The 55849-nt window shown below is 70.6% G+C and carries 55 protein-coding genes and 2 pseudogenes (1 of these 57 running past the window's edge); 25 read left to right on the forward strand and 32 right to left on the reverse strand.

The annotated features are described in order from the left end of the window. From ACZ6S4_RS23550 to ACZ6S4_RS23560, 3 genes and pseudogenes are all read left to right on the forward strand, one after another. Positions 1-1547 (forward strand): lysozyme family protein (locus ACZ6S4_RS23550; protein ID WP_465476977.1); only part of this gene is annotated, 1547 nt, incomplete at its 5' end. Positions 1548-1607: 60 nt separating this feature from the next. Continuing rightward, positions 1608-2651, forward strand: a complete 1044-nt coding sequence (locus tag ACZ6S4_RS23555) for a GNAT family N-acetyltransferase (RefSeq protein ID WP_465476978.1) — start codon at positions 1608-1610, stop codon at positions 2649-2651. A gap of 89 nt (positions 2652-2740) precedes the next feature. Further along, positions 2741-5083 (forward strand): annotated as a pseudogene (locus ACZ6S4_RS23560) (lamin tail domain-containing protein); the annotation flags it as partial. Positions 5084-5136: 53 nt separating this feature from the next. Here the strand turns inward: ACZ6S4_RS23560 and hemB are convergent. The 8 genes from hemB to ACZ6S4_RS23600 form a co-directional block, all read right to left on the reverse strand. Beyond that, positions 5137-6126 carry a porphobilinogen synthase gene (hemB, locus tag ACZ6S4_RS23565; RefSeq protein WP_465476979.1) on the reverse strand — a complete coding sequence of 330 codons (990 nt, stop codon included), beginning with the start codon at positions 6124-6126 and terminating at the stop codon, positions 5137-5139. A gap of 224 nt (positions 6127-6350) precedes the next feature. Beyond that, entirely contained in the window at positions 6351-7937 is a 1587-nt protein-coding gene (locus tag ACZ6S4_RS23570; protein ID WP_212986481.1) for a bifunctional uroporphyrinogen-III C-methyltransferase/uroporphyrinogen-III synthase, read from the reverse strand. After that, a complete protein-coding gene (gene hemC / locus ACZ6S4_RS23575; RefSeq protein WP_465476980.1) occupies positions 7934-8863 on the reverse strand; it encodes a hydroxymethylbilane synthase in 930 nt (309 codons plus the stop codon). The genes ACZ6S4_RS23570 and hemC overlap by 4 nt, the downstream gene beginning before the upstream one ends. Continuing rightward, complete coding sequence (locus ACZ6S4_RS23580; protein ID WP_465476981.1) at positions 8860-10155, reverse strand: glutamyl-tRNA reductase; 1296 nt, start codon at positions 10153-10155, stop codon at positions 8860-8862. The genes hemC and ACZ6S4_RS23580 overlap by 4 nt, the downstream gene beginning before the upstream one ends. Then, complete coding sequence (locus ACZ6S4_RS23585) at positions 10152-10892, reverse strand: redox-sensing transcriptional repressor Rex (RefSeq protein ID WP_212986484.1); 741 nt, start codon at positions 10890-10892, stop codon at positions 10152-10154. The genes ACZ6S4_RS23580 and ACZ6S4_RS23585 overlap by 4 nt, the downstream gene beginning before the upstream one ends. Before the next feature lie 257 nt (positions 10893-11149). Next, positions 11150-11791: an HAD family hydrolase gene (locus ACZ6S4_RS23590; protein ID WP_465476982.1), complete on the reverse strand. Its 642-nt coding sequence runs from the start codon at positions 11789-11791 to the stop codon at positions 11150-11152. A gap of 9 nt (positions 11792-11800) precedes the next feature. Further along, complete coding sequence (locus ACZ6S4_RS23595; protein WP_465476983.1) at positions 11801-12049, reverse strand: glutaredoxin family protein; 249 nt, start codon at positions 12047-12049, stop codon at positions 11801-11803. Then, positions 12046-13557 (reverse strand): AMP-binding protein, encoded by a 1512-nt coding sequence (locus ACZ6S4_RS23600; protein WP_465476984.1) that lies wholly within the window; start codon positions 13555-13557, stop codon positions 12046-12048. The genes ACZ6S4_RS23595 and ACZ6S4_RS23600 overlap by 4 nt, the downstream gene beginning before the upstream one ends. A gap of 309 nt (positions 13558-13866) precedes the next feature. Between ACZ6S4_RS23600 and ACZ6S4_RS23605 the strand changes: the two genes are divergently transcribed. Both ACZ6S4_RS23605 and ACZ6S4_RS23610 read left to right on the forward strand, forming a co-directional pair. After that, positions 13867-14814 (forward strand): ECF subfamily RNA polymerase sigma factor, BldN family, encoded by a 948-nt coding sequence (locus ACZ6S4_RS23605; RefSeq protein WP_212986488.1) that lies wholly within the window; start codon positions 13867-13869, stop codon positions 14812-14814. Between the two features lie 181 nt (positions 14815-14995). Continuing rightward, positions 14996-16150: a DUF5667 domain-containing protein gene (locus ACZ6S4_RS23610; RefSeq protein ID WP_465476985.1), complete on the forward strand. Its 1155-nt coding sequence runs from the start codon at positions 14996-14998 to the stop codon at positions 16148-16150. A gap of 81 nt (positions 16151-16231) precedes the next feature. On the opposite strand, the gene ACZ6S4_RS23615 is transcribed toward ACZ6S4_RS23610, so the two are convergent. The 5 genes from ACZ6S4_RS23615 to ACZ6S4_RS23635 all read right to left on the reverse strand — a co-directional run bounded on the left by ACZ6S4_RS23615 (position 16232) and on the right by ACZ6S4_RS23635 (position 20020). Further along, a complete protein-coding gene (locus tag ACZ6S4_RS23615; protein ID WP_465476986.1) occupies positions 16232-17266 on the reverse strand; it encodes a lysophospholipid acyltransferase family protein in 1035 nt (344 codons plus the stop codon). After that, on the reverse strand, positions 17263-18351 hold the full coding sequence (locus tag ACZ6S4_RS23620; RefSeq protein WP_465476987.1) for an NAD-dependent epimerase/dehydratase family protein: 1089 nt from the start codon (positions 18349-18351) through the stop codon (positions 17263-17265). The genes ACZ6S4_RS23615 and ACZ6S4_RS23620 overlap by 4 nt, the downstream gene beginning before the upstream one ends. A 69-nt stretch (positions 18352-18420) precedes the next feature. Continuing rightward, positions 18421-18522 carry a 30S ribosomal protein bS22 gene (locus tag ACZ6S4_RS23625; protein WP_007465623.1) on the reverse strand — a complete coding sequence of 34 codons (102 nt, stop codon included), beginning with the start codon at positions 18520-18522 and terminating at the stop codon, positions 18421-18423. Positions 18523-18699: 177 nt separating this feature from the next. After that, positions 18700-18912 carry a helix-turn-helix domain-containing protein gene (locus ACZ6S4_RS23630; RefSeq protein ID WP_125803603.1) on the reverse strand — a complete coding sequence of 71 codons (213 nt, stop codon included), beginning with the start codon at positions 18910-18912 and terminating at the stop codon, positions 18700-18702. A gap of 187 nt (positions 18913-19099) precedes the next feature. Continuing rightward, positions 19100-20020: a proline dehydrogenase family protein gene (locus ACZ6S4_RS23635; protein WP_465476988.1), complete on the reverse strand. Its 921-nt coding sequence runs from the start codon at positions 20018-20020 to the stop codon at positions 19100-19102. 79 nt (positions 20021-20099) lie between these two features. Between ACZ6S4_RS23635 and ACZ6S4_RS23640 the strand changes: the two genes are divergently transcribed. After that, complete coding sequence (locus ACZ6S4_RS23640) at positions 20100-20636, forward strand: CGNR zinc finger domain-containing protein (RefSeq protein WP_465476989.1); 537 nt, start codon at positions 20100-20102, stop codon at positions 20634-20636. Here the strand turns inward: ACZ6S4_RS23640 and ACZ6S4_RS23645 are convergent. Beyond that, positions 20623-21444 carry a sugar phosphate isomerase/epimerase family protein gene (locus ACZ6S4_RS23645; RefSeq protein WP_465476990.1) on the reverse strand — a complete coding sequence of 274 codons (822 nt, stop codon included), beginning with the start codon at positions 21442-21444 and terminating at the stop codon, positions 20623-20625. The two genes, ACZ6S4_RS23640 and ACZ6S4_RS23645, sit on opposite strands and share 14 nt — an antisense overlap. Before the next feature lie 140 nt (positions 21445-21584). Here ACZ6S4_RS23645 and ACZ6S4_RS23650 point away from each other — a divergent pair, with 140 nt between their 5' ends. The 3 genes and pseudogenes from ACZ6S4_RS23650 to ACZ6S4_RS23660 all read left to right on the forward strand — a co-directional run bounded on the left by ACZ6S4_RS23650 (position 21585) and on the right by ACZ6S4_RS23660 (position 23128). Further along, a complete protein-coding gene (locus ACZ6S4_RS23650) occupies positions 21585-22430 on the forward strand; it encodes a DUF3109 family protein (protein WP_465477178.1) in 846 nt (281 codons plus the stop codon). Between the two features lie 37 nt (positions 22431-22467). Next, a pseudogene (locus ACZ6S4_RS23655) lies at positions 22468-22596 on the forward strand (hypothetical protein); the annotation flags it as partial. Between the two features lie 283 nt (positions 22597-22879). After that, a complete protein-coding gene (locus ACZ6S4_RS23660) occupies positions 22880-23128 on the forward strand; it encodes a hypothetical protein (RefSeq protein ID WP_465477190.1) in 249 nt (82 codons plus the stop codon). 40 nt (positions 23129-23168) lie between these two features. Here ACZ6S4_RS23660 and ACZ6S4_RS23665 read toward each other — a convergent pair whose 3' ends face one another. The 3 genes from ACZ6S4_RS23665 to ACZ6S4_RS23675 form a co-directional block, all read right to left on the reverse strand. Further along, positions 23169-23576, reverse strand: coding sequence for a MerR family transcriptional regulator (locus ACZ6S4_RS23665; RefSeq protein ID WP_465476991.1), 408 nt, complete (start codon positions 23574-23576; stop codon positions 23169-23171). Positions 23577-23679: 103 nt separating this feature from the next. Further along, positions 23680-24363, reverse strand: a complete 684-nt coding sequence (locus ACZ6S4_RS23670; RefSeq protein ID WP_212986497.1) for a response regulator transcription factor — start codon at positions 24361-24363, stop codon at positions 23680-23682. Positions 24364-24393: 30 nt separating this feature from the next. Further along, on the reverse strand, positions 24394-25695 hold the full coding sequence (locus ACZ6S4_RS23675) for a sensor histidine kinase (protein WP_465477179.1): 1302 nt from the start codon (positions 25693-25695) through the stop codon (positions 24394-24396). A 217-nt stretch (positions 25696-25912) separates the two neighbouring features. On the opposite strand from ACZ6S4_RS23675, the gene phoU reads away from it, so the two are divergent. Continuing rightward, the gene (gene phoU / locus ACZ6S4_RS23680; RefSeq protein WP_465476992.1) at positions 25913-26560 is read left to right on the forward strand and encodes a phosphate signaling complex protein PhoU; all 648 of its coding nucleotides are present in this window, start codon (positions 25913-25915) and stop codon (positions 26558-26560) included. A gap of 70 nt (positions 26561-26630) precedes the next feature. Here the strand turns inward: phoU and ACZ6S4_RS23685 are convergent, their stop codons facing one another. Next, positions 26631-27389: a phosphoglyceromutase gene (locus tag ACZ6S4_RS23685; protein ID WP_465476993.1), complete on the reverse strand. Its 759-nt coding sequence runs from the start codon at positions 27387-27389 to the stop codon at positions 26631-26633. A gap of 133 nt (positions 27390-27522) precedes the next feature. On the opposite strand from ACZ6S4_RS23685, the gene ACZ6S4_RS23690 reads away from it, so the two are divergent. Both ACZ6S4_RS23690 and ACZ6S4_RS23695 read left to right on the forward strand, forming a co-directional pair. Continuing rightward, complete coding sequence (locus ACZ6S4_RS23690) at positions 27523-28935, forward strand: MDR family MFS transporter (protein WP_465476994.1); 1413 nt, start codon at positions 27523-27525, stop codon at positions 28933-28935. 523 nt (positions 28936-29458) lie between these two features. Beyond that, positions 29459-30178 (forward strand): SAP domain-containing protein, encoded by a 720-nt coding sequence (locus tag ACZ6S4_RS23695; protein WP_465476995.1) that lies wholly within the window; start codon positions 29459-29461, stop codon positions 30176-30178. A gap of 280 nt (positions 30179-30458) precedes the next feature. Here ACZ6S4_RS23695 and ACZ6S4_RS23700 read toward each other — a convergent pair whose 3' ends face one another. From ACZ6S4_RS23700 to mshA, 3 genes are read right to left on the reverse strand one after another with little or no spacing between them, the layout of a single operon-like run. Continuing rightward, positions 30459-31709, reverse strand: coding sequence for an MFS transporter (locus ACZ6S4_RS23700; RefSeq protein ID WP_465476996.1), 1251 nt, complete (start codon positions 31707-31709; stop codon positions 30459-30461). After that, entirely contained in the window at positions 31710-32207 is a 498-nt protein-coding gene (locus tag ACZ6S4_RS23705) for a type III secretion system chaperone family protein (RefSeq protein ID WP_465476997.1), read from the reverse strand. After that, positions 32201-33505, reverse strand: a complete 1305-nt coding sequence (mshA, locus tag ACZ6S4_RS23710; protein WP_465476998.1) for a D-inositol-3-phosphate glycosyltransferase — start codon at positions 33503-33505, stop codon at positions 32201-32203. Before mshA ends, ACZ6S4_RS23705 begins: the two co-directional genes overlap by 7 nt. Before the next feature lie 143 nt (positions 33506-33648). Here mshA and ACZ6S4_RS23715 point away from each other — a divergent pair, with 143 nt between their 5' ends. Together ACZ6S4_RS23715 and ACZ6S4_RS23720 are read left to right on the forward strand one after the other, a co-directional pair. Beyond that, positions 33649-34410 (forward strand): SDR family oxidoreductase, encoded by a 762-nt coding sequence (locus ACZ6S4_RS23715; RefSeq protein WP_433722476.1) that lies wholly within the window; start codon positions 33649-33651, stop codon positions 34408-34410. 4 nt (positions 34411-34414) lie between these two features. Next, a complete protein-coding gene (locus ACZ6S4_RS23720) occupies positions 34415-35209 on the forward strand; it encodes a class I SAM-dependent methyltransferase (RefSeq protein WP_465476999.1) in 795 nt (264 codons plus the stop codon). A gap of 6 nt (positions 35210-35215) precedes the next feature. On the opposite strand, the gene ACZ6S4_RS23725 is transcribed toward ACZ6S4_RS23720, so the two are convergent. From ACZ6S4_RS23725 to ACZ6S4_RS23735, 3 genes are all read right to left on the reverse strand, one after another. Beyond that, positions 35216-36937: a DNRLRE domain-containing protein gene (locus ACZ6S4_RS23725; protein ID WP_465477000.1), complete on the reverse strand. Its 1722-nt coding sequence runs from the start codon at positions 36935-36937 to the stop codon at positions 35216-35218. Between the two features lie 236 nt (positions 36938-37173). After that, positions 37174-37575, reverse strand: coding sequence for a response regulator (locus tag ACZ6S4_RS23730; protein WP_465477001.1), 402 nt, complete (start codon positions 37573-37575; stop codon positions 37174-37176). Between the two features lie 72 nt (positions 37576-37647). Next, positions 37648-39387: a S8 family serine peptidase gene (locus tag ACZ6S4_RS23735; protein WP_465477002.1), complete on the reverse strand. Its 1740-nt coding sequence runs from the start codon at positions 39385-39387 to the stop codon at positions 37648-37650. 231 nt (positions 39388-39618) lie between these two features. On the opposite strand from ACZ6S4_RS23735, the gene ACZ6S4_RS23740 reads away from it, so the two are divergent. Together ACZ6S4_RS23740 and ACZ6S4_RS23745 are read left to right on the forward strand one after the other, a co-directional pair. Next, on the forward strand, positions 39619-39843 hold the full coding sequence (locus ACZ6S4_RS23740) for a DUF7455 domain-containing protein (protein ID WP_360833109.1): 225 nt from the start codon (positions 39619-39621) through the stop codon (positions 39841-39843). A 79-nt stretch (positions 39844-39922) separates the two neighbouring features. After that, complete coding sequence (locus ACZ6S4_RS23745) at positions 39923-41734, forward strand: sensor histidine kinase (RefSeq protein ID WP_465477003.1); 1812 nt, start codon at positions 39923-39925, stop codon at positions 41732-41734. A gap of 11 nt (positions 41735-41745) precedes the next feature. Here the strand turns inward: ACZ6S4_RS23745 and ACZ6S4_RS23750 are convergent, their stop codons facing one another. From ACZ6S4_RS23750 to ACZ6S4_RS23760, 3 genes are all read right to left on the reverse strand, one after another. After that, positions 41746-42528, reverse strand: coding sequence for an SRPBCC family protein (locus ACZ6S4_RS23750; protein ID WP_465477004.1), 783 nt, complete (start codon positions 42526-42528; stop codon positions 41746-41748). Positions 42529-42602: 74 nt separating this feature from the next. Beyond that, positions 42603-43355: a hydrolase gene (locus tag ACZ6S4_RS23755; protein WP_465477005.1), complete on the reverse strand. Its 753-nt coding sequence runs from the start codon at positions 43353-43355 to the stop codon at positions 42603-42605. A 113-nt stretch (positions 43356-43468) separates the two neighbouring features. Beyond that, positions 43469-45028 carry a methyl-accepting chemotaxis protein gene (locus tag ACZ6S4_RS23760; protein WP_465477006.1) on the reverse strand — a complete coding sequence of 520 codons (1560 nt, stop codon included), beginning with the start codon at positions 45026-45028 and terminating at the stop codon, positions 43469-43471. 210 nt (positions 45029-45238) lie between these two features. Here ACZ6S4_RS23760 and ACZ6S4_RS23765 point away from each other — a divergent pair, with 210 nt between their 5' ends. Further along, the gene (locus ACZ6S4_RS23765) at positions 45239-46087 is read left to right on the forward strand and encodes a peptidoglycan DD-metalloendopeptidase family protein (protein WP_465477007.1); all 849 of its coding nucleotides are present in this window, start codon (positions 45239-45241) and stop codon (positions 46085-46087) included. Positions 46088-46220: 133 nt separating this feature from the next. Here the strand turns inward: ACZ6S4_RS23765 and csrA are convergent, their stop codons facing one another. Genes csrA through flgN form a run of 5 tightly spaced genes read right to left on the reverse strand, consistent with a single transcriptional unit; the run spans position 46221 to position 49758 of the window. Then, complete coding sequence (gene csrA, locus ACZ6S4_RS23770) at positions 46221-46472, reverse strand: carbon storage regulator CsrA (protein WP_451913450.1); 252 nt, start codon at positions 46470-46472, stop codon at positions 46221-46223. A 54-nt stretch (positions 46473-46526) separates the two neighbouring features. After that, entirely contained in the window at positions 46527-46925 is a 399-nt protein-coding gene (gene fliW / locus ACZ6S4_RS23775; RefSeq protein WP_465477008.1) for a flagellar assembly protein FliW, read from the reverse strand. A gap of 41 nt (positions 46926-46966) precedes the next feature. After that, complete coding sequence (locus ACZ6S4_RS23780) at positions 46967-47881, reverse strand: flagellin N-terminal helical domain-containing protein (RefSeq protein WP_465477009.1); 915 nt, start codon at positions 47879-47881, stop codon at positions 46967-46969. 9 nt (positions 47882-47890) lie between these two features. Beyond that, positions 47891-49273 (reverse strand): flagellar hook-associated protein FlgK, encoded by a 1383-nt coding sequence (gene flgK, locus ACZ6S4_RS23785; protein ID WP_465477010.1) that lies wholly within the window; start codon positions 49271-49273, stop codon positions 47891-47893. Beyond that, positions 49273-49758: a flagellar export chaperone FlgN gene (flgN, locus tag ACZ6S4_RS23790; RefSeq protein ID WP_465477011.1), complete on the reverse strand. Its 486-nt coding sequence runs from the start codon at positions 49756-49758 to the stop codon at positions 49273-49275. Before flgN ends, flgK begins: the two co-directional genes overlap by 1 nt. Before the next feature lie 251 nt (positions 49759-50009). Between flgN and ACZ6S4_RS23795 the strand changes: the two genes are divergently transcribed. From ACZ6S4_RS23795 to fliF, 8 genes are all read left to right on the forward strand, one after another. Continuing rightward, positions 50010-50849 (forward strand): flagellin N-terminal helical domain-containing protein, encoded by an 840-nt coding sequence (locus ACZ6S4_RS23795; protein WP_465477012.1) that lies wholly within the window; start codon positions 50010-50012, stop codon positions 50847-50849. 123 nt (positions 50850-50972) lie between these two features. Beyond that, positions 50973-52421, forward strand: a complete 1449-nt coding sequence (gene fliD, locus ACZ6S4_RS23800; RefSeq protein WP_465477013.1) for a flagellar filament capping protein FliD — start codon at positions 50973-50975, stop codon at positions 52419-52421. Positions 52422-52456: 35 nt separating this feature from the next. After that, positions 52457-52828, forward strand: coding sequence for a flagellar export chaperone FliS (gene fliS / locus ACZ6S4_RS23805; protein ID WP_465477014.1), 372 nt, complete (start codon positions 52457-52459; stop codon positions 52826-52828). Between the two features lie 4 nt (positions 52829-52832). After that, on the forward strand, positions 52833-53156 hold the full coding sequence (locus ACZ6S4_RS23810; protein WP_465477015.1) for a hypothetical protein: 324 nt from the start codon (positions 52833-52835) through the stop codon (positions 53154-53156). Between the two features lie 185 nt (positions 53157-53341). After that, complete coding sequence (gene flgB / locus ACZ6S4_RS23815) at positions 53342-53689, forward strand: flagellar basal body rod protein FlgB (protein WP_360545731.1); 348 nt, start codon at positions 53342-53344, stop codon at positions 53687-53689. A 5-nt stretch (positions 53690-53694) separates the two neighbouring features. Next, a complete protein-coding gene (locus ACZ6S4_RS23820) occupies positions 53695-54090 on the forward strand; it encodes a flagellar basal body rod protein FlgC (RefSeq protein ID WP_451913459.1) in 396 nt (131 codons plus the stop codon). A 2-nt stretch (positions 54091-54092) separates the two neighbouring features. Next, entirely contained in the window at positions 54093-54428 is a 336-nt protein-coding gene (gene fliE / locus ACZ6S4_RS23825) for a flagellar hook-basal body complex protein FliE (protein WP_465477016.1), read from the forward strand. Position 54429: 1 nt separating this feature from the next. After that, on the forward strand, positions 54430-55849 hold the 5' portion of the coding sequence (fliF, locus tag ACZ6S4_RS23830) for a flagellar basal-body MS-ring/collar protein FliF (RefSeq protein WP_465477017.1). It continues 182 nt past the right edge of the window; the window shows 1420 of its 1602 coding nt (coding positions 1-1420); the start codon lies at positions 54430-54432; its stop codon lies beyond the right edge, outside the window.

A 55849-nucleotide genomic window follows, 5' to 3' on the forward strand; every position in this document is an offset into this window, starting at 1 on the left:
GCAAGGCCGCGGACGGCAAGGCCGCGGACGGCAAGGCCGCGGACGGCAAGGCCGCGGACGGCAAGGCCGCGGACGGCAAGGCCGCGGACGGCAAGGCCGCGGACGGCAAGGACAAGGATTCGGCCGCGACGGCCAAGCCAGACGGGGAGAAGCCCGCCGACGCCACCGCAGCGGCCGGCGCTCTCAGCGTCGGCGAGCCGGCGGACAAGACGAAGTCCGGATACAAGCCCTACTCCACCGACAAGGCCGCCGAGGCCGACAAAGCCGCCGTAACCGACAAGGCCGCCGACGGCAAGACGACCCGGACCAACAAGGCCGCCGACGGCAAGACGACCGGGACCAACAAGGCCGCCGACGACAAGACGGACAAGGGCAGCACTCCCCCGGACAAGGCCGCCGCTGAAGGCAAGACCACTGCCGAACACAAGGCCGAGGGCAAGGACAAGGCCGAGGGCAAGGACAAGGCTGAGGGCAAGGACCAGGCCGAGGGCAAGGCTGAGGCTGAAGGCAAGGACAAGGACAAGGCCGGGAAAGACGGCCAGCCCGGGGACAAAACCCCAAGCACAACCGCCCCCACAGCAGCCGCAGTAGCCGCCGCCTCGCAGGGTCGGGCCACCCGGGTGCTGCGCCGGGCCAACCCCGTACGCGTAGTGCGCAGCACCGCCCGCAGCACCTCAGCCTGGGCCAAACGCCCCAGCGGCCGCCTCATCCTCCCCGCCATCATCGCCGTTCTTCTTCTCGGCGCCGCCGGGACAGCCGGTGCTTATCTCGTACCGCGGGCTTTGCAGTCTGTGCCGACGCCCAGCGTGACGCCCGGTTTCGGGCTTGACGCCGACGCTTCGGCCGGGGCTTCTGCCGGCGCGCTGCCGGGGCCCGGCGGCGTTCCCAGCGCTTCCGCCCCCGTTGTCGGCGGGGTCGTGCCGGGCACCCAGCCCCCTGTCGGCGGCGTGGTCGGCGGCGCCCGGCCGGCCGATGTGCTTGCTTCCTGGGCGCAGGACACCGGCACCCGGGCCGGCATTCCCGTTGTCGCCGTGCAGGCCTACGGCTACGCCGAGCTGGTGGTCGCCCGGACCACCCCGAGCTGTCATCTGAGCTGGACCACGATCGCCGCTATCGCCAAGGTGGAGTCCGCGCACGGCTCTGCCAACGGCGCCGTCCTCAATGTCGACGGGTCGGTTGCCCCGCCGATTTTCGGGTTGCCGTTGGACGGTAAGGGTGGGCGGCAGGAGATCCGGGACACCGATCAGGGTGCGCTCGACGGTGATTCTCAGTTCGATCGGGCGCTGGGTCCGTTGCAGTTCATCCCGCAGACCTGGAATTCGATCTCTGTCGGCAATGGTGTTGATGCCGACAACAATGGTGTTTCCGATCCCAACGACATTGATGACGCGTCGCTGGCCGCGGCCAAGTATCTGTGTCAGGGCGGGCGTGACCTCGCTCGGCCGGATGCCTGGTGGGACGCCATTTTGTCGTACAACGCGGTGCGGCCGTACGCGCAGAAGGTGTTCGATGCGGCCAACGAGTACGGGCAGCGCAGCCGGGTCTGATCGACAACCCACAGTGACGGGTCGCGTACATTTGTCCACCCGGCACTTCCCTGAAGGTCCATGTACCGGCAAGCTGTACGGGTGAGGGTGCGTGAGTGGGATCCCCGGACCGCGTCGGCGGGGGAGATCCGATCGCTCGTGGAGACGTACAACGCGGTGCTGGCTGCCGATCTCCCCGACGATCCACCGTGGCAGGACGTCCAGGTGGTCGACTACCTGGCCGAGACCATGCCGGGTGAGCGCCGGATCAGCTGGGTCGCCGAGGACGACCGCCTCGCCGAGGGTGAGAGCACCATCTACGGCCACGTCAGTGTGCTGCTGCTCGGCGACATCGGGGTGCTGGAGGTGCTGGTCCATCCCGACCTGCGCCGCCGCGGCCTCGGCCAGCAGCTTGTCGGGGTCGCCGCGCGCCGGGCCTATCTCGAGGGTTTCTCCTCCATCGGGGTCGAGGCCATCGGCGACACCCCGGCCATCGCGTTCTACGAGGCGCTGGGCTTCGAGCAGGAATACGTGGAGACCCGCAGCGTCCTGACCCTGTCCAGCGTGGACTGGAACGCCCTGCAGGCCATGGCCAACGGCATCAGCGCCGGCTACCGCGTCGAGTACCACCCCGGTGGGCCGCCGGCCGAGCTGCTGGAGGCGTACGCGCAGGCCAAGCTGGAGGGGCAGGACGGTGACGACAACGACCTGGATCTGCGGCCGAGCTCGTCCGACCCGCAGCGGCTGCGGGACAGCCTCAACACCCTGCACCGCCGGGGCCTGAAGCCGTACATCGTGCTGGCCATCCACGAGGCGTCCGGTGCCGTCGCCGGGCTGACCGAGGTGGTCGTGCCCGCGCAGCATCCTGAACGCGCCGACCAGTACGACACGATCGTCGTCCGCGAGCACCGCGGTTACGGCATCGACCGGGCGATCAAGGCCCGGATGCTGTTCGAGCTGCGGTCCGCCGAGCCCGGCCTGCGCGAGGTGCAGACCTGGAACGCGCAGCACAACGAGTCCATGCTCAAGGTCAACGCGGAGCTGGGCTTCCAGTCCGACCGGGACTGGTACGAGTACGGCGTGGACGTGTCCCAGCTGGTGCAGAGACTCGAGCCCACCGACTGAGCTGTGGAGGCTCCGTGCGTTACCGCCGCTTCCTGCCCTTGCTCGCCCCGCTGCTGACCGCCGCCCTGTTCCCCGGTGTGGCCCGGGCCGCCGACGAACCGCTGGCCGTCGGCGCTGTGCAGGGGCCGACGACGGACGCCGAGAATCCGCGCACCGACCGGTCACCGCTGGCCAACCCGTCCGGCAACGGCACGAGCAGCGTCCTGTACGACGTACGCGGGGTCGTCACCCAGCGCACCCTGGCCCGCACCGCCGCGGGCACCGACCAGCACGGCTTCTTCCTGCAGAGCCGCCGGGGCACCGACGACGGCGACCCGGCCAGCTCCGACGGGATCTTCGTCTTCATGGGCGCCTTCACGTCCTTGATCGGCGGCTATGTGCCGGCCGTCGGTGACGAGATCGTGATCCGGGCCCGGGTGTCGGAGTTCTTCTCGCTGACCCAGCTGTCCGGCGCCTCGCTGGTCACGAAGCTGGCCGAGGGCGTGCCGCTGAGCGACGTCCAGGTCGACGACGCGGCGCCGCCGGGCGAGCTGGCCGCCGCGGACCGCTTCTGGGAGCGGCACGAGGGCATGCAGCTGCGGGTCCGCGACGGCGCCGGGGTCGTCGCCGGCCGCAACGTGTTCAGTGGCACCGCCGACTCGGAGATCTGGGTCATCGACCGCGACGATCCGCTGCTGGACCGGGCCGACCCGTACGCGCGGCGGGTCTTCCGCGACGCGCACCCGCTGGACAATCTGCCCGGCACGGTCGACGACGGCAACGGCGACCGGGTGCTGCTCGGCACCATGGGCGTGAAGGCGACCGCCGCTGACAGCAGCGCGCTGCTGCCGCCGGCCAAGACCTTCGACCTGCTGTCCGGCGACGCGGTCGGCGGCCTCTACTACTCCTTCAACAAGTACGGCATCCAGCCGGCCACCGCCGCGTTCACGCCCGGCGCGGACCCGTCGCGGAACAACCCGCCGAAGGCCGCCGCACGCAGCACCGAGTTCGCCGTCTCGACGTACAACGTGGAGAACCTGTACGACTTCCGCGACGACCCGTTCGACGGCTGCGACTTCACCGGCAACACCGGCTGCCCCGGCGTCAGCCCGCCCTTCGACTACGTTCCGGCGAGCGAGGCGGCGTACCGGGAGAAGCTGGCCGACCTGGCCGACCAGATCGCCGCCGGGCTGCACTCCCCGGATCTGATCCTCGCCCAGGAAGCCGAGGACCAGGACATCTGCACGGTCACCGGCGGCGCCCTGACCTGCGGCGCGGTCAACGACGCGGACGGGCAGCCGGACACGTTGCAGGAGCTGGCCCTGACGATCAAGGGCAACGGCGGTCCGGCGTACGCGGCCGCGTACGACCGCACCGGCGCCGACGCCCGCGGGATCACCGCCGCGTTCCTCTACCGCACCGACCGTCTCTCGCTCGCCCCCGCGACCGCGGCCGACCCGGTGCTGGGCGCGGCACCGCAGGTCACCTACCGCGGCACCCCGCTGGCGAGCAACGCCGACGTGTCCAACCCGAAGGCACTGAACGCCGTGCTGCCGGCCGACGTGGACAGGTCGACGGGTGTGGACGGTTCGAACGTCTTCACCCGGGCGCCGCAGGTCGCGCTCTTCGACGTCAAGGCAGCGCCGGGTGCGGCCGAGCGGTTCCAGCTCTGGGCGGTCAGCAACCACTACTCGTCCGGGCCGGACAGCCGGGTCGGGCAGCGCACCGAACAGGCCGCGTACGGGGCCGCGATCACCACGGCGATCGAGGACACCCACGCGCACGCGCGGATCGCGTACGGCGGTGACCTGAACGTCTTCCCGCGCCCCGACGACCCGGTGCCGGCGGCTCCCGGCGACCAGCTTCGCCCGCTCTACGAGGCCGGGCTGCACAACCTGTGGGACGACCTGGTGGCGGACGCGCCCTCGTCGGCGTACTCGTACGTCTTCGACGGCTCGGCCCAGACGCTGGACCATCTCTTCGTCAACGACGCCCTGCACGGTGACCTGATCGAGATGCGGGCGGCGCACCTCAACGCCGACTGGGCGGCGGCGGACGAGGGGAACGGCTCGAAGGGCTCCAGCGACCACGATCCCCAGGTCGCCCGCTTCCACTCCCGGGCGGCACTGTCGGTCGCCGACGCGAGCGTGGTCGAGGGCGACAGCGGCACGACGTCGCTGGTGTTCCCGGTGACGCTGTCCCGGCCGCTGAGCCGGTCGGTGACGATCTGTGCGAGCACGGTGCCGGGGTCCGCTTGGGTGGGAGTCGACTTCACGCCGTACCTGGGCTGCCGGGTCGTGCCCGCGGGCGCGACCGGTCTCACCTTCCCGGTGCAGGTCCGGGGTGACCGGTGGAAGGAGCCGGACGAGAAGCTGACGCTGGTGGTGGCGGGCCTGGCGGGCATCCGGCTCGCGGACGCCCGCGCGACGGGCACGATCCAGAACGACGACTGAGCCCACCCGCGGCGGAAAACCCATGCAAGTTCGTTACATGAGGGGTACGGCGGTCAGTACCGTTCGCGCAGCAGCTGAGCAGCCTCGGTGGCCCAGTAGGTCAGCATGATCTGGGCCCCGGCCCGCTTGATCGAGGTCAGGGTCTCCAGCATGACGCCCTGCCGGTCGATCCAGCCCTTCTCCGCGGCCGCCTCGACCATCGCGTACTCGCCGGAGACCTGGTACGCGGCGACCGGCACGTCGACCCGTTCCCGCACGGCGGCGATCACGTCGAGGTACGGCAGAGCCGGCTTCACCATGACCATGTCGGCACCCTCGGCGACGTCCAGCTCGACCTCGCGCAGCGCCTCCCGGACGTTGGCCGGGCTCTGCTGGTAGGTGCGGCGGTCACCCTGCAGGCTCGACTCGACGGCCTCCCGGAACGGGCCGTAGAAGGCGCCCGCGTACTTCGCCGAGTAGGCCAGCACCGAGACGTCCTGGTAGCCGGCCTGGTCGAGGGCCTTACGGACCACCCCGATCTGGCCGTCCATCATCCCGGAGGGGCCGACGACATGCGCCCCGGCCTCGGCCTGGGCCACCCCCATCCGGCCGTAGATCTCCAGGGTGGCGTCGTTGTCGACCGTGCCGTCCGGGGCGAGGACGCCGCAGTGCCCGTGGGAGGTGAACTCGTCCAGGCACAGGTCGCCCATGACCACGGTGGCGTCGCCGACCTCGGCGATCAGGTCCCGGAGGCCCACGTTGAGGATGCCGTCCGGGTCGAGGCCGGCCGAACCGGTCTCGTCCTTGTTGGCGTTGTCCGGGACGCCGAAGAGCATCAGGCCACCGACCCCGGCCGAGACGGCCTCGTGGGCGGCCTTGCGCAGCGACTCCCGCGAGTGCTGCATGACACCGGGCAGCGAACTGATCGGCCGCGGCTCGGTCAGACCCTCTTTGAGGAACAGCGGCAGGATCAGCTCGGCCGGTGCGACCCGGGTCTCCTCGACCAGGCGCCGCAGCGCGGGGGTGCGGCGCAGACGCCGCGGACGCACATCGGGGAACGCCATGCTCACTCCCTCAGCCAGGCCGGCCGCGTGAGCCGGCGGAACCGGGCCGGTCGGACAACCGCCCCGGCCAGGCCGGCAACAGCGCCGGTCCGGCGAAACCGGGTCGGCGCGGAGCCGGCTCGGCAAACTGCGGGCCGCGACATCGACGACCCCGACCGGGCCGGCGCGCAACCGGCCCAGGTGGTGCAGCGGACCGGCCCGTCACCGGGCCGGTCCGCGTGAGATCAGCGGAAGCGCAGGGCCGTCGGGCCCTGGACCTTCGAGCCGCGGCGCTGCTTGGCCGGCATCGCCGCCAGCTTCTCGCGCAGCTCCACCGCGTACGACGCCAGGGCCTCGACCAGGTCGGGGACCGAGGCGTGCTGCGGCTGGACGTCGACGCGCAGGCCGAACTCCGTGGCCGTCTCGGCCGTCTTCGGGCCGATCACCGCGACGACCGTGCGGGCGTGCGGCTTGCCCGCGATGCCGACCAGGTTCCGGACCGTCGATGACGAGGTGAACAGCACCGCGTCGAAGCCGCCCGACTTGATCGCGTCGCGGATGTCGGCCGGCGGCGGGGCCGCGCGGACCGTGCGGTACGCCGTGACGTCGTCGACCTCCCAGCCGCGCTCGATCAGGCCCGCGGCCAGCGTCTCCGTGGCGATGTCGGCGCGCGGCAGCAGCACCCGGCCGACCGGGTCGAGGATCTCGTCGTGCGGCGAGAACTCGGCCAGCAGGCCCTCGCTGGACTGGTCCCCGGCCGGGATGAGCTCCGGCTGGATGCCGAACGCGCGGACGGCGTCGGCGGTCGCCTCACCGATGCAGGCGATCTTGACGCCGCCGAAGTGGCGGGCGTCCAGGCCGTGCTCGGCGAACTTCTCCCAGACCGCGCGGACCGCGTTCACCGAGGTGAAGACCACCCAGGCGTACCGGCCGTCGACCAGGCCCTTGACCGCGCGTTCCATCTGCGCGGGGGTGCGCGGCGGCTCGACCGCGATCGTCGGCACCTCGCACGGGATGGCCCCGTACGCCCGCAGCCGGGCACTCATCGCGCCCGCCTGCTCCTTGGTGCGCGGGACGAGGACCTTCCAGCCGTACAGGGGGCGGTTTTCCCACCAGCTCAGCTTGTCGCGCTGGGCGACCTCCGCGCCGACGGTGAGCACCACCCGGCCGGTGAAGCCGAGCGCCGCCGCGACGAAGCTGTCCACCGACGAGGTCGTCGTGTACTGAGTCTCGCCGGTGCCGTCGCCGGTCACGCCGACCGGCGTGCCGGGCTCGACGCCCGCGGCCAGCAGGCCGTCGCGGACAGCGGCGAGGTCACCGGCGTCCACGGCGACCGCGAACGAGCCCTTGACGGCGGCCGCGGCCAGCGCGTCGAAGTCGAGCGCGGTGACGTCGTCGATGTCGGCCGCGGTGCGCACGCCGGGCAGCGGCACACCCGCGTAGGTGGCCACCCCCTCGGCCTGGCCCAGGCCGGGCACGACCTCGAAGTGCACGGCGGTCCGGGCGACGGCCTGGACCTCCTTGACGACGGCCTCGTGACCGAAGGGGTCACCGGCGACCAGGTGCACCGCCGACAGGCCGGACTTGGCCGCGGAGAGCAGCACCTTGGCGACGTCGCCGGGTGCGCCCTCGGCGGGGCTGAACTGGGTGTCGCCCTTGGCTTCCGCCCGGATGGCCGCGAGCAGCGACTCGGGCACCCCACGGTCGTAGACGACCTGGTCGGCGTCGGCGAGGGTGTCGTGAGCCCGGCGGGTCAGCAGGCCGGGATCGCCGGGTCCGGCGCCGACGAAAGCGATACGCCCTGCGGACTTGCGGGCGGTGCGGGTGGTCATTCTGTGCTCCCCATCAGGGTGTCGGCGCCGTTGTCGAGGAGATCGGCGGCGAGCGCCTTGCCGATCTCCGCCGCGTCGGCGGGCGTTCCGGTGCGCGACAGCCGGACAGCTCGGGCCCCGTCCGGGCTGATCACCGCACCGCGCAGGTAGATCTCGTCGCCTTGCTCGCCTTCGGCGAGCTCGGCGTGTGCCGCGACCGGTGCGGAGCAACCGGCCTCGAGCGTGGCGAGCATCGCCCGTTCCGCCGTGACGGCGGCGCGGGACGGTGCATGATCGAGTGCGGCCAGCAGCTCGACCAGGTCTGCGTCGTCGGATCGGCACTCGATCGCCAGCGCACCCTGGGCGGGGGCGGGCAGCATGAGCATCGGGTCCAACGTCTCCGTGATCTCGGCGGCCCGGCCGAGACGCACCACGCCGGCCCGGGCCAGGACAACCGCGTCGAGGTCGGCCTCGGGACCGAGCACCCTCGCGATGCGGCTGTCGACATTGCCGCGGATCGGCGTGACCTGCAACTGTAGGCCCAAAGCATGCAGTTGCGCGATTCGGCGCACCGCGCCCGTGCCGATCGTGGCGCCCGGCGCCAGCTCCGCGAGGGTCAGGTTGTCGCGCGCGATGAGCGCGTCCCGCGGATCCTCGCGCGGCGGGATGGCCGCGATGTGCAGGCCCGGGTACTGGCCCGTGGGCAGGTCCTTGTACGAGTGGACGGCGAAGTCGATCTCCTTCGCCGTGAGCGCGTCGCGCAGCGCGGAGACGAAAACCCCGACGCCGAGCTGGGCGACCGGCGCGGCGGAACGGTCACCGGCTGTGACGATGCGCACGAGCTCGACCGGGCGGCCGGTCGCGGCGGTCAGCGAGTCGGCCACGAGCTGGGACTGGGCGAGCGCGAGGGCGCTGCCCCGGGTGCCGAGGCGCAGCGGTGTGCTCACGCTTGTCCTCCGATCTCGGGTACGGCGTCAGCCTTGGTGGCGTGCGGGACGTCGAGGTCGAACAGCTCCCGCAGCAGGGCCGCGTACTGGTCGCCGCCGGGTTCGGCGGCGAGCTGACGGACCCGTACGGTCGGCGAGTGCAGCAACTGCTGGACGACCCGGTGCAGGGTACGGGAAACGTCGGCCCGCTGCTCCTCGGTGAATTCCGGCCGGCGCGCGGAGAGCTTGCGCAGCTCGGCGCTGACCACGTCGTCGGCGCGGGTGCGCAGGGCGGCCACGGTCGGCGCCACCTCGGCCCCGCGCAGCCAGGCGAGGAAGTGCTCGACCTCGGCGGTGACGATCTGCTCCACCGCGGCGGTCTCGGCGGCGGCCGGCAGGGTGCGCCGGCTCGTGGCCAGGCTGTCGATGTCGACCACGGTGACGCCGGGCAGCGCGCCGACCTCGGGGGCCACGTCGCGCGGCACGGCCAGGTCGAGCACCACCAGCGGCTTCTCCCGGCCGGCCAGGTCGGCGGCGGTCAGCACCGGCTCGGTCGACGCGGTGGCGCAGACCACGATGTCGGCCGCGGCGATGGCCTGGTCGAGCGCGTCGAAGGGGACCGCGGTGGCGCCGTACGCCTCGGCGAGCCGGTCGGCCCGGGCCGCGCCGCGGTTGGTGATCTGCAGCGGCCCGACGCCGGAACGGGTCAGCGTCGCCACGGAGAGCGCGCCCATCGAGCCGGCCCCGACCACCAGGCCGGTGCGCCCGGTCAGCTCGCCACCCAACGTCGCCGCGGCCACCTCGAGGGCGGCGGTGACGACGCTCTGCCCGGCCCGGTCGATGCCGGTCTCGGCGTGCGCCCGCTTACCGACCCGCAGCGTCTGCTGCATCAGCTCGTGCAGCAGCCGGCCGGCGGTGTCCGTCTCGGTCGCCGCGTGGTACGCGTCGCGAAGCTGGCCGAGGATCTGCGACTCGCCGACGACCATCGACTCGAGGCCGGCCGCGAGCCGGAACGAGTGGCGCACGGCCGCCTCGTCGTAGTGGACGTAGAGGTGGGCGGCGAGGTCCTTGGCGCCGATGCCGGAGTGCTCGGCGAGGACGTTGCAGACGTCGCCGAGGCCGCCGTGGAAGCCGGAGACGGCCGCGTACACCTCGACGCGGTTGCAGGTGGACAGCACCACGGCCTCGCCGACGTACGGCTGCGCGACCAGCTTCTCCAGCACGGCCGGGATGTCGGAGCCGGCGATGGTGAGGCGTCCGAGGGTGTCGACTCCGGCGGTCCGGTAGGACGCACCGACGCTGAGCAGATTCACGACCCGACCGCCTCCTGGTTGCCCGCCTCCGGTGAGCGCCCGCCGGGGATCGCCGTCAGCGACGCCTTGCGGTGCTCGTGGAAGGAGAGGATCTGCAGTTCGATGGCGAGATCGACCTTGCGCACGTCGACGCCCGCCGGGACGGACAGCACGCAGGGCGCGAAGTTGAGGATGCTGGTGACCCCCGCAGCCACCAGATCGTCGGCGACGGCCTGCGCGGCGCCCGCCGGGGTGGCGATCACGCCGATGGTGATGCCCTCCTCGACGACGGCCTGGCCGAGCTCGTCGATGTGCCGCACGGTCAGGCCGTTGAGCGGCTTGCCGACCTGCTCGGCGTCGGCGTCGAACAGGGCCACTATGCGGAACCCGCGGCTGGCGAAGCCGTCGTAGCCGGCCAGCGCGTGGCCGAGGTTACCGACGCCGACGAGCGCCACGGCGCGGCGCTGGTCGAGGCCGAGGATGTACTCGATCTGGTCGATGAGCAGCGCGACGTCGTAGCCGACGCCGCGGGTGCCGTACGACCCCAGGTGGGAGAGGTCCTTGCGCAGCTTGGCCGAATTGACCCCCGCCGCCGCGGCGAGACCCTCACTGGAGACCGTTTCGGAACCGGTCTCGGCAAGGTTGTGCAGGGCGCGAAGGTATTCCGGTAGCCGCGCGATCGTCGCCTCCGGAAGATCCGGGAAGGCCGGGACTGCGCCGGTGGTGGCCGGCGTGCTTCCTTGACGCTGCTGACTCATCTGACTCCGTGCCGACGAGGCGAACCTACGGTGAGCCCTGCTGCAGGTCCTGGACCGGTGACGCCTGCTGGGACCGGCTGTGATAGCGGGGCTCGTCGGAGTCACAGAGTAGGCGCTTGTGAAGGCGTGCACAAATCGCGATCTTGATAGCGGAACTGGACAAAGATCGAGTCGGCGTGTTATCCGCCGGCCCTCTGCCGAGTATTACCGCTCGCCACCCTGGTATGCCAATGACGTCGACATTCCGACGACGAGTATCACAGTGTCTGCGCGAGGCGCACCGCATCGACGAGGGTGTCCGTGACCGGACGGCCGCTGGCCCGCAGCCGGGCCGGCTCGGTGAAGCCGCCGGTGTAGAGGACGCACGCGGCGCCGACGGACTCGGCCGCCTCGGCGTCGTCCAGCGAGTCACCGATCAGCACCGCCTGCTCGCCGGGGAGGCCCAGCTCGGCCAGGTGCCGCGCGAGGTGGCCGGCCTTGAGCCCGCCGTCGACCTCGGTGGGCCGCCCGTCGACGCGGGTGAACATGCCGGCCAGGCCGTAGGTCTGCACCGCGGGCACCAGCTCGTCGTGGAACCACATGCTCAGCAGCGACTGGCTGCCCGGCCAGGCCTTGATCGCGGCCTCGGCGTCGGCGGCCAGCGAGGTGCTGGTCAGCCCGACCCGGTACGCCTGGTGGAAGATCCGGTCGAGCTCCTCGAACTCCTCGGCGTCGACCGCCCGGCCGAGGATCTCGGCGTAGAACTCGGCGACCGGGCGGCGGAAGCGCTGCCGGTGCTCGTCCGCGTCGACGCTGCGGCCGCCGACCGCCTTGAAGGTGTGATTGGTCGAGGAGACGACCAGCGACAGGTCGTCGAGCAGGGTGCCGTTCCAGTCCCAGACAAGGTGAGTTCGAGCCACCGCGCGAGATTACAGGCGGGGGGCACCTGCTGGTCTACTCAAATCCCGCAACAGGCGATCTTCCTCGACGCGCCAGTAGCCGTGCTCCTTGCCGTCCAGCAGCACCACCGGCACCCGGTCGCCGTAGTCGCGTTCCAGCTCCACCGAGTCGGAAATCTCGACCCGGGTCCACTGCCCGGGGGCGATCCGGTCCAGGGTCTGCTCGGCCACCTCGCACAGGTGGCAGCCGTCCCGGCTGATCAGGGTGATCCGCGTCATCGGAGTGCTCCTTTGCGTACCTTTCCGATGGCCGAGTGCGGCAGCTCGGTGACCAGCTCGATGCCGGCCGGCAGCTTGAACCGGGCCAGCTCGGCGGCGCAGTGGACCTGCAGCTCGGCGGGGGTGGGCGGGGGGTCGAGGGCGGGCACCACGTAGGCGTACGGGGCCTGCCCGGTCAGCTGGTCAGGGATGGCGATCACCGCCGCCTCGGCCACCCCCGGGTGCGCGTCGAGCACCCGTTCGATCTCGGCCGGGTAGACGTTGAAGCCGTTGACCAGGATCAGCTCGCCGATCCGGTCGACCAGCACCAGGTCGCCGTCCGCGTCGGCGTACGCGATGTCGCCGGTGCCCCACCAGCCGTCGGCGTCCGGGCCGTCGTGAGCGTCCGGCCAGTACCCGGAGAAGAGGTTCGCGCCGCGCACGACGATCTCCCCCGGGTCGGTGCCCGCGCTGACCTCCAGGTCGAGATCGATCTCGGCGTCCTCCTGGACGTCCGCGACGAGCCCGTCGCGCCACAGCACTTCGCCGTCGGCCGTGCGCAGCAGCAGCGAGACCCCGGGCAGCGGGCGGCCGATCGAGCCGGTCTTCTCGCGGTGACTGACCGCGGTCGTGGTGAGCACCGGGGCGGCTTCGGTCAGGCCGTACCCGACCAGCACGGTCTTGCCGGTCGCGGCCGTGAAGGCGGCCGCGTCGGCCGGGTCGAGCGGCGCCGCGCCGCACACAGCCGTCCGCACCGCCGCCAGGGCCTCGCCCGCCGCGGGCTCGCGTGCCCACGCGGCATACATGGACGGCACCCCGATCACGGCCGTGACCTGGTGTTTCGCCATCAGGGAGAGGGTCGCCGCCGGCTCGAAGCGATCCACCAGCACGCCGCAGGCGCCGTAGTGGGCGATCGCGCCGAGGCCCGTGTTCAGCCCGTAGGCGTGGAAGAACGGGATGGCGAGCAGGACCACGTCGGTGGCGCTCAGCACCGGCGGCTCGATGAGCGCGAGCTGATCGTGGTTGGCGGCGAGCGCACGGTGGGTGAGCATGGCGCCCTTCGGCCGCCCGCTGGTCCCGGAGGTGTAGAGCAGGACCGCGAGGTCATCGGCGGCGGGCGCGGGGTGCGGCGCGTCCACTCCCCCGGACGCCAGCTCCCGCACCGGTACGGCTACCCCCTCGGACAACCGCAACCGGCCCAGCACCGCATCATCGGCAACCACCCGGGCGGCCGAGCTGTCGGTCAGCGCGAAGGTCAGCTCGTCGGCGGTGTAGCCGGGATTGAGCGGCACGGCGACCAGCCCGGCCCGCAGCACCGCGAAGTAGGCGACGGCGAACTCGACGGTGTTGCCCAGCACCAGGGCCACCCGATCGCCCGCGGCGGTGCCGGTGGCCAGCCGAGCGGCCCCGCGCGAGACGCGTTCGTCCAGCTCAGCCCACGTGACGACGGTGTCGCCGGCGATCAGGGCGGGGGCGTCGGGGCGCTGCCGCGCGGATGTGCGGACCGGGTCACGCGCGCTGTTCTCCACGACGCCCGAGTCTGGCACAGAAGACCCTCGATCGGGTGGCCGGACAGCCGGTCCGGGCCCCCTTTCGAGGTGTCCTACATGGTGACAGATGTTCCTGATGTGCAGTCTGCGCCACTTCGGAGTAATTTCGCACAGCGCACACAGTGTGCGACTGCCCGTGGTCAAGCTCCGCAATACTTCCCGTCTGTGTAACGGAGTCCACATCCGTGGGTGAGGTCGGCCTGCCCTTTGCGGCCGCCCCACCCCTTTTGTACGTGGATCCGGTTCTGGACACCCCTCATCGACGGCCCGCCGGGTCAAGGAGGCGCAGTGAGTCATGTGTACGCCGGCGATCCGTACAGCCGTGATGTGTTCGCGGCGCGTCTCGCGCTCACGGAGGGCCTGAGCGCCCTCCGCCGGGGCATCGACGGCACGATCGCGCACGCGATCCGCAGCGACGGACCCAAGCGGACCCGGAACCGGCCGCACATCAACGAGTCCCCGAGCCGGCACCTGCCGCCGACGGGAAACGCCAAGCCGGGCAGCGGGCGGGTGGCCGTACCGGGCCGGCCCGCGCAGCCGCCACAGCAGGCCGGCCCGGACCGGCGGGCCGGAACGACCGACGAAACGGTCGTGGTCCCGACCCAGAGCACCACCGGGCCACCGAGCGAGGCCGAGCCACCGAAGTATCCGGCGCGTCCCGACCCGGGTGACGCCGCCGCCGAGGTGTGGGCCCTGGTCGAGCGGGCCCAGGCCGGCGAGTCGGCCGCCTTCGGCCTGATCTACGACCGGTACGTCGACACGGTCTTCCGCTTCGTCTACTTCCGGGTCGGCAACCGCCAGCTCGCCGAGGACCTCACCTCCGACACGTTCCTGCGAGCCCTCAAGCGGATCGGCAGCTTCACCTGGCAGGGCCGTGACCTGGGCGCCTGGCTGGTCACCATCGCCCGCAACCTGGTCGCCGACCACTTCAAGTCGGGTCGCTACCGGCTCGAGGTGACCACCGGCGACGTGCTGGACGCCGACCGCGAGGACCGTGGTCCCGAGGGCAGCCCGGAGGCCGCCGTCGTCGACCACATCACCAACGTGGCGCTGCTCACCGCGGTCAAGCAGCTCAACCCCGAGCAGCAGGAGTGCATCGTGCTGCGCTTCCTGCAAGGCTTCTCGGTGGCCGAGACCGCGCAGACCATGGGCAAGAACGAAGGCGCCATCAAGGCACTGCAGTACCGGGCCGTCCGGGCACTGGCCCGGTTGCTGCCCGAAGGGTTCCAGTGGTGACGGCAATTCACCGTATGTCGATCTCTGTGAGCCTCGCCGCCCTGCTGACACCCGTAACCGGGCCCGCCCGTCGCGCGTTTGTCCGGATGCGACCAGTGGTGGGCCGTCGGCCCGCCGGTTCCGTCGCGACCGCCGGCAATCTCACCGGCGAATCAGTCACGAGCGAAGGGAGGTGCCCGCGGTGAACTTGAACATCTTCGATCGCCGGAGCGCCGAGCGCTTCGCGGAGCTGCTCGACGAGACCAACGGCGGCCGTCGCCATCACACCCGGGGGCAGGCCGACGAGCAACTCGCCGAGCTGGTCGCCATCGGGCACAGCCTCTCCGCGGCACGGTCCGGGGTCCACGTGGATCCCGAGTTCCGCACCGGCCTGCGAGCGATGCTCGTGGCCACGGCCGAGCGGGACGGTATCGGGGCGACCGCCACAGCCACCGAGCAGGAGCCGGCCGAGCCGGTCCGCAAGATGCTCGGCAAGACCGGCCGCCGGATCCGTGCCCGCGGTGCGATCGTCATCGGCGTCGCCGCCGGTGCCATGGCCGTCTCGGGTATCTCCGCAGCGAGCGAGAACGCCGCACCGGGCGACGCCCTGTACGGCGTCAAGCGCTCCACCGAACGGGCCCAGCTGGCCATGGCCGGCTCGGACGTCACCCGGGGTCAGCTGTCGCTGACCTTCGCCCGCAACCGGCTCGCCGAGGCGGCCGCGATGAAGGGTGACAACCCGAGGTTCCGTCAGGTCCTCGGCGACATGGACAACGACACCCGTCAGGGCGTCAAGCTGCTCACGTCCGCCGCCGTGGCCCGCAAGGACAAGACGCCGCTGAGCTCGGTCGACACCTTCGTCGAGAATCAGCGGCGGGTGCTGAACCCGCGGCTGGACCGGCTCAGCCCGGACAACCGGGAACGGGCACAGACCTCGATCAAGCTGCTCGACTCGGTGCACGAGCGGGCCAAGGACCTGCGGGCCGGGCTCGCCTGCGACACGGTGACCCAGTCCGGCGGCGACGCGATCGGTCCGAAGCTGCGCGACTGCACGACCGGCGCCGCCACCGGCTCCCCCGACGAGCAACCGTCGGGTCAGGTCCAGCGGGAAGCGACGACCGGCAGCGGGAACAAGGGCGACGCCGACAAGAAGGCGAAGCCGAAGGACACCGGGGAGCCGACGGTCGACCCGACCCGCGGCGGCAAGGCTGTCCAGCCCGACGCCGAGGTGCCGGCCACCAGCACTCCGGCGGAGACCCCGGAGCCGCTGCTCACCGAGGACCCGGCCGGTGTCGTCCCCGACGACGAGGACAAGGGCCTGCTCGGCGGGCTGCTGGGCAACCTCTTCGGGAGCTGACGGAGCTGAACAGGTAGGGCCTGAACGTGGCGAGGGGCGGTGTCCGACTGCGAAAGTCGGGGCCGCCCCTCACTGCACATGCTACAAGCCGAACGGGTCCGGGCGCTTCTCCAGAAGAGTGTGCAATGTGGCCTGGATCGTCTCGCGGACCTCGTCGGCCAGGTTGTAGACGACCATCGGGTCGTCGGCATACTCGGTCAGGTGCGCGGTCGGGATCGGCGGGCAGAACTCGATCAGCCACTTGCTGGGCAGCGGGACCAGGCCCAGCGGCCCGAGCCACGGGAAGGTCGGCGTGACCGGGAAGTACGGCATGCCGAGCAGCCGGGCCAGCGGCTTGAGGTCGGCCAGGATCGGATAGATCTCCTCGGCCCCGACGATCGCCACCGGCACGATCGGGGTGCCGGTGCGCAGCGCGGCCGAGACGAAGCCGCCGCGGCCGAACCGCTGGAGCTTGTAACGCTCCGAGAAGCGCTTGCCGATGCCCTTGAAGCCCTCGGGGAAGACCCCGACCAGCTCACCCTCGCTCATCAGGCGCTCGGCGTCCGGGTTGCAGGCGACCGTGGCCCCGGCCTTGCGGGCCAGCTCGGACAGCACCGGCAGCCGGAACACCAGGTCGGCGCCGAGCAGCCGCAGATGCCGGTCGCTCGGGTGCTGGTCGCGCAGGGCGACGGTGAGCATCAGCGCGTCCAGGGCGAGCGTGCCGGAGTGGTTGCCGACCACGAGACCGCCACCGGTGTCCGGCACGTTCTCGATGCCGAACACCTCGGTGCGGAACCAGTCGCGGTAGAGCACCTTGAGCATCGGCTGGAAGACGGCGTCGTTGAGCTCGGGGTCGAAGCCGAAGTCGTCGACCTCGTACGCCCCGGCCAGCCGCCGCCGCAGGAAGGCGAGCCCGTTGGCCACCCGCTGGTCCCAGACGTCGATCGGGCCCGGCTGCGGCTCCGGCCCGGGCTCGGGGGCGCTCGCCTCGATCTGGGCCGGCGCGTGGCCGTTGGCGGCGGGCAGGGCCCGGCGGCGGCCCGGCCGGTTGCCGTTCAGGGGCTTCGGCGCCCGGGCCGCGGGCAGCTCGAAGTCCGCGTGGCCGGGCAGCGCGGCGTGGAACTCGTCCTGGGTCATGAGGATGCGTGCTCCTGGTCCTGCGTCGCGGCGGCCCGGACCCGGCGGATGCCGTCGAGGATCGCGCGCTCGGCAGCGGCCAGCCGGTCGGCGTTCAGCGCCTGGCCGGTGCGGTGACCGTGGATGAAGTCGTCGAAGGCGGCCGCGGTCGTACGCGGGCTGAAGCCGAATTCCTTGACCAGCCGGCTGGTGTCGACCACCCGGCCGTGCACGAACAGGTCGATCTGATCCAGGCCGATCTGACCGACGCCGACGTTGCGGGCCAGCGCGGCGACCGAGGACAGCGTGCCCTCGGGCAGCGGCAGGGAGATCCGGCCGGCCCGGCGTACGGCCTGGGAGAGCGCCAGCACACCCGCGCCGGCGACGTTGAACGTGCCGGGATGGTCCTCGACCACCGAGCGGTGCAGGATCTCCAGCGCGTCGTCGACGTGCACGAACTGCAGCCGGGCGTCGCGGCCCAGCACGGTCGGGATCACCGGCTGCGCGAAGTAGCGGGTGAGTGAGGTCTCGGCGGTGGAGCTCAGGAACGGCGCGAACCGCAGCACGGTGGCGGCGACCTCGGGCCGGCGGCGGCGGAAACCACGCACGTAGCCCTCGATGTCGAGGATGTCGCGCGCGAAGGAGCCCCGCGGGACGGCCCGGGGCTCGGTGTCCTCGGTGAAGACGGCCGGGTCGCGGAACGAGGCGCCGTACGCGGCTGTGGAGGAGCGCACCACCAGCTTGCGCAGCCGGTCGGCCCCCTGGGCGGCCGCGAGCAGCTGCATCGTGCCGATGACGTTCTGCTCTTTCATCGCCGCGCGGCCACCACTGTGCGGATCAGGCGCGCTGGTGACCGCCAGGTGCACGACCGCCTCGGCGCCGAGCTCGGCGATGGCACCGCTCGCGGCGCGCGCGTCAGCCTGGATCAGCTCGACGTCCGCCAGCAGGCCCGCGAGGGCGGGCGGCGGATCGAGCGGATCCAGGCCGATGACACGTTCGACACGGGGGTCCGCGGCGAGCCGGGCGGCGACCCGGGCACCGAGGAATCGGCTGACCCCGGTGACCACGACGACCCTCGGCGGGGCCGCGGGAGAAGACGTCACCACGGGCGCGCCTTTCGCATGCGGCGATGGGTGAGGCAAGTGACCGGGCCGGGCGTCACGCCCGGCCGGACATCACTTGCCGAGACGGCGACGCTGGACGCGGGTCTTGCGCAGCAGCTTACGGTGCTTCTTCTTCGCCATACGCTTGCGACGCTTCTTGACCACGGAGCCCATACGAAATGCCTCTCGAAACCATGTGGGGCCGGTCCCTGCGCACCCGCAGGCACACCCGACCGAGCTTGACGGCGGCCCGCCCCGCACCGGCGCCGAACAGGAAGCGCACAGGTGTCACGGGGGCGAACCGCTCCAGCGTAGCGGCCCGGCCGGGTCGGGACCAACACGGCCCCATGGTCACGCCGTTTGGCTGAACGCTCCCCGCAGGTACGTGTGGACAGCGTGCTCCGGCACCCGGAACGAACGACCGACCCGTACGGCACTGAGCTCGCCGCCGTGCACGAGCCGGTAGACGGTCATCTTGGACACCCGCATCAGGGCGGCCACCTCGGCCACGGTCAGGAAGCGCACCTCGGCGAGGCGCTCCTCGGCTTGGGCTGGACCCGTCATCTCCTCGCACCGATCCTTTCGCAGGCGCCTCCGCCGCGGCCGTCAGGCCGTGCGCCGCGGCGGGCGGGCGCGCGTGTCATCAGTACGGTATCGAGACTCCTGTGATCAAGGCGATGCGTTCCGTGAAATAACCACAAAAAGTCAAGCCGACACGCCCCTTGTGGCGTGTTCTCCCCCGAAAGGTGACTTACTTCTTACTGGTCAGAGCGCGGCCGAAGAACGCCACGTTGGCCGGGCGCTCGGCCAGGCGGCGCATCAGGTAGCCGTACCACTGGTCGCCGTAGGGCACGTAGACGCGCACGGTGTGGCCGGCGGCGGCCAGCCGGGCCTGCTCCTCCGGGCGGACGCCGTAGAGCATCTGGAACTCGAACTCGTCGGCCGAGCGGTCGAACCAGCGGGCCCGGTCCTCGGCGATGGCGATCAGCCGCGGGTCGTGGGTCGCGATCATCGGGTAGCCGTCGCCCGACATCAGGATGTTGAGGCAGCGCACGTACGCCTTGTCGACGTCGAGCGCGGACTGGTACGCGACCGACTCGGGCTCCGCGTACGCGCCCTTGCAGAGCCGCACCCGCGAGCCGGTGGTGGCCAGTTCCCGGCAGTCACCCTCGGTCCGGCGCAGGTACGCCTGCAGGACCGCCCCGGTGCCCGGGTGGTCCTTGCGCAGCTCAGCGAGGATCTCCAGGGTCGAGTCGGTGGTGGTGTGGTCCTCGGCGTCCAGCGTCACCGTGGTGCCCGCCGCGGCCGCCGCGGCACAGATCTCCTGCGCGTAGCCGAACGCCATCCGGTCGTCGACCTTCTGCCCCAGCGCGGACAGCTTGACGCTGACCTCGGCCGCCGGGGTCAGGCCGGCGCCGCTGAGCCGGCTCAGCAGGGTCAGATACTGGTCGCGGATGGCGGTCGCCTGCTCGGCCGTCAACGTGTCCTCGCCCAGATAGTCCAGGCTGATCGCGAGGCCGTCGTCGGCGAGCTCCCGGCTCGCGCGCAAGGCGTCGTCGACACCGGCGCCGGCCACGAACCGGCGGACGACCCCCTTGCTGACCGGGGCGGAGGAGATCAGCCGCTCCATCCGGGACGACCCGGCGGCGGCGAGAAAGACGGAACGGAGCATGCGCCGAGCGTATCGCCCGTCCTCGCAACCCTCGCGGTAGAGCTGTCTTTGTCCTTCACGGTGCGGCTACGGTTGTCGGGTGAACTTCGATGCGTACGCGCGTACGGCCGTCGAGCTGGTGAATGCCGGGCTCGCCGACCTCGATGGTCTCCGGGCGCTGTTCAGCGAGGAGCAGGCCTGGATGCGGGACGAGGTGGGCGAGAAGGACCTCGGGGTCTTCCGCCGGGCCCAGCGCCGGCTGCGCGACGTCTTCGAGTACGGCACCACCGGGCGCGACGCCGACGCCGTCATTGAGCTGAACGCGTTACTGGAGGCGTACCCGGTGCAGCCGCGCATCTCCGGGCACGACGCGTCCGACTGGCATATGCACGTCACCAGCCGGGGCGCCTCGGTCAGCTCGGAATACCTGGCCGGCGCGGTCTGGGGCCTGTCGGTGTGGCTCTGCGAGTACGGCAGCGCCCGCTTCGGCATCTGCGCCGACGAACGCTGCGGCAACGTCTATCTCGACACGTCGTCGAACAACTGCCGGCGCTTCTGCTCGGAGCGCTGCGCGACCCGCTCGCACGTGGCCGCGCACCGGGCCCGCAAGCGCGCCGCGACGCTCACCCCCGCGTAGCGGCCGGGGTCGCCGTCGCCGCGGGCGCCAGGTGGTGCCGGGCGAAGGCGAGCGACTCGCGCAGGTCGGCCTCGCGGACCGCCCGGCTGGTCACCTTGCGGGTGGAGACCTCGAGCGCCACCGAGCCCTGGAAGCCGCGCCCGGCCAGCGACTGCAGCAACTCGGCGCACGGCTGATTGCCCCGCCCGGGCACCAGGTGCTCGTCGCGGCCCTCGCCGGTGCCGTCGCCCAGGTGCACGTGCTTGAGGCCCTTGCCCATCCGGTCGGCCAGCTCCATCGAGTCCGTCCGCGAGGCGGCGGCGTGCGACAGATCCAGCGTGTACGCGTCGTAGCCGGCCTCGGTCGGATCCCAGCCCGGCACGTACGGCACGAAGGTGCGCCCGGCCATCCGGACGGGGTACATGTTCTCGATCGCGAACGTGATGTCCGGGTGGCGCACCTGGATCTTGGCCAGGCCACCGGCGAAGTTGCGGGCATAGTCACGCTGCCAGGTGAACGGCGGGTGCACGACCACGGTCGGCGCGCCCAGGGTCTCGGCGAGCTGGGCGGCCCGGTCGAGCCGCTCCCACGGGTCCGGGCTCCACACCCGCTGGGTCACGAGCAGGCAGGGCGCGTGCACCGACAGCACCGGAACCTCGTAGTGATCGGAGAGGCCCTGCAGTGCGCCGGCGTCCTGGCTGACGGCGTCCGTCCACACCATGACCTCGACACCGTCGTAACCCACCGTCGCCGCCATCTCGAACGCGGCCGCGGTCGGCTCGGGGAAGACGGAGGAGCTGGACAGGAGCACGGGGACACGGGAAGTCACCCGTCAAGCGTAGACCCGTCCGGCACACCGGCCAGTTCCCAGTCGGGATATAAACGGCGAAACGCTCTGCCGCACGGGGGTTTACCACCCGCACGCGTACGCTGTCGCAGGTGAGTCGCCGCACCCAGATACGCATCGTGATGGACGAGGCGGCCGCCGCCCGTGCCCGCGAAGTTCCGCTCGACTTCCCCCGGGAATGGCTCGAGTTCACCGACCCCGCCGACGACCAGCACGTGGTCCGGGCCGACCTGACCTGGCTGCTGTCCCGCTGGACGTGCGTCTTCGGTTCCGCCTGCCACGGCATCGTGGCCGGCCGGGCCCAGGACGGCTGCTGCTCGCACGGGGCGTTCTTCACCGACGCCGACGACGAGGCCCGCACCAAGAACGCGGCGGCCAGGCTGACGCCCGAGACGTGGCAGCACTACCGGCGCGGTTTCAAGAACTACACCGCGATGGACACCATCGACGGCGAGAAGCCCGCGCGCCGGACGGCGACCCAGTCCAAGGAAGGGCCGTGCGTGTTCCTCAACGACGCCGACTTCGCCGGGGGCGGTGGCTGCGCGCTGCACGCCCAGGCGCTGCGCGACGGCGTGCACCCGCTGACCTACAAGCCGGACGTCTGCTGGCAGCTGCCGGTGCGCCGCGAGCAGGACTGGACGAAGCGGCCCGACGGCACGAAGTACCTGCTGTCCACGCTGACCGAGTTCGACCGGCGCGGCTGGGGTCCCGGCGGGCACGACCTGGACTGGTGGTGCACGTCCTCACCGGACGCGCACGTCGGCACCGAGCCGATGTACAAGTCGTACGCGCCCGAGCTGATCGCGCTGGTCGGCCAGGAGGCGTACGACGAACTGGCCCGGCTCTGCGACATCCGCCTGCAGTCCAAGCTGGTCGCGCCGCACCCGGCGACGGTCGCCGCGGAGGCGGCCCGAGCGCCGAAGAAGCGCGGCGGACGTGAGCCGGCGACCCCGCCACAGGCGAGCTGACCATTGACGGGAGTCCATCAGTTAATTTACTAACTGAATGTCCCCCCGACTTCCCCTGCTCGTCAGCGCCCTGGCCCTGGTGGCCGCCGGCACCACGGTGACCAGCTCATGGAGCTCGGTACGGGCCAGCACTGGCAACCACCACCGGTTCACCGACGTGTCCTGGAACGGCACGGTCGCGCCCGGCGCCACGGTCAGCTTCGGCTTCAACGCGGCGGCTCTGGGCGTACCCCTGGGTTGCACTGGCCGCCGCCCGGCCGGGCCAGACGATCCGGCTGGCGCCCGGCATTTACCGCGGCGCGTTCCTGGGCCGCGCGGCCGGCACGGCCGCCGCGCCGGTCACCCTGACCGGCCCGGCCACGGCGATCCTGACCAACCCCGAATCATCGGGGACCAACTGGTCCTGCTACGGCAACAGCGGCGGCATCGACGCCTCGGACCGGATCCAGGTGCTGAACAACCGGGTCGGCCCGGACGTGGCGGCGGAGCACGTGGACGTGAAGGAGGGCACGGTCGGTGGCGTGGTCCGCGGCAACACCTGGAACGGGCAGGGCATCGCGGGCCAGAACTCGGCCGACTCCTGGCTGGACAACGTGACGTCGACCTCCAAGTGCGCGGGCAACCTGAACGTGGTCCACGCCTCGAACACGGTCACCGGTGCGACCAGCGGCCTGACGAACATCGCGGTCACCCCGTGACAGCGGCGGGCGCCGGCCCGCCAGGCCGGCGCCCGTCGCCTCACAGCTCGGTGAAGTTGTCGAACCCGATGGTCTTGAGCACCTCGGTGCGCACGTCCGGGCACTCCGCCTTGGTCTGCACGTCGAGCTCGGTGTCCGGCGGGACCAGGCCCCGCTCCTGATAGAAGCTGGACAACTCCACGGTGACCTGGGTCATCGCGGCGAACTCCCCGCCCGCCGCCTTCCAGCGGGACACGTTCTTCTCGAGGAAAGCGCACAGGTCGGTGGCCGACACGGTCTTGCTGTCTCCCGCGGGCGTGGCCGCCGCCCCGGTGGTAGCGGCCGCGGCAGTCGGTGCGGCCCCCGACGACGAGCCGGTGCCGGAACTGCCGCAGGCAGCAACGGAGAGGGAGACAAGGCCGGCGACGGCGATCGACAGCACGATCCGACGCGAAGGGGAAGAACTCATGAGACACCTCGGTTCAGGCCCGGCGCAGCGTGCTCGCTCGCCGTGGTGACCTGAAGCTATCGGCTGCTCACACCCTCCACATCGCACGTTCGTGCCACCGGGCCTACGGCTCGAACTTGTATCCCAGACCCCGGACCGTGACGATGAAGCGGGGCGCGGACGGCTCCGGCTCGACCTTCGACCGCAGCCGCTTCACGTGCACGTCCAGGGTCTTGGTGTCGCCCACGTAGTCGGCGCCCCAGACCCGGTCGATCAGCTGGCCCCGGGTCAGCACCCGGCCGGCGTTGCGCAGCAGCAGCTCCAGCAGCTCGAACTCCTTCAGCGGCAGCTGCACCGACGAGCCGTCCACCGTCACCACGTGCCGTTCCACGTCCATCCGGACCGGGCCGGCCGCCAGCGTCGGCGTCGTCACCTCCGCCGCCTCCGCGCCCTGCCGGCGCAGGACCGCGCGGATCCGGGCGACGAGCTCACGCGGCGAGTACGGCTTGGTGACGTAGTCGTCGGCGCCGATCTCCAGCCCGACGACCTTGTCGATCTCACTGTCCCGGGCCGTCACCATGATGATCGGTACGGCGGAACGCTGCCGCAGCTGCCGGCACACCTCGGTGCCGGACATCTCGGGCAGCATGAGGTCGAGCAGGACGATGTCGGCGCCGGTCCGGTCGAACTGCGTCAGGGCCGAGGTCCCGGTCGCCGCGACCGACACCTCGAAGCCCTCCTTGCGCAGCATGTACGACAGGGCGTCGGAGAACGACTCCTCATCCTCGACCACGAGCACGCGAGCCAATGGGGGTTCCTTCCTTGAAGGGCGGCCTGGTCAGGCCGAAGGGAGCCCGGCCGGGCCGGACTCGATCTCAATCGCCGCCGGTAACGGCATGGGGGTTTCCGGGGGTCGCGCCGGTAGGCGCAGGGTGAACGTCGAGCCACCGCCAAGTGTGCTCGACACCTCGACACGGCCGCCGTGATTGGTGGCGATGTGCTTGACGATGGCCAGGCCCAGGCCCGTGCCGCCGGTCGAGCGGGAACGGGCCTGGTCGGCCCGGTAGAAGCGTTCGAAGATCCGGTCGACGTCGTGCGGGGCGATGCCGATGCCCTGGTCGGTGACGTCGATCTCGATCCAGTCGTCGTCCTGGCGCATGGTCAGGCCGACCTTGGTGTCCTCGCCCGAGTAGGCGATCGCGTTCTCGACGAGGTTGGTGACCGCGGTGGCCACCTGGCTGTCGCTGCCGTACACGGTCGCGCCCTTGGGACCGGTGTAGACGACCTCGATGCCCTTCGCCGACGCCGTGGTGCGGGTGCGGTCGACGACCTCGGCGATCACCCAGTCCAGGGCGACCGGCTCCGGGGCGGGCAACGGTTCGGCGCCCTGCAGCCGGGTCAGTTCGAGCAGTTCGTTGACGAGCCGGCCCATCCGGGCGGACTCGTGATGGATGCGCTCGGCGAACCGCCGGGCCGCGATCAGGTCCTCGGAACGGTCCGCCAGCTCGGCCTCGGGCAGCTCGGTCGCGTCGAGCAGGGCCTCGGCGAGCAGTTGCAGCGCGCCGATCGGGGTCTTGAGCTCGTGGCTGACGTTCGCGACGAAGTCCCGGCGGACCCGGGCCAGCCGGTGCGACTCGGTCACGTCCGCCGCCTCCACCGCGACGTGCGTGGAATTGAGGGCCACGGCGCGCAGGTGCAGCCCCAGCGGTGCCTGGGCCCCGCCGGCGCGGCCGCGCGGCAGGTCGAGCTCGACCTCGCGGCGCACGCCGGTGCGGCGGACCTGACCGGCGAGGGTACGCAGGATCGGATGGGCCGCGATCGTCCCGGGAGCACCGCCGGAGCGCAGCAGCCCCATGGCCCGCGCCGCCGGGTTGACCAGCACCGGCTCGTCCTGCGCGTCGAGCACCACCACGCCGACGCGCAGTGAGTCCAGGCTCTTGCGGCCGAGGCCCTTCATGCCGTGCTTGCCGAGGCGCTCCTCGTCGATGTCGATCTTTCGTCCCCCCTCGGTCGACCGGGCCGCGGCCGGCTTCTTGCGGGCCGCGGTGACCGGCGGCCCGGTCCGGCCGCGCCGGGACAGCAGGAACCCGGCCACCCCGCCGAGGGCGAGGGCGACGAGAACGAGGGCTGTGCCGAACACCGGATCCACGCTGCGATCGTAGGGTCATTGTTTACCTGGACCGTACGGCTAACCGGACAAATCCGGCGCGCTTCGAACAATGTTCACCACCAGGCCCGGCGTCGTTCACCGCCGTTCATGTTCAGGCCGCCGCGCCCGCCTAGCCTGGGCCCCGCGAGTCCAGCTCAACCCGGCTGCCACCGGTTCGCCGGCAGCCCCGAACCCCGGGACGAAAATCATGCGCGAGGAGTTTCAGGCCGACCTCAGCGAGGTCAGTCGCCTGCTGGTGACCATGGCGGAATCGGTCCGCGCCGCGATGCGCAAGGCGACCACCGCCCTGCTCAAGGCCGACCGGGAGGCCGCCGACGCGGTGGTGGCGCGCGACGCGGAGGTCGACGACATCTACCGCCAGGTCGAGGCCAAGGTGGCGGACACCATCGCCCGGCAGGCGCCGGTCGCGTCCGACCTGCGGATGGTCATCACCGCCCTGCACATCTCGGCCGACCTGGAGCGGATGGGCGACCTGGCCGAGCACGTGGCCAAGACCGCCCTGCGCCGGCACCCGTCACCGGCGGTGCCGGCCGAGCTGCGGCCCGTCTTCCGGCAGATGGCCGAGGTCGCCGACCGGATGGCCGACAAGATCACTACGGTCCTGGCCAGCCCCGACGCCGACCTTGCGGCCGAGCTGGAGAAGGACGACGACGCGATGGACGACCTCGAACGCGACCTGTTCAAGATCCTGCTGCACGACGACTGGCCGTACGGGGCGGAGACCGCGATCGACGGCGCGCTGCTGGGCCGCTTCTACGAGCGGTACGCCGACCACGCGGTGAACGCGGGCGAGCAGATGATCTACCTGATCACCGGCAAGCCCGTCCAGAACTGACCTACGAGCGCGAAAAAGGCCGGGACGCCACGGGGGCGGCCCGGCCTTTCCGCTGTCAGCTTGCCGGAGGTCAGCGGCCCTGGTTGGCGACCGCCGCGGCGGCCTCCTTGGCGACCTCGGGGTCGAGGTAGGCGCCGCCGGCGGTGACCGGACGCAGGTTCTCGTCCAGGTCGTAGCGCAGCGGGATGCCGGTCGGGATGTTCAGCCCGGCGATCGCCTCGTCGGAGATCTGGTCGAGATGCTTGACGATGGCGCGCAGCGAGTTGCCGTGCGCGGTGACCAGCACGGTCTTGCCGGCCAGCAGGTCCGGCACGACAGCGTCGTACCAGTACGGCAGGGCACGCTCCAGGACGTCTTTGAGGCACTCGGAGCGGGGCTTGAGCTCCGGCGGCAGCTGGGCGTAGCGCGGGTCGGCGAACTGCGAATACTCGTCGCTGTCGTCGATCGGCGGCGGCGGGGTGTCGTACGAGCGGCGCCAGAGCATGAACTGCTCCTCGCCGTACTGCTCCTTGGTCTGCTTCTTGTCCTTGCCCTGCAGGGCGCCGTAGTGGCGCTCGTTGAGCCGCCACGAACGGCGCACCTGGATCCAGTGCCGGTCCGCGGCGTGCAGCGCGATCTCGTTGGTGCGGATCGCGCGGCGCAGCAGGCTGGTGTGCACGACGTCGGGCAGCAGGCCGTGCTCCTTCAACAGCTCGCCGCCCCGCCGGGCCTCCTGCTCACCCTTGGCCGTGAGGTCGACGTCGACCCAGCCGGTGAACAGGTTCTTGGCGTTCCACTCACTCTCACCGTGCCGCAGCAGCACAAGGGTCCCCACAGTCATGCCCTCCATCCTGCCGCAGCCCCGGCCGGCGCGTGCGCCGACCCTCAGTGGCGACCACCACGTGGAAACCCGGCTGCGCCGCCGGACCCCGATCAGTAGGTTGTAAGGCTGTAGGAGTGTTGCGGTGCTTACGGGGGTCGGCGTGCGCGGGTGGTTACAGCAGGCGACGGGCGGTCTGCCACGACAGTTCTGGTTCCTCTGGACCGGCACCCTGATCAACCGCCTGGGCGCCTTCGTGGTGATCTACCTGGCCATCTACCTGACCCAGGCACTGCACTTCAGCCAGAGCCAGGCGGGCCTGGTGCTGGGCGCGTACGGGGTGGGCGGCGCCGTCGGCACCATGACCGGCGGGGTGCTGGCCGACCGCTGGGGCCGGCGCCCGACGCTGTTGACCGCCCAGTTCGGCGCCGCGGCGCTGATGCTCACGCTCGGCTTCGCCGAAGGCTTCTGGCAGCTGGCCGCCGGGGCTCTGCTGCTCGGCGTCTTCGCCGAGGGGGTCCGCCCGGCATTCCAGGCCATGATGATCGACATCGTGCCGGACCGGGACCGGATCCGCGCCTACTCCCTGAACTACTGGGCGATCAACCTCGGCTTCGCCAGCGCGGCCATCCTGGCGGGCTTCGCCGCCCAGTTCGACTACCTGCTGCTGTTCATCGTGGACGCGGGCACCACCCTGGTGACGGCGGTGATCAGCATGATCTTCCTGGCCGAGACCCGGCCTGCCCGCACCGCGAAACCGGCCGAGGCGACAAGGACCCGCGGCGGCCCCGGCCTGGGCACAGTTTTCCGTGACCGGGTGTTCGTCGGCTTCCTGCTGCTCAACTTCTTCGTCGTCCTGGTGGTCATGCAGCACATGTCGACGCTGCCGATCTCGATGAGCGCCGACGGCCTGAGCCCGGCCACGTTCGGCTGGGTCATCGCCATCAACGGCCTGATGATCGTGGCCGGCCAGCTCTTCGTCCCGAAACTGATCGACGGCCACGACCGCACCCGCGTCCTGGCCCTGGCCACCCTGATCATGGGCGTGGGCTTCGGCCTCAACGCCTTCGCCGGGACCGTGGCGCTGTACGCGGTGTCGGTGGTGATCTGGACGCTGGGCGAGATGCTGCAATCGCCGTCGAACTCGGCGCTGATCGCGGAGCTGTCGCCGGCGGCTCTGCGCGGGCGGTATCAGGGGGTGAACTCGCTGTCCTGGTCGGCCGGGTCGGCATTGGCGCCGATTGTGGGTGGCTTTGTGCAGCAGCACCTGGGGAGCACGGTGCTGTGGTTGGGGTGTGCCGGGATCGGGATCGTGGTGGCGGCGGGGCAGATCGCGTCGGGGCCGGCTCGCGAGCGGCGGGTGGCAGCTCTGCGCGCTGCCACGCAGCCGGGCGAGCCGGCATCGGCGGTGGGGGCGTCACCCGCAGCACCGCCCGCGGCCGGGACCGAGCCGACACCGGCGACTGCACCCGCCACCGAGCACGAGCCGGCCGGGCCGCCGCCGTCGACCGGCGAGGTCCGGCACGAGGAGGACACCACGCCGCCTGCGCCGATCAGGGTGCCGGCCCGCGACTAGCTCACGGTCATGCTGGGTGCCCGCTCACGACCAGCGGGCGCCTCGGCTGGGCTGTGGGGCGCGCTCCGAGCCTGACGAACGAAGCTGGGCGATCATCGAGTCGCCCACCGGGCGACAACTGCTTCAATGCGACCTCGCCGTTCCTGGCGAAGCTCCCGATGTCTGGCGGCCTTGCGGCGCCGCCGACGGCGAAACGTCGAGCCGCTCGCGAAAGCACCGCGAAACCGCCAGGGCGGTAGGGCCCATATCGCTGCCGGGCCAACACCATCCCTTTCGCCGTCGACCGTGGCCGCCCCGGCCACGAACCGCATCGGCACGCGATCGCGCCGTCTGACTGTGAGCGGACCCGAAGACGCGGACATGCCGTTCGCGAAAGGCTCACGCCGCCGAGGCATTCCTCGAAGCCCGCTGACCAGATACCCGAATGGCACCGACAACCGACCTTGGTGTCCGCCGCGGCCTTAGGGGGTAGGTGTATTCAATCGACGCAGCTCCACAACGAAACTCGAGAGGATGACACCGCGTGGCAGCCACCAAGTCCGCCAAGAATCCGACGGCGCGTAATGACACCCCCAACACTCCTGATGTCCGGGAGGGCGCGATCGCCAAGATGAAGGTCGCCGAATTGCGGCAGAAGCTGCGCACTCACGGCGTCAAGGACACCGCCGAGCTCAAGAAGCCCGAGCTGGTCCAGAGACTCATCAAGGCCGAAGTCGCCGCTTCCAAGACGACCAAGAAGACGAACTCGGCCAAGAAGACGACGAAGAGCAAGAACCCGACCTCGCACAACGACACCCCCAACACCCCGGACGTCAGCGAGAGCGCGATCGCCGAGATGAAGGTCGGCGGGCTGCGCCGCAAGCTGCGTGGGCACGGGGTCAAGGACACCGCCGATCTCAAGAAGCCCGCGCTGGTCAAGAAGCTCATCAAGGCCGAGGTCGCCGCGACCAAGAAGAGCACTCCGGCCAAGACGAGCCCGGCCAAGACAAGCTCAGCCAAGACGAGCACCTCGGCCAAGAAGACGAGCTCGGCCAAGAGCAAGAACCCGACCTCGCACAACGACACGCCCAACACCCCGGACGTCAGCGAGAGCGCCATCGCTGCGATGAAGGTCGATGATCTGCGCCGGCGGTTGCGGGGGCACGGCGTCAAGGGCACCGGCGAGTTGAAGAAGCCGGAGTTGGTGCAGCGGCTCATCAAGGTCGAGACGACAAGCGCCAAGAAGAAGGCCTCGAAGAAGTAGGGACGAACGGCAGACGGCCAGCGGTTGACAGCCGGACGACCGAGGCGGGCATCATCCGTGAGGGTGAAGTTGCCAGGTGTGACGGTTCAGACAGATGGCAGACAGCCAACCCGCTTGTGGCCCTTGACCGGCCCAACTAGCGTGGTCGATGGACGCCGAGCCGTCAGTTCGGGGAACGGGTCGGCCCTTCGGGGCCACCGCGGATCGGCGTTCGGGGACGGGTGGCATCAGCCGTTGGGGGACGGCGTTACCCGAGACCGGCGGTTAGTGCGGGCGACGCCTATGGGGATGGGTGTCGCCCGCCGCCGCCGGCGCCGTCAGCCCCCACGGCCTTCAGCTCCGCAGCCTTCACTCTTCGCTCCCGGCTCGGACCCGCCGCCAGATGCAGGATCGCGGCGACGACACCCACGGCGGCGACGATCAGCCAGTGCGCCGAGCCGAAAGCTTGCAGGCTCACCCCGCCCAGGGCCGGCGCCAGGAAGGCCGCCGCCGGGAAGGTGAGGAAGAACACCGCCTGGTAGCGCCCGCGCAGTTCGACCGGCGCCAGCTCCGAATTGATCTCCGCGTTCGGCGGCGCGGCCAGCATCGACCCGACCGTCCAGATCGCCGCCGCCACCAGGTAGCCGCCGAGCCGGTCGGCGAACGTCAGCGTCGCGAAACCCACCGCCATCACCGCCACCGCCGTGGCCAGCACCCGGTCCTTGCGGTGCCGGTCGATCAGCCGCGGCACGAACAGCTGGCCCACCACGATCAGCGCCCCGCCCAGCGCGGTCACCAGTCCGTAGCTCGACGGGCTGAGCCCGTCGTCGCTCATCGCCAGCGGCACGATCGTGCTGGTCTGCGCGTAGAGCAGCGCCTGCAGCAGAGTCAGGCCGACAAAGACCAGAAAGATCTTGTCGGCCAGCACCGCGCCGGTTTTCGCGGCGGCCATACGCGGCCGCCGGATGAGCGTCTCCGGGACCTTCCAGGCGATGAGTACGCCGGTGAGCAGAGTCGACGCCGCGTCGATCAGGAACAGCCCCAGATAGCTCCACTCGGCCAGCAGCCCGGCCAGCAGCGACGCCCCGGCCATGCCCAGGTTGAACGCCCAGAACTGCAGGTTGAACGCCCGGGAACGACGCTCGGCGGGCACCACGTCGATGATCGCCGCGACGAACGCCGGGCCGGGCATCGACTGGGCCAGTCCCAGCAGCAGGCCGAGCCCGGCGACCAACCGCAGATCCGTGCTCACCGCCAGCGCGACCAGCAGCGCGGCGGTGGCGAAGTGCGAGGCCAGCAGCGTGGAGCGGCGGCCCCAGCGGTCGGTGAGCACGCCGCCGAGCAGAGTGCCGGCGACGCCGCCGATGCCGTACCCGCCGACGATGAGGCCGGCCAGGGCCGGGCTCGCGCCGCGCTGAGCGGTGAGATACAGGCTCAGGAACAGCACGGCGAATCCGCCGACCCGGTTGATCAGCAGACCGGTCCAGAGATACCAGTACGTCGCGGGCAGTCCACCGGCCGCGTCCGTCCACCACTTGCGCCCGGTCGGCACTTAGCCGGGGGTTTCCTTGTCGGCGAGGTGGGCGAAGGCCTGGAGGTTGGCCAGCGACTCCCCGCGCTTGACCCGCCACTCCCACTCGCGCTTGATGGACGAGCCGAAGCCGATCTCCAGCATCGAGTCGAAGGACTCGTCGGCGTATGTCAGCACCGCGCCGAGCAGCCGGTCCAGCTCGTCCTCGTCCAGGCCCTTCAGCGTCACCCGGCCGGTCAGGTAGACGTCGCCGGCCGCGTCGATCGAGAAGCTCACGCCGTACATGCGGGCGTTGCGGCGCAGCAGCCAGGCCCAGAGCTCCTCGCTCTGCTCGTCCGGGTGGCGCATCACGAACGCCTCGATGCGCAGGGCGTGCTCACCCACGATGAGGTTGCAGGCCGTCTTGAGCTTGTGCGTGCCGGGCAGTGTCACCACCCACGAGGCATCGCCGGTGGACTCGCACTCCAGCTCGCGTTCCGCGCAGACCCGCTCGATCAGCGCGCCGATCTCGGTCACCATGAGAACGAGCCTGCCAGGCGGGCCTCGATCAGCGCACGGTGCTCGGTCACCGCCTCGCGGTAGACCCGCAACAGACCGTCCGCGGTGCGGTCCCAGGAGAAGTTGGTGGCGTGCCGGACCGCTCCGATCGACAGCCGCAGCCGGCGGGCCGGCGCCAGCAGCAGATCGGCCAGCACCCTGGCCCAAACGGCGGGCTCGTGCCCGTCCACCAGCACCCCGCTGACGCCGTCGGTGACCGCCGTGACCAGACCGCCCACGGCCGCCGCGACGACCGGCGTGCCGCAGGCCTGGGCCTCCAGCGCGACCAGCCCGAACGATTCGTTGTGGGAGGGGACGGCGACCAGGTCGGCGGCCCGGTACAGCGCGGCCAGGGCCTCGCCGGTCTGCGGCGCCACGAAGCGCACCTTGTGCGAGACCCCGAGCGAGGCGGCCAGCTCGATCAGCGCGGTGGGCCGGTCCAGGCCGCTGCCGCTGGGGCCGCCGCAGATCACCACGGTCACGTCCTCGTCGCGCAGGGCGGGCGCGGCCAGCGCGTTGATCAGCACGTCCGGGCCCTTGAGCGGCTGGATCCGGCCGACGAAGGCCACCACGTACCCGCGTTCGGGCAGGCCGAGCCGGCGGCGGTCGGCCGCCCGGGTGGACCGGGGTCGAAAGCGGTCCAGGTCCACACCCGGCTGCACCACAGTGAGCCGGGTCGGGTCGGCGTCGTAACAGCTGACCAGGTCCTGGGCCTCGAAGCGGGTGTTGGCCACCAGCCGGTCGGCCTCGGCGATGACCTGCTCCTCGCCGATCACCCGGGCCTTGGGCTCGGGGCGGTCCCCGGCGGCGATGAACCTGTTCTTCACCTTGGCCAGGGTGTGCGCGGTGTGCACGTGCGGGACGCCCCAGCGTTCCCGGGCCAGCCAGCCGACCTGCCCGGACATCCAGTAGTGCGAGTGGATCAGGTCGTACGCGCCCGGCGGGCGCGCGGCCTCGGCCCGCAGCACGCCGTTGGTGAAGGCGCAGAGCTGCGACGGCAGCTCCTCCTTCGACAGGCCTTCGAACGGGCCGGCGGTGACATGGCGCACAGTCACGCCCGGCGCCATCTCGACGACCGGCGGCAGCTCGCTCGACGTGGCGCGGGTGAAGATCTCCACCTCGACGTCCCGCTCGGCCAGCCGCTTGGACACCTCGACGATGTACACGTTCATGCCACCGGCGTCGCCCGTGCCCGGCTGCTCCAGCGGCGAGGTGTGCACGGAGAGGGTGGCGATGCGCCGGGGTGTCGGCCAGGGGCCTGCAGCCCGCAGCTCAGCCACGTCGTGTCCCTTCGCGAAAGCAGTGGAACGTAACGGGGAACTGTTACGCCGACGTTCATCTTCCCCATCGGCGGGCCCTCAACCCAACGCCAGGAGGCCGGGGGTGACCCAGCTCTCCCACCGCGGTGAGGCAGGATCAAAGGATGGTGCAGAAGAAGATCGCCGTCGTCACCGGGGCGTCCAGCGGCATCGGCGCGGCCACCGCGCGCCGGCTGGCCGCCGAGGGCTTCCACGTGGTGGCTGCCGCGCGCCGGGCGGACCGGCTGGAGAAGCTGGTCGCCGAGCTCGGCGCGGACGCCACCGCGGTGGTGTGCGACATCACGTCCGACGCTGCCGTGGATGCCTTGGCCGCCGCGGTCGACGAGCTCGGTGCGCCGGTCGCGCTGCTGGTCAACAACGCGGGCGGCGCGCGCGGGATGGACCCGGTCGAGGCCGGCTCGGTCGCCGACTGGCAGTGGATGTACGAGGTGAACGTCCTCGGCACGCTGCGGGTCACCAAGGCGCTGCTGCCGGCCCTGGAGGCCAGTGGCGCGGGCACGGTGGTGACCGTCGGGTCGACGGCGGCCTTCACGGTCTACGAGGGTGGCGCCGGTTACACCGCGGCCAAGCACGCGCAGAACGCCCTCGTCGGCACGCTGCGCCTGGAGCTGGCCGGCCGGCCGGTGCGGGTCATCGAGATCGACCCGGGCATGGTGCGCACCGAGGAGTTCTCGCTCAACCGCCTCGGTGACCCGGCCAAGGTCGACGCGATCTACGCCGGGGTGCGCGAGCCGCTGGTCGCCGAGGACATCGCGGACTGCGTCGCCTGGGTCGCCACCCGGCCGCAGCACGTCAACGTCGACCGGCTGGTGGTGCGCCCGATCGCCCAGGCGGCCCAGCACAAGGTGGCCCGGGAGCAGAGCTGACGCCATGAAGCCGGTCGGTGCGGTCACCCGGGGCACCACGAACCCCAACCGGCTGCGCCGGGTGGACAACTTCATCGCGTACCGCTGCGGGGAGCTGCTGGCCCGCGCGACCGCACCGCTGGTCGTGGATCTGGGCTACGGCGCGACGCCGGTCACGGCTGTCGAGCTGCGCGGCCGGCTGGCCGCGCAGGTCCGCCCGGACATCGCGGTGGTCGGTCTCGAGATCGATCCGGTACGGGTGAGCGACGCCCAGCCGTGGGCGGACCCGCCGCTGCTGGAGTTCCGCCGGGGTGGCTTCGAGCTGGCCGGCCTGCGCCCCCAGGTGGTCCGCGCGTTCAACGTGCTGCGCCAGTACGACCAGGACGAGGTGCCCGCCGCGTGGGCCACCATGACCGCCACCGGCGCCCTGCTCATCGAGGGCACTTGTGACGAGCTGGGCCGGATCGCCACCTGGGCGGTGGTCGGCGCGGACGGACCGCAGACGCTGACCCTGTCGGCACGACTGTCCGATCTGGACCATCCGGCCACTTTCGCCGAACGCTTGCCCAAGGCCCTGATCCACCACAACGTGCCCGGGTTCCCGATCCACGACCTGCTGCGCACCCTGGGCGCCGCCTGGGACGCGTCGGCCACGCCGTTCGGTCCGCGGCAGCGGTGGCGGGCCACCGTCGAGAAGTTCCGCGAGCAGTGGCCGGTGCTGCCCGGTCCGGCCCGGTGGCGCCGTGGTGAGCTGACCGTTCCCTGGCCCGGACAGCCGACCGGGCCGGCCCGCGAACGGACCGGCCCGATACCGGGTTGAGCGGCGTCACTTGCCGATGGTCACCTTGAACATCGGGTCGGCGGCGACCTTCTTGAACGCGGTGAGGCTGCTCGGCATCGAGTTCACCGAGATGTCGCGGTCACCCTCGTCGTCGCTGGCGGTGTCGAAGTAGACGACGGCCTTGATCGCCGGGTGGGCCTTCAGCTCGGGGACGACCGAGGCGAACGCGGCGGACTTGTCGGTGACGGTCGCGCGGCGGTGGTACATGCCCCACTCGGCCACCATGATCGGCTTGGTGGGGTGGTTCTGCACGGCCCAGTCGTACCAGCCGAGGCCGCCGCCGGTGGGCTGCCGGTCGAGGATGTCGCCCATGTCTCCGTAGTGGTAGTAGCCCTTCTCCACGCTGACGTAGGAGTCAAGGCCGACCCAGTCGACGTACGCGTCGCCCGGGTAGAGGTCCTTCCACCAGGACTGGGCCATCCACTTCTCGTTGCCCATGTAGGCGAGCACGTTGACGGCGTTGGTGACGCCGTTGGCCCGCAGCCGGGTGATCACGTGCCGGTACATCGCGGCGTAGTCCTTGGCGGTCATGCCCGACGCGGCGGTGGTCTGCACGTCGTTCTCCGGCTCGTGGTGCAGCGCCAGGAAGAACTTCTGCTGGAAGTTCTGCTTGACGTACGCGGACCACTTGTCGATCCGGGCGTCCTGCTGGCCGGCGGCGACCTTGGCCCAGGTCGAGTTGTAGGCGACCTTCCAGTTCAGCAGCAGCACCCGCGGGCGCTGCGGGTCCTGGGTCATGGCGATCTCGGCCTTGGTCGGGAACTGCTCGTCGCCCTTGTGGTACTGGTGGAAGATCGTCGCGGTGCGCCCGGTGAGCGTCTCCCAGGTCTTGAGGGCCTGGTCGCGCGGGGTGTCGGTGAAGCCGCCGGCCGCGGCGCCCCACAGCACGCCGCAGGACGGCACGAGCAGCGCACCGGTGACACACTCCGCCGGCGGGGTGGCGGACGGAGTCGCCGTCGGCGCGGTGGTGGTCGGCGGGATGGTGGTTGGCGCGGTCGTAGGCGCCGTGGTCGTGGGTGCCGTGGTCGTGGGGGCCGTCGCTACCGGAGCCTTGGTGGGCGCGGTGGTGGCGGGGGTGGCCGGGGGCGTGGTCGCCGGCTTGGTCGGAACGGCCGTGGCCGTGGTGCGCTTGACCGTCAGCACCAGTTCCGGGCCGCCGGCGGTGGCGGTGCCGTACTCGATGGCGCGCACCCGGGTGACGCCGGTGGTGGCGGCGGACTTCAGGGCGAACGCGTAGGTGCCGCCGCGAGTGACCACCTTGGAGACGTCGAAGCGCAGCGTCGTGTCGGTGATCCGCGGCTTGATCGAGGCGACCAGCGCGCCGAGGGCCGGCGCGTTCGCCGCCGTGATCTTCTGCTGCGACCACGTGCCCGCGACGGAGTAGACGCTGAGCGTGGCGGCGACCGGCTTGCTCTCCACCGGCAGCCGCAGCTCGGCCGCGGTGACGGTGGCACCCGCGGCGACCTTGGGCGCGAACTTCACATAGGACAGCCGGGTCTCCCCGGACTCCTTGCCGACCACCAGCTTGTCGGCCGAGCCGAAGTTCGCCGTCCGGCGGGTGCTGGACGTGTAGGCGTCGTCGGTGCTGTAGGTGGTCGTCGTCTCGGTTGTCGTCGCGGCGTTCGCCGTACCGGTCAGCGCGACGCCCGCGCCGGCCACCACCACACCCGTCAGTGCGACTCCGATCGTCCTGCGCCTGGCCGTCACGTCGTTCCCCCTGTATGTCAAACAATTGCTGTCTGACATTCAGGTTCGGCGCGGGCGGGTGCCGGCCCGGATCGCGTACGGGTGCAGGCCGGGAGCCGCGCCACAGTGGACCCTCTGGCGGCAGGAGCCCCAGCGGATGAAGGGCTTTGCGGCCGACAGCACCTCCACCGTTCGGCCGACCCCGGAACGCAGAAAACGCCGCCGGAGCAGCTCCGGCGGCGTTCTCGTTCAGGTCGTCACACGGTCGGTGCCCGCTGGTCGAGGATCGAGCGCAGGGCCTCGAGCAGCAGATCGGCGGTGAACGGCTTCTTGACCAGCAACGCGTCCGGGCCGATCAGGCCCTTGGTGACGGCGATGTCCTTGGGCAGGCCCGAGATGAACACGACGCCCATCTCGGGACGCAGCCCGGTCGCGGTGCGGGCCAGCTCGCCACCCGAGTCGCCGGGCAGGTTGAGATCGGTGACCAGTACGTCGATCACCCCGGGATGGTCCTGGCAGACCGCGACGGCCTGCGCGCGATCGCCGGCCACCAGGGTGGCGAAGCCGCGGCGCTCGAGCATCCGGCGCATGATGTCGCGCAGGTCCTCCTCGTCATCGACGACGAGGACCGTGGGGCGCTCCTGCGTGGCCTCAGTCATGGCGGCCTCCTTGGCTCTACTCACGAAACACGCTATCGGCGCGGCGCCGCACCGGTACGGCTTTCCGAGCTTTCAGAGCGTCAACTTCCACTTGTCCAGGATTCCGGTCGTGGTGCCGAAGGAGTCCTTGACCTGCAACGTCCACGTACCGTTGCGCGACGTACCGGACAGGTTGATCGGGTACGTCTGGGCCAGATTCGCCGCGGTGTCCGCCTTGTCGGCCTGCTTCAGCGTGTACTTCGTACCCCGCGGGCTCACCAGCGAGACGACGAGCGAACCGCGGTAGCCGTGCGCGACGGTCACCGTCACGCTGGAGGTCGCCGACGCGGTGCCGGTGCAGCCGGAGATGCCCACGCTGCTCCACGCGGTGCCGTACTTGCTGATCCGCACGTCGGTCCCCATGGTGAACGGCCCGCACGCGGCGACCGGCGCACTGGTGGCCGGGGTCGTCGTCGGCGGAGTCGTGGTCGGGGCGATCGTCGTGGGGGCGGTCGTCGGCGCGGTGGTCGGCGCGGTGGTCGGGGCCGTCGTGGTGGGGGCCGTGGTGGTGGGGGCCGTGGTGGGCGTGGGGCTCGGGGTGCCGGCAGCGGTGTTCAGCCAGGTCGTGTTGAGGAGCTTGTTGACCGACCCCGTGCCCGGCGAGGTCACCTTGTCCACCGACGCCCTGGTGGTGAGGGCGGTGAGCACCTGGGCCGGCGTGGCCGCCGGGTCGGCACCCAGCACCAGCGCCGCCGCGCCCGCCACGTGCGGGGCCGCCATCGAGGTGCCGCTCATCGTCTGGGTACCGGTGTCCGACGAGTAACCCGCGGACGTGATCTTCGCGCCCGGCGCGAAGATGTCGAGGCAGGAACCGAAGTTGGAGAACGAGGCCCGGGCGTCGGTGCTCTCGGTGGCGCCGACCGTGATCGCGTTGGGCGTGGCCGCCGGCGAGTAGCTACAGGCGTTCTTGTTCTCGTTGCCTGCCGCCACCGCGTAGGTCACCCCGGCGGCGATGGACTTGGTGACCGCGGCGTTGAGCGCGGAGCTCAGCGTGCCGCCGATGCTCATGTTGGCCACGGCCGGCTTGACCGCGTGCGCGGTCACCCAGTCGACGCCGGCGATGATCGCCGAGTACGAGCCGGACCCGGTGCAGTCCAGGACCCGGACGCCGACCAGCTTGACGTCCTTCGCGACGCCGTACGTGCGGCCGCCGACCGTGCCCGCCACGTGGGTGCCGTGCCCGTTGCAGTCCTGGGCCGTGGCGTCCTTGTCGATGAAGTCCCAGCCGTGACTGGCCCGGCCACCGAATTCGGTGTGGCTGGTCCGGATGCCGGTGTCCAGCACGTACGCGGTCACGTTGGCCGCGGAGCGGTAGGTGTAGGTCTTCGACAGCGGGAGCGCGGGCTGGTCGATGCGATCCAGGCCCCACGTGGGGGCGGTCTGGGTGTCGGTCATCCGGACAGTGGCGTCCTGCTCGACGTAGTCGACGGCCGGGTTGGCGGCGAGCCGGCTGGCCGCGGCGGCCGTCATGGTGGCCTGGAAGCCACGGACGGCCGAGAGGTAGTTGGCGCGGACCCTGCCGCCGTACCGCTTCACGAGGGCCTGGGAGGCGGAGGTGACCTGGGCGGCCGCCGCCGTACCGGGCTTGAGCACGACGATGTAGCTGCCGGCGATCGCGTCCGCGGTGGCCGCCGCGCGGACCGGGCCGGTGGGCAGGGCGGTGGGCGTACCCGCGAGTGCGGTGCCGGCGACGCCGGTCACCGCGGCCGCGGTGGCGATGCCGGCGGTCAGCGCGAAGCGCGCGGTGCGGCGCCGGCCGTCGTTGCGAGTCATTCTGGGTTCCCTCCCGTTAAGCCACAGGCGAACGACTTCACCCGCGTGACGGGGCATGCCGATGGCGTCTGAGGGAAAGGTTGACGACGGGACAGAGTCACCAGGGACCTTGCCGGTTGCGCCTCAGTTGCAGGGTCCCGAACGACGTCCCGAGGGCTAAGGCGCCCCTCCGGCGGGCCGAAGTACCCGCTGTCAGGACCGCTGCACCGCCACCGAGCAAGGAGAGCGATGATGACCACCATGCTGTCGCCCGAGATCGTCACCGTCCCGTCCCTGGTCGACCGCTGCGACAGCTGCAGCGCGGCCGCCAAGGCCGAGATCGCCCTCAGCAGCGGCGGCTCGCTGGTGTTCTGCGGGCACCACGCCAACAAGCACGCCGACCGGCTCGTGCTGGTCGCGGCCAAGGTCACCGTCGAGGACGGCTTCGAGTGGGCCGGACAGTCTCACTCGGCGTGACCACTTGATCCCATCCGCCGCGATATGATCACTCCCTCACGCTTGGGCGGAAACGCCCATATTTAGAGGGGTTTCACCGGTGCAGATCGCGGCGCAGGACGTGGGCAGGCTGTCCCGGATCCTCGCCGGGTGCGCCGGTGTCGCGGTGGCCGTCATCGGCGCCCTGAACCTGCTCACCTCGTCCGCTGGGGAGAACACCCTGACGTCGAGCCCGGCGGCCGCATTGCTGGCCGCCGGGCTCGCTCTGCTTCTGCTGGCGCCGACCCGGTCCACGCCGGTGTCGCGCGTCACCGCGTACGTCCTGGCCGGCCTGGCCGCTCTGCTGGGAGCCGCCGCCCTGGCCCGGCATCCGGCGGCGGCCGTCGCCACCCTGCTGACCGGACTCGCCCTGACCTGTATCGACGTGCGGATCCGCCGGCCCGGTGAGCAGTCCCGGTTCCGGATCGCCGATCCCCTGCTGGCCGGGGCCACGATCATCGCGTTGGTCGCGCTCGTGCCGCGGATGTTCGCGCCGACCTTTCCGGAAGGTGGCGGCCCGGACAGCGTGATGACGCCGTACCACGCGGGTGCCTTGCTCACTCTGGCGCTGGGGGCCATCCTCGCCCGGCCGGAAGCGGGCCCGCTGCGTACCGCCGCGGCCGCCGGACCCGGCACCAAGATCCGGCACACGCTGCCCGCGGTGATCGCCGTGCCGGTGGTCGCCGCCCTGATCAGCGCGCTGGCGGTGCGCACCGGGATCAGCCGGCCGGCCGCCGCGATCAGCACCGGCGCGATCCTGGCCGCCCTCGCCGTGCTGGCCCTGATCGGCTTCCTGGTCCGCTCGCTGGAGGGCGCCGACCGCCAGCAATGGGAGCTGGTCGCCGAGCTGCGCGAGCGCCGCGAGTTCGCGGACACGCTGCTGCAGTCGATGAACGAGGCGGTGATGGTGCTCGACGCCAACCACCGGGTGATCGACGTCAACCGGCGCTGGCGGGAGCTGACCGGGCACAGCGAGCCGCTCGCCCCGGATCCGGCCCCGCTGCCACCGGCCGGGACCGGCGACTGGCTGGTCCGGCACGCCGACGGCACGGACATTCCGGTGCTGGCCACCATGGCACCCATTCCCGACGCCGACGGACGGCCCCGGGCCTACGTGGCCACCTACGTCGACATCACCGACCGCAAACGGGTCGCCGACGAGCTGCGGGAGCGGGCCGGCGAGCTGGAACGCAGCAACGAGCAGTTGCGGGAGTCGAACGCGCGGCTGGCCGCGGCGCTGGCCTTCAAGAACGACCTGACCTCGATGCTGACCCACGACGTGGCCCAGCCGATCAGCTCGATCGCGAGCCTCTCCGAGCTGCTCAGCGCGGACTGGGCCGAGCTGGACGAGGACACCCGCCTCGAGCTGACCACGAAGATCGACAAGAACACCCGCCGGCTCGTCAAGATGATGAACGACCTGCAGCTGCTGTTCCGGCTGGACACCGGGGCGGTCACCGCGCGGCGCACCCCGGTGCCGGTACGGGAGGTCGTCACCGCGGTGGCGGCGGACCTCAAGTGCGCGGCGGACGTGGCGATCGAGATCGACGAGGACCTGGCCGCGCTGGCCGACCGTCAGCACCTCTGGCACGTGGTGCACAACCTGCTGGGCAACGCCCTGAAATACGGCGATCCGCCGCTGGTCATCAGGGCCGGCCACACCGGGGAGTCGATCGAGCTGGTGGTGCAGGACCGCGGCGCGGGGATCCCCGAGGAGCTGGTGCCGCAGCTCTTCGACCGGTTCATGCGCGGCGCCGGGCTGGGGCTGTTCATCGTGCGGCACCTGGTGGAAGCCAACCGGGGCTCGGTCCGCTATGAGCGGGCCGAGCCCCGGGGTGCCCGTCTGGTGGTGACGTTCGAGTCGGCGCGGTGAGCCGGCCGGCGTCACCAGTCGTGGTCGCCGCCGCGTTCCTCCTCGTGGATGACGCCGTCGCCGCGGACGTCGCGGGAGCCCATCGCCTTGCCGCCCATCGGGGCGGCGCCGCCGCTCACCGACCGCGAGCCGCCGATCCGGCGGCCGGGGGCGAGCACGTCGTCGAGATCGGCGGCGCTGGTGATGCCCGGGGCCGAGGTGATGTCCACGTCGGTGCCCGCGTTGGCGTTGCTGAACTCGCCGGCGCTGGTGCCCCAGCCGGCACCGGGATGCGGCCGGCCGCCCCGGGCCCGGGCGGCGACCGAGGCCGGTGACGCCGGGTTGCCCGGCCGGCCGGCGAGCTGCTTGGAGCTTGCCCCGCGCAGCTGCAGGTCACCCAGTTTGCCGGTCTCGATCAGGCCCTTGAAGGTGTCCAGGTCGGCCTTGAGCCGCCGGCGCAGGGTCTCCTGACCGTGCCGGTCGCTGGGCAGCAGAAAGGCCACGTCGGCCTCGAGCTGGGCGACGATCTGGGTCCGGGTCTCACCCATCGGCCGCAGCGTGATCGTCTCGGCGAGCAGCGGTCCCTCGGTGGTCGCCCACGAGACCCGCTCGTCCAGGGAGCGCTCGGTGATCTGGGCGTCGAACTCCCGGCGATGGCCCTCGACGTCCATGATCCAGTGGGTCTGGTCGTCGCCGATCCGGGTCACCCGCTGCACGCCGGTCATGAACCGCGGATAGTTCTCGAAGGTGGCGATCTGCTCGTACACCGCGTGCAGCGGGGCACCGATCTCGACGGCCTGCTGAACCATACTCATCGCATCTCTCCCATGCTGAAGTGCTGGCATGACTGAGAGTACGTACGCGACTACAGGCTGCGGCCGGTTTCCGATCAGACCCGGCGCAGGTACTGCCACTGGCCGACCTCGCCGGCGTACCGGGCGTCACTCGCCGCCACCAGGGCCACACCAGCCTCCCGCAGGGTGGCCACCACCAGCGGGGACGGGCCGCGCCAGGCCTCGCTGATCTCGACGGCCGTACCGGTGACGAGGCAGGCGGTGGCGAGCGCCGACAGCATGTCCCGGGTCACCGCCGACTCGTCCACGCCGACCTGGCTCAGCAGGCTCAACGGGCGGGCGAGCTGCGCCGGCGCGTACCGGGAGGCCCGGTCCATGCCCTTGATCGTCGCCGTCACCAGGATCTCGGCGACCTGGTCCGGGGTGAGCTCACCGGTGGCGAGCTGGGCCCGCACCTCACGCGGCAGGGCCGGCCCGGAGGCCAGCGGCAGCCGGGAGACGGCCACCGACACCGCTTCGAGGTGCCCCAGGTCCCCCGGCCAGGCCAGCCAGCCGTCGCGCTGGACGACCTCGACCTCGGCGGCGATGCGCAGGTTCAGCTCGGTGCGCCGGCGGGCCCGGCGGATGGTGTCCGCGTACGCGGGCAGCCACGTCGTCTCGGGCCCCACCTGGTCGGCGAACGTGACGGAGGTCAGCCCGGCGTGGTCGGCAGCGGAGACGATCAGGCCCACGCTGTCCCGGCCGGCCGCGAACCCCGTGTGCACGTGGGCGTCGGCCCGCAGATCGAGGGCGGGCGCCGGCGTGGCGAGGGTGGTGCCGTCCATGACCGATTCACGCTCTGCACCCACGATGACTCCCGAGACCGATTCCCGCCGGACGAGCTCTTCTCGCCCTGGGGATTACGGTGCGGCCCCGGTGTTGTGGACCGGGGCCGCGCCAGGTGCAGTCCGGGTGCGTCCGGTCAGAGCCGGAAAGCGCCCACCAGAGTGCGCAGTTGCTCGGCTGTCCGGGCCACTTCTTCGCTGGCCTGCCGGGTCTGGGTGACGCCGTGCACGGCGGTGGCGCTGGCCGTGGAGACGTCGGAGATGTTCGCGGCGATCCGGCTGCTGCCCGACGCCACCTCGCCGATGCTGCGGCTCATCTCGCCGGTGGTCGCGGTCTGCTCCTCGACGGCGCTCGCGATCGTCGTCTGGAAGTCATTGATCTTGGCGATGACCTCGCTGATCCGGCTGATCACCTCGACCGCGCCGCCGGTGTCCTGCTGGATCGCGTTCACCCGGGAACCGATGTCCTCGGTGGCCCGCGCGGTCTCCTGGGCCAGGTCCTTGACCTCGCTGGCCACCACGGCGAAGCCCTTGCCCGCGTCGCCGGCCCGGGCCGCCTCGATGGTCGCGTTGAGCGCCAGCAGGTTGGTCTGCTCGGCGATCGAGGTGATCAGCTTGATCACGTTGCCGATCTCCGCCGAGGACTCGCCGAGCTGCCGGATCGTCTCCGTGGCCTGCGCGGCCTCGGACACGGCGATCCCGGCGATCTGCGCGGCCTCGCTGGTGTTGCGCGAGATCTCCCGGATGCTCAGGCCCATCTCCTCGGAGCCCGCGGCCACCGTCTGCACGTTGCGGGAGATCTCCTCGGCCTCGCTCGACGCCGAGGAGGTCTGCGCGTCGGTGTCGTGGGCGGCGTCGGCGATCTGCCCGGCCACGGCCGACAGCTCGGTCGCCGAGCTGGCCAGGGTCTCGGCCTCCTGGCCGATGGTGGTGAGCGAGCGGTGGATCGACTCGACGGCGGCGTCCAGCCCGGTGGCCATCCGGCCGAGCTCGTCGCGGGTCGTGATACCGCTGCGCTGAGTGAGATCACCCTGTTGCAGGGCCTCGATGATCTCGCCGAGCCGCTGCACCGGGCGCAGGATCGACCGGGCCAGGGGTACGGACAGCCCGATCATCAGGAGCAGCCCGACGAGACCGACGATCCAGGCGGCCCGCTTGGTGTCGCTCACCGCGTCGGCCATGTCGGCGCGCTCCTCCTCGGCGGTGGCCGTCACCTTCTCGTTCAGGGCCCCGAGCTGGTCGTCCACGGCGTGGTTGCGCTCGGCGATCTGATCGGTGTTCGGGGCGGCGGTCGCGCCGGGTGCCAGGGACTGCTGGACGAAGCCGGTGATGAAGGTGCCGAAGTCGTTGACGTCCGGCCGGATCGTGCCGAACTCGGCGGCCAGGGCGCCGGTCAGCCCGCACGACTCGACCCCGTCGGCCGCCTCGGTGGCGGAGACCACGTCGTCGGCGACGTCCTGGGTGACGTCGTGCTTGAGCGCCGACCGGTACGCGTCGACCTTCAGCTCGCTCTGCCGGGTGTCGAGGTGGTTGAGCGCCGCGAGGCACGCCTCCAGTGTCCGCACGTAGTCGGACTGGCTGACGACCCGGTTCTGCCCCTGCACCGTGATCGTGGCCAGGGCGATCAGGGCCAGCACACCGACGAGCACGATAAGCGTCAGACGCTTGGCGATGCCCATTTCCGTCAATCTCGACATCTACGTCCCCCTCGAAGGCGACCATGTGCCCGAGTGTCCGGGCTCGTGGTGCGGCGGTAATTCCATCTTCAGGGCGGATCGGCCCATCCGCGCCGGTTTTTATCCATTTGCCGCAACTGTTCTGCACTGGCGGAGCACCGGAACCGGCATCCCGCGCTCGGCAGCCTGGCCTGAACGAGCGCGCGTCCCCGTACGGCCGAAGGGAAACCCATGAAACGACGACATCAGCGCACCGCCCTGGCTCTGCTCGCCGCGGCCGGCACCGTCGGCGGCACACTGATCCTCAGCCCCGCCCCCGCCGCCGCGGCGGGCCCCGCGGCCAGGATCGCCGGCACCGGCAAGGTCGTCACCGGTGGCACGCCGCTGAACGCGCGCAGCGCCCCGTCCGCGGGCAGCCCCCGGATCGGCACCATCCGCAACGGCGCCACCGTCTCGATCGTCTGCCGGACCGCCGGGCAGTTCATCAGCGGAACCGTGACGAACACCGGCTACTGGGACCGCCTGGCCGACAACAGCTACATCTCCGACGCGTACGTCCAGCGGGGCGCCTTCACCATCCCGAAGTGCAGCCCGGCCGCGCCGGTGTCGGCCGTACCGCTGCCGCCCGTGTCGGGCACCTGGATGCTTCCCGTCGCCGCCGGGCTGGTCAGCGGCTTCCGCACCACCGGCCGCCCGGCCCACGACGGCGTCGACCTCGGCGCCACCCGCAACACGCCGATCCGCGCGGCCACCGCCGGCACCGTCATCCGCGTGGTCTGCAACGTCTCCAAGGGAAGCTGCGACGTGGACGGCAGTTCCGCCCTGCGCGGCTGCGGCTGGTACGTCGAGGTCCAGCACGAGGGCAACCTGGTGACCCGGTACTGCCACATGGTGCGGCGCCCGGCGGTCACCGTCGGCCAGAGCGTCCCGCGCGGCGCGATCCTGGGCTACGTCGGCACATCGGGCTCGTCCTCGGGCCCGCACCTGCACTTCGAGGTGCACGCCGGCGCGCCGGCCACCCGGGAGAACGCCGTCGATCCGATCGCCTTCTTCAAGGCCCGCGGGCTGTCCATCCGCTGATCCCGGCCCGTCCGCTGATCCCGGCGCCGTCGTCCACTCCGGCGGCGCCGGACCGGCCCGGAACCGTTGCCGGGCAAGCCAACGGGCCGGACTCCCACAGGGAGCCGGCCCAGGTTGGTACCACAATGGAGGGTCAGTCGCCCGGCGGCTCGACGCCGGCCGGACGCAACATCTCGGTCACCGCGCGGACGGCGGCCTCGTCGGGCGAGGCCGCTTCCCGGTTGACCGTCTGCAGTTCCTGGTACACCTCTTCGCGGTGCACCTGAACGCTGCGCGGGGCGTTGATACCGATCCGGACGACATCACCGCGCGTCTCGAGCACGGTCACGACGACGTCGTCGCCGATCATCACGCTCTCGCCGGCCCTCCTGGTCAGCACGAGCATCGCGGCAGTCCCTTCTCCATCCGTGGACAGGACACCAGGTCGGGCGAGCGGCCCTCAGAAGCCCCGGCGCATGATCGCGCGAACCGGCATGTTGCTGTCGTTGAGCACCACCTGCATCGCACGGCGACTGTCACGGTCGATGATGATCGGTGCCAGCAGGTTCGCTGTGGTCTCGTTGACCCCGGCCGTGATGACGACCATGACCAGCAACCGGTCCGGGTCCTTGGTGTTCAGTGCGGCGAAGACGGCGTTCTCGATCTCCGGCGCGTAGTCCGGGAAGAACGGCTCCGGCGGCGCGACCAGGAAGCGAAGCTCGGGGTTCTGGATGGACGTGAACGCATAGAGCAGGCCCTCGTCATTCAGCCGGACGAGTACGAACTGCTGGTGCGCGGGGAATCCGGGCATGGGAACGGCCATGTCGATGATCGGCATGTCCAGCTCGGTGTCAGTCACTGTGGCCCCAATCGGTCGGGACGCGGTGCGAGTAGTCATGGTCACCTCAGGAAATCGATGAGCGACGGTTGGATAACCTTGGCCGTGGCGGCCAAGGCAGCCTGGTACGAGGTCTGCTGCAGCTGCATGTCCATGATGGTCTTCGGCAGATCGATGTCCTCGATGTCCGACAGCTGGGACGTCACCGACAACAAACGGTCCTGCGCGGATTCCTTCATCTGCGTAATCCGATTGTATCGTGAGCCGATCTCGGAAACTGCCGATTTCAACTGATTACCAGCCTTGTCCAACTGACCGAGATTGGCCTGCAGCTGCGTGCCGTCGCCGGCCCGAATGCTGGCGGAAATGTCTTTCAGTACCTTGAAGAGCCCGGTTGAGTCGTCACCGAAAGCCTCCTTGCCGGTCATGTCCACCCGCACCTTGACGCCCGAGCCGACCGTGCGCGAGACGCTGGTGGTGGCAGGCTGTGCGGGGTCGTACGAGTTTCCGGTGAACGTGCCGTCCTTGTCGTAAGCGACCGGGTCCGCCGTGTTGCCGCCGAACACCGGCCGATCCAGATAACGGGTGTTCGCCTGAGCGATCAGTCCTTCCCGGATCTGGTCGATCTCGGCCGCCAGCGCCTCGTTCGCCAAGGCTCCGTTGGAGCTGACGTTCAGTCCCTGAACAGTGAGGTCACGCGCCCGGTTCACCAGAGTCGAAGCACTGCCCAGCGTGTCTTCCAAGGTGCTCAGCCAGCCGAGGCCGTCCTCGGCGTTCCGCGTGTACTGCTGACTCGTCATCGACTCGCTGCGCAATTGCAACGCCGAGACCGTTCCGGCCGGGGAATCCGACGGCCGGTTGAGCTGCTTACCACTCGACAGCTGATCTTGGATCTTCGCACCCTTGGCGAGATTGCGTTGCAGATTGGCGAGCACCCGGGTATGGATGCTGTTCTCGGTGATTCTGCCGCTGGCCATTTATTTTCCCTACCTTCCGACCAGGCCCGTACGGTTGATGAGCTGGTCGAGCATCGAATCGATCGTGGTCAGCACCCGGGATGCGGCTTCGTAGCCACGCTGGTACGTCAGCAGATTGGTCATCTCTTCGTCGAGATTGACCCCGGACTCCCCCTCGCGCGCCGCGTCGACCTGTTCGGTCACGACGCCTTGGATCTCGGCCCGGCGCGCCGAGCCCTGCGACACGACCCCGAGCTGACCAATCATTTCTTGGTATTCCCGGTCCGGGCCGCCGGCCTTGTCGCCGATGTCGGCGATCGCGTCGGCCACCGAGTTGTCCCGCGTTCCGCTGGCCGCCGAGACCGCGACCTTGTCCGGGTCCTTGATCAGCACCTTGATGGAGGCAGCCGAATCGCCGTCGAAGAAATTGAGGGCCGTGCTGCCGTCGGCACTGAAGCCATTGACGTGCTCGGCATTCACCTTGTCGATCAGGTTCTTGGCGACCGAGTCGAGCTCCGCCGACAGCTTGGGAATGATCTTGGTCATCGTGTCGGTCATCGCGCCTACCGTGCCGCCGGCCTGCGCCGCCGTGCCGTTGTCCTTCCAGCTCAATGCGACCGGGTCAGCGCCCTGATCCTCCAGCCGCGCGGCCCCGGTGTACTGGACCTCGCGCGTGACGCTCCCGGTGACCAGGGTGGAACCGCCGATGAAGACGTCCATGCCCCCGTTCGGCCGCTTGGCCGCGGTGGCCCCGGTGAGCTCGGCGAGCCGCATGGCCAGCAGATCACGCCGGTCCTCCAACTCGTTCACCGTCACCCCGGAGGCGTTCGCCTGGATGATGCTGTCGTTGAGCTGGGCGATCGATCCCGCCGTGACGTTGACCTCGTCGACGTAGACGTCCATCTGGTTGCGGTTCTGACTCCACTGCCGGGCCAACGCGTCATGGGCTCCGTTGAGCTGGTTGGCGACCGTCGCACTCTGCTGGATGAGGGCCGACCGGGGGGCGGTGAGCTGCGGATTGTTCGCCACGTCATTCCAGCCACCCCACATGTCGCGCATCTGCGCGGCCAGAGCGGTGTCACTCGGCTCGGCGAACGTGTCCTCGATCGAGGTGTAGGCGGCACTCTGGCTGGCCAGATACGCGCTCGTGCCGTGTTCTGAGCGACCTCGGTTCTCCAGGTACTCGTCGCGGAGCCGCTGCACGTCGGAAACGGCGACACCGGTGCCCAGCCCGTCGGTCTTCGCGTACATGGCCGGCGACATGGAGCCCACCTGCGACTGCATCTCGACACGCTGCCGGGTGTATCCCTCAGTGTTGGCGTTCGCGATGTTCTGACCGGTTACGTCCAGGCCGCGACGCTGGGCGTAGAGCGAGGTCAAAGCGGTGTTGATCCCACCGAAGCTGCTGCCCATCAGATCGCCTCATCCACCAGGCTGGGGCGGCGCACGCCGCCGCTGACGGTTTTGCCCTGAGGGCTATAGGTTTCCACGGTTCCGGCGAACGCGAGCATGGTTTCACGAGCTGCCCGCTGACCCGCGGTGAGCAGATCGCGGTTCGTCTCCGCCATGGCACCGATCTCCGACGTCAGCGTGAGGAATGCCTTGCGGTGCTGGTGCAGCAGATCGGACCAGGGCGCCGGCGCCGCATCCGCCAACTGACCCAGGGATGCTTCCGCGGAGAGTCCCAGCTCGATCGCGACGGCCTGGGCGTACGCCGCCCGGGCCACCTCGGTCTGCCGGATCTGGTCCAGCACGACCTCCACCTCACGGGTGGCGTGCGCGAGCCAGCGGGATCGGTTGGAGGCGAGCAGCAGCTGCTCCTCCTCCAGCTTGAACAGCAGCAGCTCCAACAGCTCCCGTGCGCGCCACAGGACGCTGGACAGGTCGGTCAGGCTCACCGGCTCCTCCTTCTCCGCAGAGGGACTCCCTCCGCTTCACCGGACACGTCGGCATCTGTCGGGCGTCTCTGAGGAGTTGAGGTCGCTCGGGTTGCGAATCGGTGAGCGGTCGGATCCGGCGTTCGCGAAACATCCGCGAACAAACTTCAGATACTCCTCAGGACCGGCAGTGACCGTCCGATCACTGATGGCGTAAGCAAAACGGCTCACGGATGGGCCGGGTTCGGACCCCACTCAAGGAGGAAATTCAAATGGGTCTTCGTATCAACCAGAACATCGCTGCCCAGAACGCCTACCGCAGCCTCTCTGTCTCCGACAACCAGATGTCGAAGTCGCTCGAGAAGCTGTCGTCGGGTTTCCGGATCAACCGGGCCGCCGACGACGCCGCGGGTCTGGCGATCAGTGAGGGCCTGCGCAGCCAGGTCGGTGGCCTCAAGGTCGCCGTCCGCAACGCGCAGGACGGTGTCTCGGTGGTGCAGACCGCTGAGGGTGCGCTGAACGAGGTGCACTCGATCCTGCAGCGCATGCGTGACCTGGGCGTGCAGGCGGGTAACGACTCCAACAACGCCGAGGCGCGCGCCAACATCACGACCGAGGTCGACAGCCTCGCTGAGGAACTGACGCGCATCAGCGAGTCGACCAACTTCAACGGCACGAAGTTGCTCGACGGGTCGGCCGGCAATGCCGGTGTCATGAAGTTCCAGGTCGGCGCGGACGGTGACGCCAGCAGCCAGATCGAGGTGGATCTGAACGCTGCCAACGTCGACGACATTGCGACAGCGGTCACGGGTCTCGGTTTCGGGGATTCGGACGCCGCAATCGCGTCCATCACAGCGATCGACACGCAGATCAAGGCGGTGTCGACGGCGCGCGCCGAGCTCGGTGCGTACCAGAACCGGTTCGAGCACACGATCAACAGCCAGAACGTCGCCATCGAGAACCTGTCGGCGTCGGAGAGCCGGATTCGGGACACCGACATGGCGCAGGAGATGATGTCCTTCACCCGGTCGCAGATCCTGACCCAGGCCGGCACCTCGATGCTGTCCCAGGCGAACCAGTCCCAGCAGGGCGTGCTGTCGCTCCTGCGCTGATCGGCGCAGTGACAATACTCCAAATGGCTCAGGCCATGGCACAGGCAACCGAATAGACGGGCGGTCGGCGTCATCGCCGGCCGCCCGTCCTGTTTTCCGCCCCACCGACGGAGGGAGTGGCCGATGGCCAGCGTTGACGGACTCGTCACCGGCATGAGCACCTCGGACACCATCGCCCAGCTCATGAAGATCGAAGCGGCCCCCCAGGCGGCGCTGAAGACCAAAATCAACACCGCCAACAAGGTTGTGACCGCTTACCAGAGCATCAACAGCAGGATGTCGAGCGTCGGCACCGCCGCGAAGGCGCTGAACGACCCGAACTCCTGGGGCGCGATGAAGGCGACTTCCAGCTCCGACGCGGCAGTGGTCGCTGCCTCGCCCGGCGCAGCCGCCGGGTCGCTGACCTTCCGCGTCGACCAGCTCGCGCTGGCCGAGAAGAGGACATACGGCACATCGCTCGGGTCGATCAGCGACGCCGCCGGCTCACCGGCCATCTCGGGCACCACCTTCGACGTCACGCTGACAGGCGGAAACAGCAAGCAGCTCACGCCCAAGGACCGGTCGCTGCAGTCAGTGGTCGCCGCGATCAACGGCGAGACCGAGCTGCCATACAAGGCTTCCGCCGTGCTGGTCGCGCCGGGCCAGTACACGTTGCAACTCACCGCGAAGGAGAGCGGCACCGCCGGCGCCGATAAGGTCGCCGCGGTCGGCCTGCCGAGCGGGCTGACCTTGGGCACCGCCGACGCCACCACCGAAGGCCGCGACGCCAAGCTGACGGTGGACGGCCCGGCCGGCTCGTTCGAGGTCTCGTCGACGTCCAACACCTTCACGGACGTCGCGCCGGGCGTGACGATCACCGCCGTGAAAGCACAGGCCGTGAGCGACCCGTCGGTGACGATTGACATGACAGCTGACAGCGAGGGCATCGCCGCCAAGATCCAGGCTCTTGTCGACAACGCCAACGTGGCGCTGACGGAGATCGCCGCGCAATCCAAGGCCAAGACGGGCGACACCGCCGCTGGGACCCTCGCCGGTGACAGCGCGATGCGCAAGCTCACCCAGGAGATCCTCGGTGCGGTCTCGGCCGGAGCGGCCGGGCTGGGCGACGGCGACAAGACCGCCAGCTTCAAGGACGTCGGCATCGGGATCGACCGCTACGGCAAGCTGACCTTCGTCAAGGACGACTTCCTCAAGAAGTACGAAGCCGACCCGGAGAAGACGCAGAAGTACTTCAACCATTACGAGGACAAGACCGGCACCAGCAAGTTCGACCCCGGCTTCGACGACAGCGTGGGCCTGGCCCGCAAGCTGGAGACCTTGTCATTGCTCGCCACTGAGGGCGTCGCCGACCCCGCGAAGCCGGGATCGCCCAAGGAAGGCATCATTCAGGGCCTCATCCAGCGCCGCAACGACAACATCCGGGGCATGAACGAGCAGGTGAGCCAGTGGGACGTCCGCTTGGAGCTGCGCAAGAACAACCTGCAGAAGCAGTTCTCCAGCCTTGAGGTCGCCATGGGCAAGATGCAGCAGCAGTCCTCCTGGCTGGCGAGTCAGCTCGCCGGCCTCGGATGAGCGGAGCGAACACTTTGAGCACACCTCCACCAGCCATGCGTGCGCGTTACATCGCCGACTCCGTCGCCACCGCCTCACCGGCCAAGCTGCTCCTGATGCTCTTCGACCGGCTGGTCCTCGACCTCAACCGCGGTGAGCAGGCCCTGCTGGCCGGCGACCGGGCCGAGGCCAACAACCACCTCAAGCACGCCCAGGACATCGTCACCGAGTTGCACGTATCGCTGAACCTGGATGTCTGGGACGGCGCCGCCGGCCTGGCCGCGCTCTACACCTTCGTCGAGACCGAGCTGGTCAACGCCAACGTGAAGGGCGACGCGGCGAAGGTGAAGGGCGTCCTGGACCTCATGGAGCCGTTGCGGGACACCTGGCGGGAGGCGGCGATGGCCGTCGCGGCGGCCGAGGGGTGACCTGATGGCGGACGAGTGGCGAAGCGCGTGGATCTCGGCGCTGGACGAGCTCGAGGCTGACGTCGAGGCCGTCGAGCGGATGATCACGGAGGAGCACCGCAGCCAGGAGCTGCCGGCTGCGACGCCGTGGAGCCCGCCGGCCGGGATCGGCCCGATTCCGTTGGACCTGCGACCGCGGGCCGATTTCATCCTGACCCGGCAGCTCGAGGCCGCCCGGGCGGCAGCGCTCGCGATCACCGCCAACCGGCGGCAGACCGCCTTCGCCGCCCGGGTGGAGGTCGGCACGGCCGGCAAAGGGATTCCAACCTACATCGACTGCGCCATCTGACCCACCGGCACCAGCTCTGTCACAACCCGGGACCCCGGCAGGGGTCTCGGGTTGTTGTGTGCAACCCACCAGCAACCGTTTCGGACTCAGCGGATCGGCCGACGGGCCGAATCGGAGAGTACGAGCAACGGATTGCTCCGACCTATCGCCAGGGACAGGCACCTCCGCTTCAGAAGGGAACTGCCGTGTTCGACGACGTCGCATCGTCCTCGCTCCGCGTCGCAGTGGCCGGCCTGTCCGCCCGCCAGAACGCCATCGCCAACAACATCTCCAATATCGAGACCCCCGGCTACCAGGCTCGTAAGGTCAAGTTTGAGGAGGCGCTCAGCAGCGCCGTCGCTCACGGCCAGTCGCCCTCGACGGTCTCGCCGAGCGTGCAGAACTCGCTGGAGCCGACGCGCCTGAACGGCAACAACGTCAACCTCGATGAGGAGACGCTCTCGCACATCGACACGACGATGCGCTACCAGCTCACGCTGCGCGCCCTCGACGGCAAGTACGGACTGATCCGCGACGCGATCAAGGGGGCCTGAGCCAGATGAGCACCTTCAACGCGATCGGCACCGCCGCATCCGGCGTCACCGTCTACCGCAAGTGGCTGGACGCCGTCTCCGACAACATCGCCAACATGGACAACGTCAGCAAGACGTCCGACAAGGCCTTCCAGGCGCGCTACGTCGTCGCCCAGGAGGCCCAGGACGGCAACGGCGCGCAGGTGGGCGGCATCGCGTACGGCAGCGCGGAGGGTGTGCTGGCGTACGAGCCGGACAACCCGATGGCCGACACCGAGGGCTACGTGCGCCGGCCGGACATCGACCTCGGCAGCCAGATGGCCCAGCTGATGATGGCGCAGCGCGCGTACCAGGCGAACCTCTCGGTCGTGGACCGGGCGCGGGAGTCCTACAACGCGGCGATCCAGCTCGGGAAGGGCTGACCATGGTTTCTCCGATCAGCGCGCTCGGCGCGGTCAGCGGCCTCAGCGGCATCGGCGCGGTCTCCGGCGTCGACGGTGTCGCCGGCGCCGGCACGACCAAGGCTGTCACCGGTCCCAACACCGACTTCGCGGGCATGCTCTCCAAGGGCCTCGAGAGCGTCCAGGCCTCCCAGTCCAAGGCCTCGGACCTGGCCGTGCAGGTCGCCAACGGCACGCTGCAGGACCCCGCCCAGTACACGATGGCCTCCACCGAGGCCGCGCTGGGACTGCAGCTGACCATGGCGATCCGCAACAAGGCTGTGGAGGCCTTCCAGGAGATCATGAGGATGCAGGCCTGACATGAGCGACCGACTCCCCGCGCCCGTACGCAAGGCCGGTGACACCTTCAAGTCCTTCACCCCGGGACAGAAGGCCGTCACCATCGCCGCCGTGCTCGCTCTGCTCATCGGCGGCTACTTCTTCGCCACCTGGGCGTCCAAGCCCTCGTACTCCGCCCTGTTCAGCAACCTGTCGAGCAAGGACGCCAGCGCGATCGTCGAGTCGCTGCAGAAGACCGGCACGGCGTACGAGCTGAGCAACGGCGGCAGCACCATCCTGGTGCCCAAGGACCAGGTGTACGACCTGCGGCTGCAACTGTCCGGCGAGGGCCTGCCCGGCGAGTCGGACACCGGCTACGCGCTGCTGGACCAGCAGGGCATCACCACCAGCGACTTCATGCAGCACACGAACTACCAGCGGGCGTTGCAGGGTGAGCTGGCCAGCACGATCAAGTCGATCGACGGCGTGGAGGCGGCGACGGTCAATCTGGTGCTGCCGCAGAAGGACGTCTTCGCCGACGACCAGAACAAGACCACCGCCTCGGTGCTGGTGCAGTCCGCGGCCAACAAGCCGTTGACGGCCGAGAAGGTCCGCGCGATCGTGCACCTGGTCGCGTCGAGCGTCGAGGGTCTCGACCCGGAGCAGGTCACCGTGGCCGGCGCCGACGGCAAGATCCTGTCCACCGGCGGCGGCGCCGCGGTGGCCACCGGCGGCGACAGCGGTACGGAGTCACAGACCGTCGCCTTCCAGAACCGCCTCAACTCCTCCCTGCAGAACATGCTCGACAGCGTCGTCGGACCCGGCCACGCCGTGGTGACCACGACCGCCGAGCTCGACTACGACCAGACCGAGACGACCACCGAGCGCTACACTTCGGACCCGTCCGTCGCCGCGCTGTCGGAGAGCATCAGCCGCGAGGCGTACAACGGCAACGGCAACGGCACCGGCGGCGTGCTCGGCCCGGACAACATCCAGGTGCCCAACGGCGCGACCAGCAGCAACGGCGCCGGGCAGTACGAGAACAGCAACACCGTGCGCAACAACGCCGTCAACAAGACCACCGAGGCCCGCAAGAGCGCCCCGGGCAGCATCAAGAAGCTGAACGTGGCCGTCCTGCTGGACAGCACGACTGCCGGCGCGGTGAACTCCGCCGACGTGCAGGCGCTGGTCAGCGCCGCGGCCGGGATCGACGCCACCCGCGGCGACACCATCGCGGTCAGCGCCATGCCGTTCGACACCAGTGCCGCCACCGCCGCCAAGGACGCGCTGGCCGCGTCCGCCGCCGCCGAGCAGTCGGCCAAGCAGACCTCCCTGATCAAGACCGCGGCGATGGCCCTGGTCGTGCTGCTCCTGATCTTCCTGGCCTGGCGGGCCAGCCGGCGGGCCAAGAAGCGCAAGGCGCTGACCCCGGCTGAGCTCAAGCACCTCGAGGACATGCAGT

It is taken from the genome of Actinoplanes sp. NPDC051405 (assembly GCF_055586185.1).

Bases quoted from the DNA above. Each gene is read 5' to 3' on its own strand.
- ACZ6S4_RS23665 (WP_465476991.1), bottom strand. From the start codon at position 23,576: ATGAGTTCTTCCCCTTCGCGTCGGATCGTGCTGTCGATCGCCGTCGCC.
- ACZ6S4_RS23705 (WP_465476997.1), bottom strand. From the start codon at position 32,207: ATGGTGACCGAGATCGGCGCGCTGATCGAGCGGGTCTGCGCGGAACGC.
- ACZ6S4_RS23635 (WP_465476988.1), bottom strand. From the start codon at position 20,020: ATGCTCCGTTCCGTCTTTCTCGCCGCCGCCGGGTCGTCCCGGATGGAG.
- ACZ6S4_RS23810 (WP_465477015.1), top strand. From the start codon at position 52,833: ATGGCGGACGAGTGGCGAAGCGCGTGGATCTCGGCGCTGGACGAGCTC.
- ACZ6S4_RS23750 (WP_465477004.1), bottom strand. From the start codon at position 42,528: ATGAGTATGGTTCAGCAGGCCGTCGAGATCGGTGCCCCGCTGCACGCG.
- ACZ6S4_RS23595 (WP_465476983.1), bottom strand. From the start codon at position 12,049: ATGACGCGGATCACCCTGATCAGCCGGGACGGCTGCCACCTGTGCGAG.
- ACZ6S4_RS23685 (WP_465476993.1), bottom strand. From the start codon at position 27,389: ATGGAGGGCATGACTGTGGGGACCCTTGTGCTGCTGCGGCACGGTGAG.
- fliD (WP_465477013.1), top strand. From the start codon at position 50,973: ATGGCCAGCGTTGACGGACTCGTCACCGGCATGAGCACCTCGGACACC.
- ACZ6S4_RS23650 (WP_465477178.1), top strand. From the start codon at position 21,585: ATGGACGAGGCGGCCGCCGCCCGTGCCCGCGAAGTTCCGCTCGACTTC.
- ACZ6S4_RS23765 (WP_465477007.1), top strand. From the start codon at position 45,239: ATGAAACGACGACATCAGCGCACCGCCCTGGCTCTGCTCGCCGCGGCC.
- ACZ6S4_RS23735 (WP_465477002.1), bottom strand. From the start codon at position 39,387: ATGACTCGCAACGACGGCCGGCGCCGCACCGCGCGCTTCGCGCTGACC.
- ACZ6S4_RS23555 (WP_465476978.1), top strand. From the start codon at position 1,608: ATGTACCGGCAAGCTGTACGGGTGAGGGTGCGTGAGTGGGATCCCCGG.
- ACZ6S4_RS23570 (WP_212986481.1), bottom strand. From the start codon at position 7,937: ATGACCACCCGCACCGCCCGCAAGTCCGCAGGGCGTATCGCTTTCGTC.
- ACZ6S4_RS23715 (WP_433722476.1), top strand. From the start codon at position 33,649: ATGGTGCAGAAGAAGATCGCCGTCGTCACCGGGGCGTCCAGCGGCATC.
- phoU (WP_465476992.1), top strand. From the start codon at position 25,913: ATGCGCGAGGAGTTTCAGGCCGACCTCAGCGAGGTCAGTCGCCTGCTG.
- fliS (WP_465477014.1), top strand. From the start codon at position 52,457: ATGCGTGCGCGTTACATCGCCGACTCCGTCGCCACCGCCTCACCGGCC.
- ACZ6S4_RS23585 (WP_212986484.1), bottom strand. From the start codon at position 10,892: ATGAGTCAGCAGCGTCAAGGAAGCACGCCGGCCACCACCGGCGCAGTC.
- flgK (WP_465477010.1), bottom strand. From the start codon at position 49,273: ATGGGCAGCAGCTTCGGTGGGATCAACACCGCTTTGACCTCGCTCTAC.
- ACZ6S4_RS23730 (WP_465477001.1), bottom strand. From the start codon at position 37,575: ATGACTGAGGCCACGCAGGAGCGCCCCACGGTCCTCGTCGTCGATGAC.
- hemB (WP_465476979.1), bottom strand. From the start codon at position 6,126: ATGGCGTTCCCCGATGTGCGTCCGCGGCGTCTGCGCCGCACCCCCGCG.
- ACZ6S4_RS23795 (WP_465477012.1), top strand. From the start codon at position 50,010: ATGGGTCTTCGTATCAACCAGAACATCGCTGCCCAGAACGCCTACCGC.
- ACZ6S4_RS23615 (WP_465476986.1), bottom strand. From the start codon at position 17,266: ATGACCCAGGACGAGTTCCACGCCGCGCTGCCCGGCCACGCGGACTTC.
- ACZ6S4_RS23625 (WP_007465623.1), bottom strand. From the start codon at position 18,522: ATGGGCTCCGTGGTCAAGAAGCGTCGCAAGCGTATGGCGAAGAAGAAG.
- ACZ6S4_RS23630 (WP_125803603.1), bottom strand. From the start codon at position 18,912: ATGACGGGTCCAGCCCAAGCCGAGGAGCGCCTCGCCGAGGTGCGCTTC.
- csrA (WP_451913450.1), bottom strand. From the start codon at position 46,472: ATGCTCGTGCTGACCAGGAGGGCCGGCGAGAGCGTGATGATCGGCGAC.
- ACZ6S4_RS23820 (WP_451913459.1), top strand. From the start codon at position 53,695: ATGAGCACCTTCAACGCGATCGGCACCGCCGCATCCGGCGTCACCGTC.
- ACZ6S4_RS23720 (WP_465476999.1), top strand. From the start codon at position 34,415: ATGAAGCCGGTCGGTGCGGTCACCCGGGGCACCACGAACCCCAACCGG.
- ACZ6S4_RS23740 (WP_360833109.1), top strand. From the start codon at position 39,619: ATGACCACCATGCTGTCGCCCGAGATCGTCACCGTCCCGTCCCTGGTC.
- fliE (WP_465477016.1), top strand. From the start codon at position 54,093: ATGGTTTCTCCGATCAGCGCGCTCGGCGCGGTCAGCGGCCTCAGCGGC.
- ACZ6S4_RS23760 (WP_465477006.1), bottom strand. From the start codon at position 45,028: ATGTCGAGATTGACGGAAATGGGCATCGCCAAGCGTCTGACGCTTATC.
- ACZ6S4_RS23780 (WP_465477009.1), bottom strand. From the start codon at position 47,881: ATGGCCAGCGGCAGAATCACCGAGAACAGCATCCATACCCGGGTGCTC.